At 33.2% G+C, this 57,671-nt stretch carries 64 protein-coding genes (1 of these 64 running past the window's edge); 15 read left to right on the top strand and 49 right to left on the bottom strand.

Going from position 1 to position 57,671, the window contains the following annotated elements; genetic code table 11:
• A protein-coding gene (locus MXE27_RS05955; RefSeq protein ID WP_282731008.1) for a fibrillarin-like rRNA/tRNA 2'-O-methyltransferase crosses the window boundary here: on the top strand, positions 1-232 show its final stretch. 434 nt of this gene lie to the left of the window's left edge; only the last 232 of its 666 coding nucleotides appear in the window; its start codon lies off the left edge, out of view; it ends in the stop codon at positions 230-232.
• Between the two features lie 14 nt (positions 233-246).
• Here the strand turns inward: MXE27_RS05955 and MXE27_RS05950 are convergent, their stop codons facing one another.
• The 20 genes from MXE27_RS05950 to MXE27_RS05855 all read right to left on the bottom strand — a co-directional run bounded on the left by MXE27_RS05950 (position 247) and on the right by MXE27_RS05855 (position 19,365).
• Entirely contained in the window at positions 247-2,022 is a 1,776-nt protein-coding gene (locus MXE27_RS05950; protein WP_248611486.1) for an ABC transporter ATP-binding protein, read from the bottom strand.
• Positions 2,013-2,885, bottom strand: a complete 873-nt coding sequence (locus tag MXE27_RS05945; protein WP_248611485.1) for an energy-coupling factor transporter transmembrane component T — start codon at positions 2,883-2,885, stop codon at positions 2,013-2,015. Before MXE27_RS05945 ends, MXE27_RS05950 begins: the two co-directional genes overlap by 10 nt.
• A gap of 65 nt (positions 2,886-2,950) precedes the next feature.
• On the bottom strand, positions 2,951-4,087 hold the full coding sequence (locus tag MXE27_RS05940; protein WP_248611484.1) for an adenosylcobinamide amidohydrolase: 1,137 nt from the start codon (positions 4,085-4,087) through the stop codon (positions 2,951-2,953).
• Between the two features lie 473 nt (positions 4,088-4,560).
• Positions 4,561-5,214 (bottom strand): ECF transporter S component, encoded by a 654-nt coding sequence (locus tag MXE27_RS05935; protein WP_248611483.1) that lies wholly within the window; start codon positions 5,212-5,214, stop codon positions 4,561-4,563.
• 297 nt (positions 5,215-5,511) lie between these two features.
• On the bottom strand, positions 5,512-5,904 hold the full coding sequence (locus MXE27_RS05930; protein WP_248611482.1) for a hypothetical protein: 393 nt from the start codon (positions 5,902-5,904) through the stop codon (positions 5,512-5,514).
• Positions 5,905-6,389: 485 nt separating this feature from the next.
• Positions 6,390-7,535, bottom strand: coding sequence for a bifunctional phosphopantothenoylcysteine decarboxylase/phosphopantothenate--cysteine ligase CoaBC (coaBC, locus tag MXE27_RS05925; RefSeq protein WP_248611481.1), 1,146 nt, complete (start codon positions 7,533-7,535; stop codon positions 6,390-6,392).
• A gap of 29 nt (positions 7,536-7,564) precedes the next feature.
• Positions 7,565-8,062 carry a KH domain-containing protein gene (locus MXE27_RS05920; RefSeq protein WP_248611480.1) on the bottom strand — a complete coding sequence of 166 codons (498 nt, stop codon included), beginning with the start codon at positions 8,060-8,062 and terminating at the stop codon, positions 7,565-7,567.
• A 324-nt stretch (positions 8,063-8,386) separates the two neighbouring features.
• A complete protein-coding gene (locus MXE27_RS05915; RefSeq protein WP_248611479.1) occupies positions 8,387-8,956 on the bottom strand; it encodes a PsbP-related protein in 570 nt (189 codons plus the stop codon).
• Between the two features lie 153 nt (positions 8,957-9,109).
• A complete protein-coding gene (locus MXE27_RS05910; protein WP_248611478.1) occupies positions 9,110-9,646 on the bottom strand; it encodes a PsbP-related protein in 537 nt (178 codons plus the stop codon).
• A 90-nt stretch (positions 9,647-9,736) separates the two neighbouring features.
• Positions 9,737-10,411 carry a hypothetical protein gene (locus MXE27_RS05905; protein ID WP_248611477.1) on the bottom strand — a complete coding sequence of 225 codons (675 nt, stop codon included), beginning with the start codon at positions 10,409-10,411 and terminating at the stop codon, positions 9,737-9,739.
• A gap of 283 nt (positions 10,412-10,694) precedes the next feature.
• Positions 10,695-11,525: a prephenate dehydratase gene (gene pheA, locus MXE27_RS05900; RefSeq protein ID WP_248611476.1), complete on the bottom strand. Its 831-nt coding sequence runs from the start codon at positions 11,523-11,525 to the stop codon at positions 10,695-10,697.
• A 125-nt stretch (positions 11,526-11,650) separates the two neighbouring features.
• Positions 11,651-12,913, bottom strand: coding sequence for an RNA ligase (locus MXE27_RS05895; protein WP_248611475.1), 1,263 nt, complete (start codon positions 12,911-12,913; stop codon positions 11,651-11,653).
• 38 nt (positions 12,914-12,951) lie between these two features.
• A complete protein-coding gene (locus MXE27_RS05890) occupies positions 12,952-13,776 on the bottom strand; it encodes a CBS domain-containing protein (RefSeq protein ID WP_248611474.1) in 825 nt (274 codons plus the stop codon).
• 99 nt (positions 13,777-13,875) lie between these two features.
• Positions 13,876-14,715 carry a CBS domain-containing protein gene (locus MXE27_RS05885; RefSeq protein ID WP_248611473.1) on the bottom strand — a complete coding sequence of 280 codons (840 nt, stop codon included), beginning with the start codon at positions 14,713-14,715 and terminating at the stop codon, positions 13,876-13,878.
• A gap of 28 nt (positions 14,716-14,743) precedes the next feature.
• A complete protein-coding gene (locus MXE27_RS05880) occupies positions 14,744-15,694 on the bottom strand; it encodes a CBS domain-containing protein (RefSeq protein ID WP_248611472.1) in 951 nt (316 codons plus the stop codon).
• Positions 15,695-15,943: 249 nt separating this feature from the next.
• Complete coding sequence (locus MXE27_RS05875) at positions 15,944-16,750, bottom strand: CBS domain-containing protein (protein ID WP_248611543.1); 807 nt, start codon at positions 16,748-16,750, stop codon at positions 15,944-15,946.
• Positions 16,751-16,757: 7 nt separating this feature from the next.
• Positions 16,758-17,321 (bottom strand): CBS domain-containing protein, encoded by a 564-nt coding sequence (locus tag MXE27_RS05870; protein ID WP_248611471.1) that lies wholly within the window; start codon positions 17,319-17,321, stop codon positions 16,758-16,760.
• A 12-nt stretch (positions 17,322-17,333) separates the two neighbouring features.
• Positions 17,334-18,035 carry a 7-carboxy-7-deazaguanine synthase QueE gene (locus MXE27_RS05865; RefSeq protein WP_248611470.1) on the bottom strand — a complete coding sequence of 234 codons (702 nt, stop codon included), beginning with the start codon at positions 18,033-18,035 and terminating at the stop codon, positions 17,334-17,336.
• 105 nt (positions 18,036-18,140) lie between these two features.
• Complete coding sequence (locus MXE27_RS05860; RefSeq protein ID WP_248611469.1) at positions 18,141-18,620, bottom strand: 6-carboxytetrahydropterin synthase; 480 nt, start codon at positions 18,618-18,620, stop codon at positions 18,141-18,143.
• A gap of 163 nt (positions 18,621-18,783) precedes the next feature.
• Positions 18,784-19,365 carry a DUF366 family protein gene (locus MXE27_RS05855; RefSeq protein ID WP_248611468.1) on the bottom strand — a complete coding sequence of 194 codons (582 nt, stop codon included), beginning with the start codon at positions 19,363-19,365 and terminating at the stop codon, positions 18,784-18,786.
• A 568-nt stretch (positions 19,366-19,933) separates the two neighbouring features.
• Here MXE27_RS05855 and MXE27_RS05850 point away from each other — a divergent pair.
• The 4 genes from MXE27_RS05850 (at position 19,934) to MXE27_RS05835 (ending at position 23,758) form a co-directional block, all read left to right on the top strand.
• Positions 19,934-20,968 (top strand): DNA polymerase subunit beta, encoded by a 1,035-nt coding sequence (locus MXE27_RS05850; RefSeq protein ID WP_282730993.1) that lies wholly within the window; start codon positions 19,934-19,936, stop codon positions 20,966-20,968.
• Positions 20,969-21,170: 202 nt separating this feature from the next.
• The gene (locus MXE27_RS05845; RefSeq protein ID WP_248611467.1) at positions 21,171-22,454 is read left to right on the top strand and encodes a homoserine dehydrogenase; all 1,284 of its coding nucleotides are present in this window, start codon (positions 21,171-21,173) and stop codon (positions 22,452-22,454) included.
• Between the two features lie 65 nt (positions 22,455-22,519).
• On the top strand, positions 22,520-23,329 hold the full coding sequence (locus MXE27_RS05840) for a CRISPR-associated protein Cas4 (protein WP_248611466.1): 810 nt from the start codon (positions 22,520-22,522) through the stop codon (positions 23,327-23,329).
• Between the two features lie 153 nt (positions 23,330-23,482).
• The gene (locus tag MXE27_RS05835; protein WP_248611465.1) at positions 23,483-23,758 is read left to right on the top strand and encodes a hypothetical protein; all 276 of its coding nucleotides are present in this window, start codon (positions 23,483-23,485) and stop codon (positions 23,756-23,758) included.
• A 16-nt stretch (positions 23,759-23,774) separates the two neighbouring features.
• Here the strand turns inward: MXE27_RS05835 and MXE27_RS05830 are convergent, their stop codons facing one another.
• From MXE27_RS05830 to MXE27_RS05730, 21 genes are all read right to left on the bottom strand, one after another.
• Complete coding sequence (locus tag MXE27_RS05830) at positions 23,775-24,431, bottom strand: DUF5612 domain-containing protein (protein WP_248611464.1); 657 nt, start codon at positions 24,429-24,431, stop codon at positions 23,775-23,777.
• Positions 24,432-24,595: 164 nt separating this feature from the next.
• Positions 24,596-25,093, bottom strand: a complete 498-nt coding sequence (locus tag MXE27_RS05825; RefSeq protein WP_248611463.1) for a pyridoxamine 5'-phosphate oxidase family protein — start codon at positions 25,091-25,093, stop codon at positions 24,596-24,598.
• Positions 25,094-25,117: 24 nt separating this feature from the next.
• Positions 25,118-25,396 (bottom strand): energy-converting hydrogenase B subunit P, encoded by a 279-nt coding sequence (locus MXE27_RS05820; protein WP_248611462.1) that lies wholly within the window; start codon positions 25,394-25,396, stop codon positions 25,118-25,120.
• Positions 25,397-25,432: 36 nt separating this feature from the next.
• Positions 25,433-26,431 (bottom strand): respiratory chain complex I subunit 1 family protein, encoded by a 999-nt coding sequence (locus tag MXE27_RS05815; protein WP_248611461.1) that lies wholly within the window; start codon positions 26,429-26,431, stop codon positions 25,433-25,435.
• Positions 26,432-26,517: 86 nt separating this feature from the next.
• Positions 26,518-27,651 carry a hydrogenase large subunit gene (locus MXE27_RS05810; RefSeq protein ID WP_248611460.1) on the bottom strand — a complete coding sequence of 378 codons (1,134 nt, stop codon included), beginning with the start codon at positions 27,649-27,651 and terminating at the stop codon, positions 26,518-26,520.
• Between the two features lie 91 nt (positions 27,652-27,742).
• Positions 27,743-28,189 carry an NADH-quinone oxidoreductase subunit B family protein gene (locus MXE27_RS05805; protein WP_248611459.1) on the bottom strand — a complete coding sequence of 149 codons (447 nt, stop codon included), beginning with the start codon at positions 28,187-28,189 and terminating at the stop codon, positions 27,743-27,745.
• A gap of 70 nt (positions 28,190-28,259) precedes the next feature.
• Positions 28,260-28,778, bottom strand: coding sequence for a 4Fe-4S binding protein (locus MXE27_RS05800; protein ID WP_248611458.1), 519 nt, complete (start codon positions 28,776-28,778; stop codon positions 28,260-28,262).
• A gap of 43 nt (positions 28,779-28,821) precedes the next feature.
• Positions 28,822-30,183 (bottom strand): 4Fe-4S binding protein, encoded by a 1,362-nt coding sequence (locus MXE27_RS05795; RefSeq protein WP_248611457.1) that lies wholly within the window; start codon positions 30,181-30,183, stop codon positions 28,822-28,824.
• 90 nt (positions 30,184-30,273) lie between these two features.
• Positions 30,274-30,531, bottom strand: coding sequence for an energy-converting hydrogenase B subunit J (locus tag MXE27_RS05790; RefSeq protein ID WP_248611456.1), 258 nt, complete (start codon positions 30,529-30,531; stop codon positions 30,274-30,276).
• Between the two features lie 31 nt (positions 30,532-30,562).
• Positions 30,563-31,060, bottom strand: coding sequence for an MnhB domain-containing protein (locus MXE27_RS05785; RefSeq protein ID WP_248611455.1), 498 nt, complete (start codon positions 31,058-31,060; stop codon positions 30,563-30,565).
• A complete protein-coding gene (locus tag MXE27_RS05780; protein WP_248611454.1) occupies positions 31,061-31,339 on the bottom strand; it encodes a Na(+)/H(+) antiporter subunit B in 279 nt (92 codons plus the stop codon).
• A complete protein-coding gene (locus MXE27_RS05775; RefSeq protein WP_248611453.1) occupies positions 31,332-31,670 on the bottom strand; it encodes an energy-converting hydrogenase B subunit G, EhbG in 339 nt (112 codons plus the stop codon). The genes MXE27_RS05780 and MXE27_RS05775 overlap by 8 nt, the downstream gene beginning before the upstream one ends.
• 110 nt (positions 31,671-31,780) lie before the next feature.
• Positions 31,781-33,274 carry an energy conserving hydrogenase EhbF gene (ehbF, locus tag MXE27_RS05770; RefSeq protein ID WP_248611452.1) on the bottom strand — a complete coding sequence of 498 codons (1,494 nt, stop codon included), beginning with the start codon at positions 33,272-33,274 and terminating at the stop codon, positions 31,781-31,783.
• Positions 33,275-33,379: 105 nt separating this feature from the next.
• A complete protein-coding gene (locus MXE27_RS05765; protein WP_248611451.1) occupies positions 33,380-33,742 on the bottom strand; it encodes a cation:proton antiporter subunit C in 363 nt (120 codons plus the stop codon).
• A 1-nt stretch (position 33,743) separates the two neighbouring features.
• The gene (locus tag MXE27_RS05760) at positions 33,744-33,977 is read right to left on the bottom strand and encodes a DUF4040 domain-containing protein (protein WP_248611450.1); all 234 of its coding nucleotides are present in this window, start codon (positions 33,975-33,977) and stop codon (positions 33,744-33,746) included.
• The gene (locus tag MXE27_RS05755) at positions 33,970-34,236 is read right to left on the bottom strand and encodes a monovalent cation/H(+) antiporter subunit G (protein WP_282731043.1); all 267 of its coding nucleotides are present in this window, start codon (positions 34,234-34,236) and stop codon (positions 33,970-33,972) included. Before MXE27_RS05755 ends, MXE27_RS05760 begins: the two co-directional genes overlap by 8 nt.
• A gap of 13 nt (positions 34,237-34,249) precedes the next feature.
• On the bottom strand, positions 34,250-34,507 hold the full coding sequence (locus MXE27_RS05750; RefSeq protein WP_248611448.1) for a monovalent cation/H+ antiporter complex subunit F: 258 nt from the start codon (positions 34,505-34,507) through the stop codon (positions 34,250-34,252).
• A gap of 116 nt (positions 34,508-34,623) precedes the next feature.
• A complete protein-coding gene (locus tag MXE27_RS05745; RefSeq protein WP_248611447.1) occupies positions 34,624-34,935 on the bottom strand; it encodes a monovalent cation/H+ antiporter subunit E in 312 nt (103 codons plus the stop codon).
• A gap of 277 nt (positions 34,936-35,212) precedes the next feature.
• The gene (locus MXE27_RS05740) at positions 35,213-35,443 is read right to left on the bottom strand and encodes a hypothetical protein (RefSeq protein WP_248611446.1); all 231 of its coding nucleotides are present in this window, start codon (positions 35,441-35,443) and stop codon (positions 35,213-35,215) included.
• Positions 35,444-35,555: 112 nt separating this feature from the next.
• On the bottom strand, positions 35,556-36,245 hold the full coding sequence (locus MXE27_RS05735; RefSeq protein ID WP_248611445.1) for a metal-dependent hydrolase: 690 nt from the start codon (positions 36,243-36,245) through the stop codon (positions 35,556-35,558).
• Positions 36,246-36,297: 52 nt separating this feature from the next.
• On the bottom strand, positions 36,298-37,044 hold the full coding sequence (locus MXE27_RS05730) for a M14 family metallopeptidase (protein WP_248611444.1): 747 nt from the start codon (positions 37,042-37,044) through the stop codon (positions 36,298-36,300).
• A 261-nt stretch (positions 37,045-37,305) separates the two neighbouring features.
• On the opposite strand from MXE27_RS05730, the gene MXE27_RS05725 reads away from it, so the two are divergent.
• The gene (locus MXE27_RS05725; protein WP_248611443.1) at positions 37,306-38,487 is read left to right on the top strand and encodes an argininosuccinate synthase; all 1,182 of its coding nucleotides are present in this window, start codon (positions 37,306-37,308) and stop codon (positions 38,485-38,487) included.
• 73 nt (positions 38,488-38,560) lie between these two features.
• Positions 38,561-38,830, top strand: a complete 270-nt coding sequence (locus MXE27_RS05720; RefSeq protein WP_248611442.1) for a pro-sigmaK processing inhibitor BofA family protein — start codon at positions 38,561-38,563, stop codon at positions 38,828-38,830.
• A 36-nt stretch (positions 38,831-38,866) separates the two neighbouring features.
• Here the strand turns inward: MXE27_RS05720 and MXE27_RS05715 are convergent, their stop codons facing one another.
• The 3 genes from MXE27_RS05715 to MXE27_RS05705 form a co-directional block, all read right to left on the bottom strand.
• A complete protein-coding gene (locus tag MXE27_RS05715; RefSeq protein ID WP_248611441.1) occupies positions 38,867-40,375 on the bottom strand; it encodes an NAD(P)H-hydrate dehydratase in 1,509 nt (502 codons plus the stop codon).
• Between the two features lie 166 nt (positions 40,376-40,541).
• Complete coding sequence (locus tag MXE27_RS05710; RefSeq protein ID WP_248611440.1) at positions 40,542-41,465, bottom strand: prenyltransferase; 924 nt, start codon at positions 41,463-41,465, stop codon at positions 40,542-40,544.
• A gap of 49 nt (positions 41,466-41,514) precedes the next feature.
• Entirely contained in the window at positions 41,515-42,687 is a 1,173-nt protein-coding gene (locus MXE27_RS05705; RefSeq protein ID WP_248611541.1) for a geranylgeranyl reductase family protein, read from the bottom strand.
• A 457-nt stretch (positions 42,688-43,144) separates the two neighbouring features.
• Between MXE27_RS05705 and MXE27_RS05700 the strand changes: the two genes are divergently transcribed.
• Positions 43,145-45,085 (top strand): 3H domain-containing protein, encoded by a 1,941-nt coding sequence (locus tag MXE27_RS05700; protein WP_248611439.1) that lies wholly within the window; start codon positions 43,145-43,147, stop codon positions 45,083-45,085.
• Positions 45,086-45,195: 110 nt separating this feature from the next.
• Here MXE27_RS05700 and fhcD read toward each other — a convergent pair whose 3' ends face one another.
• The 4 genes from fhcD to MXE27_RS05680 all read right to left on the bottom strand — a co-directional run bounded on the left by fhcD (position 45,196) and on the right by MXE27_RS05680 (position 49,237).
• Positions 45,196-46,086, bottom strand: a complete 891-nt coding sequence (fhcD, locus tag MXE27_RS05695; protein WP_248611438.1) for a formylmethanofuran--tetrahydromethanopterin N-formyltransferase — start codon at positions 46,084-46,086, stop codon at positions 45,196-45,198.
• A 318-nt stretch (positions 46,087-46,404) separates the two neighbouring features.
• Positions 46,405-47,520, bottom strand: a complete 1,116-nt coding sequence (locus MXE27_RS05690; protein WP_248611437.1) for a sensor histidine kinase — start codon at positions 47,518-47,520, stop codon at positions 46,405-46,407.
• 130 nt (positions 47,521-47,650) lie between these two features.
• Positions 47,651-48,667, bottom strand: a complete 1,017-nt coding sequence (locus MXE27_RS05685) for a UPF0104 family protein (protein ID WP_248611436.1) — start codon at positions 48,665-48,667, stop codon at positions 47,651-47,653.
• 75 nt (positions 48,668-48,742) lie between these two features.
• Positions 48,743-49,237, bottom strand: a complete 495-nt coding sequence (locus tag MXE27_RS05680) for a metallophosphoesterase (RefSeq protein WP_248611435.1) — start codon at positions 49,235-49,237, stop codon at positions 48,743-48,745.
• A gap of 360 nt (positions 49,238-49,597) precedes the next feature.
• Here MXE27_RS05680 and MXE27_RS05675 point away from each other — a divergent pair, with 360 nt between their 5' ends.
• From MXE27_RS05675 to MXE27_RS05645, 7 genes are all read left to right on the top strand, one after another.
• On the top strand, positions 49,598-49,819 hold the full coding sequence (locus MXE27_RS05675; RefSeq protein WP_248611540.1) for a TRAM domain-containing RNA chaperone: 222 nt from the start codon (positions 49,598-49,600) through the stop codon (positions 49,817-49,819).
• Positions 49,820-50,157: 338 nt separating this feature from the next.
• Positions 50,158-50,943 (top strand): slipin family protein, encoded by a 786-nt coding sequence (locus tag MXE27_RS05670; RefSeq protein ID WP_248611434.1) that lies wholly within the window; start codon positions 50,158-50,160, stop codon positions 50,941-50,943.
• Between the two features lie 186 nt (positions 50,944-51,129).
• Positions 51,130-52,566 (top strand): TrkH family potassium uptake protein, encoded by a 1,437-nt coding sequence (locus tag MXE27_RS05665; RefSeq protein ID WP_248611539.1) that lies wholly within the window; start codon positions 51,130-51,132, stop codon positions 52,564-52,566.
• Positions 52,567-52,721: 155 nt separating this feature from the next.
• A complete protein-coding gene (locus MXE27_RS05660) occupies positions 52,722-53,372 on the top strand; it encodes a potassium channel family protein (RefSeq protein ID WP_248611433.1) in 651 nt (216 codons plus the stop codon).
• Positions 53,373-53,546: 174 nt separating this feature from the next.
• Positions 53,547-54,101 (top strand): LemA family protein, encoded by a 555-nt coding sequence (locus tag MXE27_RS05655; RefSeq protein ID WP_248611432.1) that lies wholly within the window; start codon positions 53,547-53,549, stop codon positions 54,099-54,101.
• 8 nt (positions 54,102-54,109) lie between these two features.
• The gene (locus tag MXE27_RS05650; protein WP_248611431.1) at positions 54,110-55,927 is read left to right on the top strand and encodes a DUF2207 domain-containing protein; all 1,818 of its coding nucleotides are present in this window, start codon (positions 54,110-54,112) and stop codon (positions 55,925-55,927) included.
• Between the two features lie 139 nt (positions 55,928-56,066).
• Positions 56,067-57,011: a metal-dependent hydrolase gene (locus tag MXE27_RS05645; protein ID WP_248611430.1), complete on the top strand. Its 945-nt coding sequence runs from the start codon at positions 56,067-56,069 to the stop codon at positions 57,009-57,011.
• 36 nt (positions 57,012-57,047) lie between these two features.
• Here the strand turns inward: MXE27_RS05645 and MXE27_RS05640 are convergent, their stop codons facing one another.
• Positions 57,048-57,665 carry an MBL fold metallo-hydrolase gene (locus MXE27_RS05640; protein WP_248611429.1) on the bottom strand — a complete coding sequence of 206 codons (618 nt, stop codon included), beginning with the start codon at positions 57,663-57,665 and terminating at the stop codon, positions 57,048-57,050.
• Positions 57,666-57,671: the final 6 nt, after the last annotated feature.

Genomic DNA, 57,671 nt, shown 5'->3' with positions numbered 1-57,671 from the left:
ACCCCGCCAGAGCGAACTTTTCATGGAAAATATGCGGCTTTTTTTAAAAGACAAAGGACAAGGCATGTTAATGATAAAGGCCAGAAGCATTGATGTTACTAAAAAACCTCAAAAAATATTTAGAGAAGAAGAATCTAAATTAAAAACCCATGGATTTAATATACTGGAAAAAATCAAATTAGAACCCTATGAAAAAGATCACTTAGGACTTTTAGTTGAAATTGGTTTTTAAAGTATAATCAAATATCAACCCAACCAACTATCTTTGACATCTTTTAAAGTAATAGCTTCAGGAAGATAATTTTTCACCGTCCTATTTACAAAAGTAGTATAAAAACTATTGTTAGAAAATAATGTCTTAGGAATATTATCAATCTGAATTGCTCCGTCAAAAAGCATCATACACCTTTCAGAATACTCCGCAGCGAAATCAATATCATGCGTAGACATGACTATAGTTAAACCAGTATTTTGTAATTCTTTTAAAATATTTGCCAGATTTAGTTTTGATAATGGATCCAACCCCTTTGTAGGTTCATCTAAGAATAAAATATCTGGATTAATTAATAAAGATTTAACAATAGCTATTTTTTGCTTTTCACCACCACTGCAGTCGTAAGGATGCTTATTTAATAATCGGGACAAATTAAAAAGATCAATTAGCCTTTTCCTTTCATTCTCAGAAATAAATAGATCAGAAGACTTACTTGTGGAAAATTTTTCATTATTTAATTTATCAACAAAGAACTTTTTTAAAAAAGAGGGGTTCGGAGATTCAGTAGGCTGATGAAGATTTAAAGAGTTTAGTGATAGTTCTTCATCCACTGTTTGTTGAGAGAAATGAATCATAGGATTTTGGTTTACATAAGCAATAGTCATATCTTTTTTAAAATTAAGTTTGCCTTTTTTAGGAGTTATCAGACCAGATAAAATCCGAAGTAATGTTGTTTTTCCAGTTCCATTACCCCCCAATATGCTTATAAATTCTCCTTGTTTAATCTCAAAAGAAATCCCTTTTAAAACCAGATTATCTTTAATATATCCAAACCAAATATCTTCGCACTTTAATAATCTAGAAGTATCAAATATTTCTGAAGAATTAGATTCATCTAATTTTTTTACTAATGGATCAATTTGATGTTTATCCATTAATGATTCATTAGAAAATTCTTTTAATTTATTCTGTAGAAAAATTAACTCTTTACGTCCTTCACGTATGGTTATGGGAATTTCAACCTCATCTAAAAAGCGATATTTATTTTTTAAAGCAAAATGAATCTTTGTAACAGAAGGCAAATAATGAGCAAATATAGGATCAATTGATGCTTTTGAGCTTATTTGTCTGGCGTTGTTCATATATTTTATAGAACCTTCTTCTAAAAAAATTGTCCTGTCCACCATTGGAAATACGTTGTCTATTTTATGTTCGGTTATGATAATGGTAATAGAAAATTCTTCATTCAGCCTTCTTAGGATTGATAAAAAATCATGAGCGGCTATGGGGTCTAATTGTGAAGTAGGTTCATCTAAAAGTAGTAATTTAGGCTTTAAAACTAGTAATGAACAAAGATTTACCAATTGTTTTTGACCTCCAGACAATTCATTAGTATTTTTATACAAGTATTTATCCAAACCAAAAAAAGCTGCCATTTCGGCTACCCTATTTCTTATTTCTACCGTGTTTAAACCAATATTTTCTAGAGAAAAAGATAGTTCCTGGATAACATTATCTGATACTAATTGATCTTCGGGGTTTTGGAATAAAAACCCTATGTCACAAGCAGACTGTTTATCATCCATTTTTTCAATATCCACCCCATTATAACATATTTTTCCATTGTATACTCCTGTAGGGCGAATTTCTTTTTTCATACTACTTAATAATGTTGTTTTACCTGAGCCCGACGGACCACATAATAAAACAAAATCCCCTTGTTTTATTTCCATATTAATCTCTGAAAGAACATTTTTATCCTCTTTATCAAATTTGAAGTTGAAATCTTTAAAAGTAATTATTGCCATATTAATCTCTCCTTAAGTTCTAAATAAATTAGAGGGGATAATAAAATTAAAAAAGAAAAATAATATATGTTAAATGGATTATCGTGGAATGAATAACTTAATTGGGGATAAATCTCTATTCTACCCTGTCCCTGTACAAGTCCCCATACACAAATTAAAGTGAAAATAAAAATTAAACTTAAAAAGCAGTAATCTATTCTTTTGAATTTGAATGATAGATAACTTGTTCTAGGTGCAGTCCCATAGCCTCTAGCCTTCATGGAATTTGCAGTAATCATAGATTCTTCTAAAGACCAAGCTATCACCACAGCTAACATTTTCGTCTTATTGGTTATTTTTTCAACTTTGCCTTCCATTTTTTGGTTTTTAGAATATCTCCGTTTCAACTGAAAAACATTATTTACATCACTTAGACGGTGATTTAACATTGGAATAAATCTCAAAGCCATTATAACTATCATTGAAACATTAGGAAACTTTTTTGAAAAAATATAGAGCATTTCCTGATAAGAAACTGCCCGGTTGTACGAACTAAATAATAATATAATTATTAAAAGAGATAAACTCATTAAAATACCATATACTAACGATTCAAAAGTAATAAAGTAAGTTCCAATAAGATATATTTTTGTTGTCCCAACATGAGACACAAGCGGATTTAAAAATATGATTAATATGGACATAGGAATGAAAAAGCGTATTAAATTCTTAAAATCATTACTAATCCCTTGTAGTGCGATTAAGAAAGATACACAGATTAAGAAAGATATTAAATAGTAAGGACTATTGAAAAAGAAAGCAAAAATGATTAAAATCAAATAATAAACAATGTAAACCGCTGGATGAATTACAGTTAACCTCATGAATAAAACTTCCTTATGCAATTTAAATTGAAATCAATAATGCGGAAAATTTGAATAAATATAGTTTAACCATGTATTATGCACCATGAACTAATTTTAATCCAATTATTTAATATAGAATCATTTTCATTCAAAATGTCTTCATCAAAAATCGAAGTATCTATTTTTAAGTTGTGCGGAAGTGTTTTCATAAGCGAAATGGCTGTTTTTTTACCGATTTTTTCAGGAATTAAATTCCATTCTATCTCATCTAAAATATGTAAAATAGAAGAGAGAGTCGCCACCACTAAGGAGTTTTTCGAAAAAGTGTGCAAGTTTTCTAAAAATGTTTCTTTAGTAATCATTTCCATAGAACTAGCAATTCGCCAATACATTTCTTCATCAACCGCGAAACGTTCTAATCTTACCATCATGTCCCTTTGGAATTCTGGAGTTAAATTCGTTTGTTTTGCTAGTGCTGCTTTAGTTGCCTTAATAACACATCGGGCAATCAATTCGCCTAATTTAGAATGTTTACCTGCAATAGTGAGAACATTTTCACAGTCGAGACTGGAAATTATGGAGATTTTATCTGTCCCGGATCCAGTTGCAATTCCCGTTGAATACTTACTTGGAGCCATAAGCTCTTGAAGTGCTACAGTTTTAGCTTCTACTGCTGTCATAACAGCCCTTAAAAGGGTGCTTTCATGTAAATTAGCATTAATTATTAAGATAGTATTTATAGTTCCAGGTTTTAATTCAAAAAAATTAGATTTTTTTTCATAGAAAGATGCAGGATCACCTGCACGTCCCCCATTTACTGCAATACCTCCAGTAATTATAGCTGTAACTTCAATATCTTCAAAATATTCAGAAAATATAGCTACGTTTTGCATATCTGCTGAAGTAATCAAACCGGAAGTTTTTTCAGGGTGTAACCCCAATTTTATTGCAGTATTTTTCAAATATTCTGAAATATTAAGTCTTTTTTGGTCATCTGCATTTAAATCATTACTTTTTATTTGATGGTTAAATATGGCCTCTAAATTCTCATGATATCCTCCGTTTATCCAGGAAGTAGTCAAAGCATTCCTATTTGGAGGTAATTTAACAATAATTGAATCTTTATTGCGGTAAACTTTCTCACCCGAACCTGTTTGGAAAATAAGTTCAAAATTATTATTTATTTCACCCATATCGGATATTCCATATTTTAAATTCATAGAAACACTCTGAAAGAATTGATTCAATTTATATTTATCATATTAGACTTATATACAATAACCAAACTTTTATTAGTAAATTAACATTAATCTCTCTTAAAATTTTACTATCACGTTTTTTCTGGATTTTTCCGTTTAAAATTAAAAAATAAAAATTCTAGTGTCGTATTATTATTTTTTACTTTTTCCCTGTTTTAATATCTTCATGGCCGTCCAAATAAGTGCCGATTTTCAGTTTTAACAGGTCATACTATAGCAGCACACACCTCAGTCAATAGCTCTTCGATATGTGAAGCCAAATTTGTACCATCGAGAAACTTTGTGGGTCACCAGCCATATAATTTCATTTTACAATAGATCCCTTATTCGCAGGATCTTTTCAAACAAATCGATTTTCTAAAATTTTATTGTTTATTTATTTAAAATCCGTTTTTTAAATAAAAATGAAGAAAATGATTTATATCTTTGATTTATTAAAGCTGTTTATCACCATGATTCGCGGTTATATTTTTTTCAACGTTCATAGAAAAGATAAATTTGTTTTTAACCCGGGAAAATATTTTTTTAAATAGTCCATACAGTAAGACTAATAAAATGGCATTGATGGTTCCATGCAATAAATCAAAAGGTGCGCTTGCAATAAAAACGCCTATTATTGAATTTAAATTAACTGTGCTGAGGAAGGGTAACATGGAGATATCAGTAATCCACCCATATGCAAAGCCCCATATAAATCCAAAACTGGCCCTTAAATATACATTTTCAAGTTTTGAACTGAAAAGTCCTGCCGTGAAACCCATTAGACCCCAACCTATCATTTGAAAGACCGACCAAAATCCAAAGCCTAAAAACAAACTCATGACAAAAACAGTTAGAACTCCTGTAATAAACCCGGTTTCTCGTCCGAAAATTATTCCAGCCATAATTATTACAAATGAAGCGGCTTGGACTCCTGGAACAGCAGCTGTTGGTAGCATACCCATAACACAAACTGCTACCAATAATGCAACAAGTACTAAGTACTCCACATTGGGTTTTGAATTCTCAAAAATTTTTAAAAATCCCAATATAAGGCCAATAATCATGCCAATAAATAATATCCAAGCAGTTAAAGTTATACCATCCACTTTTTACACCTCTTGCAACTTTTACACCTTCACCTATATGAAAATTAATTTAGAATAATAAATAATTTTCCATTTTACTTTAAATTAAATAAAGTAAAATTGATATAGTAGATTGTGCAAAACCAGACATGCTTACATAAACACCATAGATTCATGTTCCTCCATAATTAACTCTATGGTGCATTGGGGGATCTATAATTTATAGATCCCTAATTAAATCCGAAAATAAATTTAAAACAAAAAATAGTTTAAAAATATATTAAAAGTTTACTGAAGTTTGGTGAAATTATTCCAGTTTTATTCTATAAGTTCTCTTCCAGCCATAGCAATTTCATGATAATCAAATGGAATTTGGCCAATTGTTTTATGACAATCATTTAATGTCATTTTTTGTAATTCTTTAGGATTAATCCCAGTTTTTTGGCGCATACCCAACAAATAATATTTAAAATCTGAGCCCAATGTAGCTCGTATCCTGTAACCTCTACCAATTGCACCTAACTCTTCTTTGTTCAAATCTTCAGTGACATCTTCTATTTTTTTCATTAATCTAGAATTAGGGTGCTTAAACGAGCCCATTTCTAAACCATCTATTACAGATATAGGTACATCCAGCTCTTTTGCCAATTCATGGGGAGTTTCATTTCTATATTTTCGGTATCCCCATACCAAATCTTTTAACTCATACATGATTTATCTCCTACTTTTTATAAAATTATTATGAAAAAACTATTATAAATACTTAATTATAAAAAAGTAATACTAAAATTAGTTAAACTAATCATAGAATAATAAAGTTAAAAAACCCGCTTTAAACATCCCAAAATACAAACAAAGTATTATTTTCGAATATTAAAAATCAAATTATTTTTTAGAATTTTCATGAAAAATGAAAGTTTTATATTAGATGATGTAGATATATACTGAATTGCCCATACATCATCTAACATGTGGCCATAATTTCACCTCCAGGGAATTGCCTTTAATACCCATTACTACTCCCACAGATGGCAATGACCCTGGAAGGTGAAAAAAACCTCAATTCTATTTTTAAAAGATTTTATCATTAATACCTATTAAATCTATTGCTTTTTTATCGTTTTTATTAAAATAAATTATTAAAAAATAGTTTAATGCTGCATGAAAAAAAATTAAAATTCAATGAACACAACCCATTAAATCTTGGAAACTATTTTATCTAATAATATTTTAGCGATCTCTTTTTTAGATCTGAGCGATATTTTTTCAATATCCTCATCAACTAATATTACCTGATTATCATCAGATTCGAATCCAGCCCCATTTTTGGAGACATCATTGGCCACAACTAAATCAGTTCCACACTTATGCATCTGCTCTTCAGCTAATTTAATAATATCCTCATCCGATACATCATACTCCGCCTTGAATCCCACTAAAAAGATATTCGGATTGATATTTTTTATTTGATCAATTATTTTTGGAGTTCTTTTTAAATTCAAATTTAAATCTTGAGAAGAAGATATTTTATGAGATTCAACTTTATGGGGAGTGAAATCGGATACTGCTGCTGCAGAAATAAAAACGTCAAAATCTTTAACCATTTTTAAGATAGTTTCATTCATTTGATAGGTAGAACTCAAATTTATAGTTTTTATGGATTCTGGTACTTCTACTATCATTTCACCGGCCAATAACGTAACATCAGCACCTTGAATAAAAGCTTCTTTAGCTATTTCCAGACCCATTTTACCAGAACTGCGGTTAGTAATTCCCCTTATAGGATCTATAGCTTCATAAGTTCCTCCAGCACTGATGAGTACTTTTTTACCTGAAAAATTACATTCTGAAATTTCTCGGAGTACATTGAGAACAATATCATCCATATAAGGAAATTTTGCTTTGCCTTCATCTAAACGCGGTAGGATAAATTTTATTCCTTCATCTTCCAACTTGTGAATATTTTCCTCAACAGCTTTATACATAGAATCATGCATTGATGGAACCATGATGATTGGAGTTTCATGGCCAAACGCAGTAATCAATAAAGAATTAATAGGATTATCCGATATTTTATAGGCAAATTTGCTAATTACATTGGCAGTGGCCGGTGCAACCAGTATTAAATCAGATTGAGCATATTTAACATGTTCAATTTTTCCAGTAAGATCCAAGACAATATCACGTCCCGTTGCAAATTCCATTGCATAGGGATGAATAATATGACAAGCATCATCACTCATAAAACATTTAACACTAAATCCCTGTCTTTTTAATTCACGAGCTAATTTAACAGATTCAATTGCTGCCACACTTCCAGTAACACATAAAACGATTTCCATAGATTATTCCCCATCTGTTTAAATGGTAATTAACGATCATCTACCACAATTTGGGCTTCCTCACCAGTTAAAGTTTTAATAATGCTTTTTAACATGTCTAATTTAGCAGGTATTCTTCGAGCATCGTCTTTCATAACCCGAATTTTATATTTTTCTTGGCCATCAGTCCCGTAAACTATATTTATTCCAGAAATTCGAGCAGGTGCAAGCATATCCGTGGCTACTGATTTCAAATCTGAATTTTCTCCTACAACCCGAACCTTTTTTCCAATTTCTTTAGATATGGCCCTTACTATTTTTCCGCCCTTACCTATTAATTTTCCTACCTGATCCTTTTCAGTAACAATGATGACCACATCATCCACAACTATGGTCTTTTTAAATCCTATTTTACCATCACCTAGATTGTAAAGTATTTTTGCAATGTCTAACTCTACTTGGGTTACTTCACCACTCTCGAGCTTGTTTTCACATCCTTGACATAAAATACCACTTTTTAAACAGACATCGCATATAGGTAACACCATTCTCATTCCTCCTTTTCTTTTGTGATAAATAAATATGATTATCGCGAGAATTTACGTTTTAGGTCAGTAAATATAATTTAATTAATTAAGGCCACAAAATAATGAAAATATAAAAACATTGAAAACTGCGTTTATGCGTTTATTGAACACTCGTACGCGTTATTAAAATAAAAAACATCCTTATAAGCAGTTAATATAAATGTCTTCCAATAAGTGACCAATGAATATAATTCTATTGAAATTCTGAGAATATAAACTTATACATTAATGTAAAAAAATCCAATATAAATTCAAAAATAAAAATAAAAAAAGAAAATAAAAAGATTATTCAACCTGGAATGAATAGGTTATCAGGTCAAAATTAGTTTGTTGACTATTAAAGTCCTCTGGAAGAGTTCCACAAAGAATCACATATATTTGGCCATCTTTTTCAAGCCATGTAGCTCTTTCTTGTTTCACAACCCCACCTACTTCTACTTTATGAATATTTTCATATGCAGTGACACCATCTATTGTCAGAGTACGCTGTGAAACCAATTCATATCCAGTCATATTTGCATATCCTGCATAAGTAGCATCATAAGTTTGTTTTAGTGTTTGGCCAGACGGTAAAGCAATAGTTTGAATTACAGCCAATGTATCAATATTACCACTGGAATCCTGACTATCGGGATCGCCTACAATAGCGATTGTATTTGGTGTAGTGCTTGTTAGATTACTTATCCATGACTCAGGATATTTAAAAGTAATATTATCTTGAGAGTATGTTTTCGCGGGAATATCAGGAACCACATTTGTTCCATTGGATGTTTGGTTTGTGTCCCCTGAATCAACACAACCCGAAGCAAATATCACCGCAACCATTAAGACAATTATAGGTAGATATTTTTTCATTTTTAACCTCCTTATCCGTAATATTAATTATATTAAGAAAATTGAATATATTTTTCTATTTAATCTCCATTCAATAATAAAAATTAAATAGTTATTAATATAGCAGGCCAAAATGAGTAAATTCCTTGAAAAAATAAAAATAAAAAAAGAAAATTAACCAGTGATTTTGAAACTATCTATAATCAAGTCAAAATTCTGTTTTTCGTCTTCAAATTGGTTTGAAAGAGCACTACATAAAATAACATATACATAATCCCCACTTTCAATCCATATTGCCCTTTGAGTTTTTTGCACACCATTATCATACATGGTGTAAACATTATCCATTGCTTCAAAACTACCCACAGTTAGATTGCTCTCTGAAACCCGCTGGTAACTCGAATTATCGAATAAAGATGCATAATTTTGTTGAAACATCTTATCAAAGGTACCATTAACTTCTCTTTTCTGAATAGAAACCACTGTTTCGGCAAAACCTGTTTGAGCATTAACTGACCCTGGATCTGCCACTGCCACAATAGTATCATTAGCTCTGGAATTAGCCACTACCCATGTACCAGGATAAGAAAAAGAAACATTATTCTGGGCAATGGTTTTTGTTTGATTGGTTTTTTCATCAGAACTGGAAGTGCATCCCGAAGCGAAAATTACTAGAGAAATAATCAACACTACTAAAAAGTACTTTTTCATGACTTCTACCCCTGTAATAAATTTAAAAATAAAATTAAATAAGGAATGCGTCTAATTTAACATATAAACTAGGTTATTCCCTTAAGCAGATTACTGATCACCAGTAGTTGATTCATCCTTTTCATTGTTTTCCTTTTTACTGTTGTCATCTGTCTTTTCTTTTTTATTTGTATCGTCTTTATTAGTATTATCTGTTTTTTCCTTGTTATTGGTATCAGAATCGGTTTCAGTTTTCTCATCATCAGATTCTTTTTGATTGTTATCGCTGCTAGTAGTATTGGTTAAAATAGTAGCATTGTTAACTAGTGGAAATGCCGTATCATTTACAATAACTGGGCTTTGTCCAGTATCAACAGGTGAATTTAAAAGGTAAACCCCGAAGCCAGTCCCTACAAAAAAAGCAATAGCTAAAAATACCATAGCTAAAATACTATACTTAGAATATCCTTTCTGATCTTTGGCTCGTGTTTTTAGAGGAATTGGTTTTCTGACAAATTTATTTACTAATTCTTCCTCTTCTTGTTTATCTTTTTCAACTTTGCCCTTGGTAACCCAATGGTCCAAAGATTTTTCATTTGTGCCCCGGCCTTGCATTTGCCTGATTCTATTGGCAGCATTTAAAGTCTCTAATTCTTGAGCGTATTCACTTTTTAATGACTGGTATTTACGTTTAGAAATTTTACCTTCTTCAAAATCGGATTCCAGCTCTGCGAGACTTTTCAAGAGTTTATTTTTATCTTGGCTAATCTTGATCATCTCCTTCATAGGATATGAAACTATAATTTTTTATATGTAATTTTATCTTTTTAACATCAAAAAAAAATGATGTGTGATTTAATAAAAGTGATATTATCTATTACAAAATAATGATTGTTATTCAAACATTATAAATGAATTGATTATTTTGATATATACAGAATAAGTAGAATAAATACTTTGCATATGAAAAGTCAAAAAAACACGAATCACACCAATTAAAACCCGAGTACTTTTTATCTATTTTCAGAAAGAAAAGGGGATAAAACTAAAAATTTCGCTTATCCGAATTCTAAATTGGATATGAACCTAATATCTTCAAAAAAGGAGTTCTATGGTTAATCTTATCCAGAATTTTTTCAACATTTCCTTCCAACCTATGGCCTTCAAAGTCTATGAAGAAAATGTATTTACCTAAACCTTTTTTTGAAGGTCGGGATTCTATTTTAGTTAAGTTGATTTTTTCACTGGCAAAAAGACCTAGAATTTCATATAACCCTCCGGGACAGTCTTCAGAAAGAGTGAATGCAATGGATGTTTTATCATTGCCTGTTAATGGATGGTCCTTTTTGGCCAATACAATGAACCGAGTAACATTATTTTCAAAGTCGTGAATATCTGATAAAATAATTTCTAAGTCATACAGTTCTGCTGCTCGTTTAGTCCCAATTGCCGCAGCTTTATTTTTTCCTTTTATAAATTTAGCTGCTGCAGCCGTGCTGGATGTGGAATGTGTTCTTAAACCTAAATTTTCCAGAAAAATTCTGCACTGAGCTAATGGTTGGGCATGTGAATAAACAGAATCAAGTTGATCTAAAGTTACACCTTTGTTTACCAGCAAATTGTGACTTATGGGAAGAACAATTTCCTGTTCTATTTTAATATCATAATCTTGGGCCAATAAGTCCAAAGTAACACCTACAGGACCTTCTATAGAATTTTCAATAGGAACCACTCCTTTTACAACTTCTCCAGATTTTACTACTTCTAAAACTTCAATAATAGAATCAAAAGCTAATAAATGACTATCTAAAAGGGAAGCTGCTTCTTCAGTGAAGGTTCCTGCTGGACCAAAGTAAGCAATTGTAAAGTTAGAATCATGCTTTGAATTTTTTTCTTTCATCTTTCACCATTAGAAAATATTTTTTAATATCAAAAAATAGTATTTAATCCCATCCAATTATAAATTTATCTAAAATGATATTGCAATAATTTAAAATAAAATAATTATCCAAAAGGAGAAAAGAATTAATATAATCCCCCATTGAGATAATTAGTAACCTTATCCGTAGTTGCCTGATGATTTCTTCGAATTAAAGCTTTCCCATCATTATACTCAATAAGCATAGCAGAAACTCCTAATTGATTTAGATGTCTTAAAAATTCTTCTGCTTCCGCCTTAGTTTCAACATCAATTATTGCATCTTCCACAGCAGGTTTACCCTGAGCAATTTGTTGAATTATTTCCATCATTGGATAAATAATAGATTCACCCATTCTTTGAGCTCTTTGGCGAAGTTCTTCTTCTGATTCATTCATTTCATAAGCCTGAAATCCTTCTCTAATCACCCGACTAAAAAAGAAAGCCCTGCCAAAATCAAATGGAAATGTGAAAGCATATTTTATCTCACGGTCATGTGCCTGGGAAGCTGTATATTTTAGTGGATAAATCTCCATGTCAGGATGTTTCATCACTACACCCTCTCTTTCTTCTAAACCAATCTGAATAATAATATCTCTAATTTTTTCAACTGCATCTTCAGCTGGGAAAATGCCAAAAAGGCGTACTGGAGGAAGACCATATTCTTTTAAAAGTTCTCTTTTCTCTTTAACAGTTAATGGATCATTGGTGAGTTTACGTCTAATATCGAACACACGGAATCCTAATTTACCTACTTCCGGATAGTCATGTGAAACATATGGATTATCAATACCTACCATTTCTCCACATAAAACAAGTTCAGGATTATCTTTAAAGAATGTTGACAAATCCATTAATTCCTGGGCTTTTTTGGTGGTGAATGGACATATATATCCCCCCCTGGTAAGAGCAACAATCTTGGAGAATTCATCCTGTTTTGAAGATGTGAGTGAATCTACCTCCATTGAATAGTTTATACAGGCGATTCTCACATTGTATCCATTCAATTTCTCTTCAACAGCTATTTCATCGCCAAAATGTTTTCCTAACGTGGGAGATAGCATTAAAGTTCTTCGTATTTTTGGAAACCCACGAATAACTTCAATATTTTTTGATAAAAATACAACTGTACCGGATTCAATATGTCCTACATCTTTCTTAAATTGAAGTGTAGGGATATCCATAGACTTATAAAATTTAATATTTCCTTTTTTAATGGATTTTTCTAAATTTTCAGATTTTATACCCAGTATTTTTTGAACCTTTTTTTCTAAAAAATCTTCTGATATAATATGAGAACTTAATTCACATTCAGGACAAATATAAAAAAAATTAATAAGGGAGTTTTTTCTTCTCCAGTCCACTTCCATTTTTGAATGGCACTCGGGACAGTTAATTTTAGGAAAAATTAGCTAACCCCCTCCATTTCAACAATAAGGTCTATTAAATCGGTTTTAGTTATAAGACCCACTATTTTATTTTCTTCATCGACTACTGGATATCCGCTGCATCCTTGGTCTAACATGGTTTTAGCTACTTCTGCAATATTTGTTTCGGCAGATAATGATTTGATACCCTGTGTCATAACATCTTCTACCAGAATGTTTCTTATTCTGGCGGCTTTATGTTTATCTGGAACTAATTTTCTAAAAGATATCATGGAGTTAGCAATATCTTTCGCAGTCAATAAACCTGCCATTTCCTCATCTTCCATTACCATTAACCGCCCAACTTTAGCATCTATTAATAATCTTCTAGCATGGACAATCCGATCATGAGGCGCAACAGTGATAAGTTCCGTGCTCATGGAATCGGTTACAGCCTGATTTTCATATGCTTTACCTTGGCAAGTGTCAATGAAATCAGATTTGGTGACAATACCCACCATTTCGCCATCATCCATTACTGGCATTCCACCAATATTGTTTTCCAGCATCAAATTAGCTGCTTCTCCAATATTTGTTTCCATATCAACAGTTATAATGTCATTGCTCATAACAGTGGATACATGGAAATGTGAAGGGGCTAAATTTCCGTATTTAGAAGATCCTAGTTTTTTTGCAATGTCTTTTTCAGTTATCATCCCTACAAGTTCTTTTACATGGTCGTTGTTGGTATTAATCACTGCGAGGCGAGATATTTTATTTTTTTTCATGACTCTTAATGCATCACACACATTTTGATCTTTATCTATTGATACAACATCGCCTGACATTATACTTTTTACTCGCATTTAAATCCCCTGATTTAATTTATATCTATCTAAATTTTTTTTATGGAATATGAAATAGGGAGGATTAATGTTTCGCGTTTTAACCCTCTTTTTAACGATTTATTGGATCCCTTTAATTATATCCGTTTTAGTTATTATCCCCACTAATGCATTGTCTTCTACAATTGGAATTCCACTAATATCTTTATCCAGCATTATTTGCGCAGCTTCAGATGCATTGTCTTCTGGAGAAAGTGTAACTAAATCTTCAGTCATGATATCCCCAGCAGTAACCATTGAAACCATACGAACATTTCTTTTGCCCTCACCTTCAACTGGCCGGATAAAATCTATTTTTTCCACATTCACTCCAGTTTCAGGATCTTCTACATCTGCAAATGAAATATTTCCAGAAGTAATTATGCCAACAGGAGTATTATCTCTGATCACTACTGTCCTGCCGATGTTTTTTTCTTCCATTATACTAATTACATGATTTATGGCGTGGTTTTCATTTACAGTTATCACTTCTGATGTCATTAAATCTGAAACTTTCCATTTTGAATTGAATTTGTTTTCATAGATTTTTATCAGGTCTGTTTTAGTTATTATTCCAGTTAAGCCATCTTGATCAATCACTGGAAGGGAACTAATGTCTTTTTTTAACATTAATTCAACTGCTTCTTTTATATTATTACCTGGAGAAATTGTGATTAGATTAGAGTTCATAACCCTTCTGATTGCGATTTTATCTATGGGTCTTCTTCTCCAAGCAGCGCCATTTCCTTTTAATCTATGAGTGATGTCTCTTTCAGTTACGATCCCAACAGGATCGCCCTCCAGATTAACAACTATAATTCGGCTAAATCCGTGTTTAAGCATTAAGTTTCGGGCGTATGCTACCTGTTCTGTATCCTGTATCACCACAACCTCGTCACTCATAGCATCTTTTATTTTCATTAAATCACCTGATTTATCAATTCATGGATTAGTCATTCATTGTTTTTATGGCTTTTAACATGTCACTTTCAGTTATTATTCCTAATAATTCACCATCTTTGACAACAGGCATTCCACCGATTCCTTTGTTTTCCATAACTTCACAGACCGCACCTAAACGACTATTAGGGGCCGTAGTTACTACTTCATTTTCCATTATTTCGGTTATTTTGTTATCCAAAATCTCTGCGGCACTATTAGAAGTCATATTATTAAATGCTTTACTTTGGCCTAAAAATTCTAGGATATCTGTTGCAGTTACAATACCCACTAATTTTTCATTTTCAGGATGAGGAGTTCTTCTTTCTTCACCTACAACTGGAATTCGCCTCAATTTGTTTCTGACCATTATTTTAGAAGCGCCTTCTATAGGGGTCCCAGGTGTGGTGGTGATGACATCAGTACTCATGAAATCTTCTACAAGTTCATCAGTCAGTACCCCTGCCATTAGTAGAGCAAAATCTCGCTCAGAAACAATACCCGTAATTTTTTCGTCTGCGTTTATTACAGGTAACGCCCCTACTCCGTTTTTAAGCATTATTTCAACTGCGTCGTTAACTGAATCCTTGTTACTCAAATGGTATACATCCCTAGCCATTATTTTTTTCACAGATTCATTTATTGCCGCTAAAAAATTGTCCTGATATTTTTCTTCCAGAATTTTGAATTTATCTCCACCTCCTAAGAAGTCCAGGATATCCATAGAGGTCACAATTCCTAAAAGTTTTCCTGTACCAGGGTTGGTAATAGGAAGTCTTCTAAATTTGTTTTTGACCATTATATCTGCCGCTTCCTTAATGGTTGCAGTTTGTGGTATGGTAACCACTTCTTTTTTAGCGATGCTCATTACATCGCCTTCGTGTTCAAAGGATCTACTTTCAAATTCTATGGGCCCACGGTCCATAGACTTTACTATGTTTATGGTGTCTTTTCTTCTCATTCATACACCTCTCTAGGAGATATGCTTACACTATGTAACTGAATGAAATTCAAACTAAAAATAAAAGTCTTTAAAAAGTTTTTTTGGTCTGAATGACCACAAATTCCCTTAATAATGTAGTTAATAACTATCATAATTTTTTTCATATTAAGGTTAAATTGAATTTTAGTTATAATTGAGAGTTTTTTTAGATTTTCTAGGGGTTTCCAGTTGATTCAAGAATATGTGATATTTTTGAGTGTTGTGTTTTCAACTGATATAAGGCTTTAAAATATCTTCTCTTGAAACTATGCCTATCAATTCAGATTCTTTAGATTTATATGATTCTTTTTTCACATAAACTGGATTTTTAACAACGGGCAATCTACCAATATCCATGTGAACAATTAAATCCGCGGCTTCTTCAACTAGCATATCAGAAGTACCAACTATAGGTGGAGTTTGCATCACCTTTTCTACTGGAATAGATCGCTTTATTTCATCCGATTCTTTACCTATTCGAGTATGGCCAGAAGTAATTAGATCTTTTCGAGTTATAATGCCAATTAACTTTCCTTTTTTCATAACAGGAAGTCCTGAGAACCCGGATTGATCCATTTTATTCCATACTTGAGAAATAGGATCTCGATAGTCGCAATATACTACATTTTTTGTTTTTATTTCGCCCAAAGTCTTTTTATTAGGTTTAGCTCCATTTTCAATAAGACTTCGCAAAATATCTACAACACTTAAAATTCCCACCAGTTTCATTTTTTCGCTGGACTCCACCACAGGAGACTGTATCTCCTCGCTAGAAATAATTTTTTGAGCAGCATCCATCAAATCCATCTCTGGAGTTAAAAATAGTTTTGGATGTCCCATTATGCCTCTGGCTTCTATATTGGACTTTGTGGCGGAGATATTTAACATATCCCCTCTGGTAATTAAACCTTTTAAGTGGTCATTTTCGACCACAGGGATGCAGCGGAAGTCCTCTTCCCGGAATATAGATCGTACCCTGGTGGCATTGGTACTTATAGAAACAGTGACCGGGTTAGAGGTCATAACCTCTTCCACATTCAAATTATTCACCCTCTAAATCTTCTTTGCACTCCCCACATACATACTTGCCATCAATTTCATCTAAATAATCTTCAAAATTGCCACATACTTCACATGCCCCTGGAACGGGTCTCTCTCCAGTAGGATAACTTACCTGGTTTTCTTCAATACGAGCATTTTCAACAAGTATTTCTGTGAGTTCTGGTGAAACCGCCATAACATCAGTTGATGTTAAAATACCCACTAGCGCACCATCATTTACAACAGGTAGTCTCCGTATACTATTTTTTGCCATTAATCTAGCAGCTTCATTTAATTCACGCCCAGGATTTATACTTATAATGTTTTTAGTCATTACTTCGCCAATTGTAATTTCACTGGCCAAGATATCCTTGGAAACAACTTTTCGAATGATATCACTTTCAGTTATAACACCTTCAGGTTCAGAATTGCTTTTTACAATCAGACTACCTACTTTTATGTTAGTCATGAGCAAGGCTGCTTCTGCAACACTGATTTTAGGATCTACTGTTACCACATTTGATGTCATGGCATCGTGTACTGTCACTTTTGTTTCCATTTCCATCTATATAACCTCCTATCGAACATGTAGAAGTTTATGAACTTGAGGTATTGTTAATACTTCCAGTTGTTCTCCTGCTATTTCAGACATTTTAAATAATCTGGGAGAGTGCTGAATCCAATACTCCAGTGGACTGGCAGGTTGAATCACCATTGGGACTTTGGAAGGATCTGATATTTCTGATCGAATACTTTCAGCAATGAGGCCCAAAGAGTCCACTTTAGTAGAAGGCAACACAACTACTTTACAATATGTATTTACCCCTCTTGATATTAAAATGTTTATGACTTCCATCTCACGATCAAATAGATCATTTGCATATCCATTGGCAAAATGACCGGGTAACTTTATATCCACTGAGGCATGAGTTATAAGACCTGCAATTTTCTTAGCTTCCTTTGGTAATGATCCATTAGTCTCCAAAAGTGATTTAAATTGATTTTCTTTTAAAAATTTTTTTATAAAATTCGCTTGTAAAAGTGGTTCTCCTCCGGTAAAAGAAATAGAATGGAAATCAGGAGTCATGACACTTTGTATTTTTCTCAACAAGTCTTTAGAAGTAGTTTTATCACCGGCCGCAATATCTCTACTTTCAGGAGTATCACAGTACATGCAGTTTAAGTTGCATCCGGCAAATCTGACAAAAATTTGTCTTCTGCCAATGAGAAGACCTTCACCCTGAATGCTAGAAAAAATTTCCATAACCGGTGCGTTCATAATATTTATCCTTTTAATAAATAATACTCATTTCAATATTATCCTCTTTTACATATATTTTGGTTTTTAATATAATTAAATTTATTTATTTTTACCTGAGGACATTCAATGCCCCTTAGTATAAAAAGCACCCTGACCAATACCTTCATTTACACAAATCTGTACACTGGATATTTTAGCGCCTTTATCAATCAATTTATGAAAAATCTGTTCTGCAAAATATTCTGCCAGGTCTTCTGCAGAACTGGATTTTAAATCTAAAAGAAAACAATCTTCTCGAGGCAATTTATAATCTTTATCTGCGATAGTAAATTCCACAGCACCACCTATCGACTTAAATGTGATTAAATCATTTTCCAGGGGAATTAACACTTTATGATCCAGTTTAGCACATACTTCCCGCACTATTCCTTTAACTTCTTTAAAATCAGCCACAAAGCCAAATTTTCCACTGCGTTCGCCTTCCACTTCAACATCCACAATATACGAATGTCCGTGAATACAACCACATGAATCATGTTCCGGGATCATATGCGCTGCAGAAAATCTTAAATTAGCATGTATACCATTCATAACAATTTTCATTATAATAACCTTTTATTTACTTATTGGAAACTGAGTCCTCATACAATTAATCATTAACTTAAAATTTTTAAATCTTATAAATGATTTTGAGATTTATATATTATAGTTTATTACATTAGGAATAAATAATCCCTTTAACAAGTAAAAATAAAATAAAATAAATTTAATAAAAACTTCTTGTTTTAGTTATATCCTGTTCAATATCATTTATTTCATCAATATAATTCTTTGAAACATTATTTATCAGATTTACTATGTCTTTTTCGTTAAGTGATTCATTGCATTCAAAAAAACCTATGGTTTTTACATCATCCGGAGTACCTTCGCTGGTAATATTCATTCCCAAGTGGATTTTCATGCTGGTTGGTGATATGGTAGCTATAGAAACTGTGAGTTTTTTAGAATTAACAAATAAATCATCACCCCGCCTTTTACATTCAATGCCAAAAGACCTAAGTTCTTCTTTTAATAACATTACCAGTATTCTCTGACGGTGATAGCAGATTCTTATATCCGCCGGTTGACAATCAAAGTGTTCCACTATAAAATGTGCCATATTATCTGATTTTATTTCTAAACCTACATCTTCAACATCCACAATATTTTCAGCTTTAATTTCCATAGGACCCATCCAAGAGATAATACTGGAACCTTTTATACCATATTTATCCAAGGCCCATAGAGGTTGTATGGGACTGCCATCATAACATGATGTTTCCTTTAAATGTTGATGAATAATTTTCATAGTTCAACTCCGATTTCAATAATAATTTCATCTTTATCTTAGTATTCCATAGAAGTGATTGATTGTGCCATTTATGAATTGATTGATCCAGATATATAGCTTCAATATATCCACACATCCCAATCCGAATCAATCTATTTTGATTAATAGTCTTTAAGTCAATTTTAAGGATTCAAAACGTCTTTAAAAGTACTATGGCTCTTCAAAACGCACAATTTAATATTATTAAATGCTATAAGTCATTTTTCAATATCCACCCCATAGTCGAAGCATCCTATCAGAAATTACCTGGATGAAATAGATACTTTCAATAAAAAAACTCCCGTCCAATAGATGCTATCCCCAATAACCTTTATAAATTTTATTTACACCATTAATTATTCTTAACCTGCTTATTAAAAACAGCCACAGCAAATAATATTTCATCTTCAAGGTCTTTTTATTGTAGAGCCTGATATTCTATCTAAATACATTTGGGTGAATTCTTTTGGCTGCCAGATTATCCCCTATATTTGAGAGCACCATTATCTAATAATATTTAATAGTATCATATACCACTTAATAAATTATGAGAGCCCGACCCCGAGATTTCATATATACCAAGGATGATTTGTTTTTTGCCACCACATCATACCTGCATCCTGAAGACAGGATACTGGCCTTCTTACGTTATATTCCTGACGATGAAGGAGAACGATCCATAAACGGTCAAAAATATTCCAAAGTTGATTCAGAACAGGCTTACAATTTTCTTAAAGAAAATTATCCCCATTATTTATATGAATGCGATAATACCCGAGTGGAAATGATGGGAGTACCTTTAAATAAGATAAAAACTATTTTAAAGCCTAATGAAAGATTAAAAGAACTTAAAAAGGAAAATTCTGAAGATCCTTTGCTTCAAAAAGTTATTTTAGTGGCTGACACATTCCATGAAGAAGCAAGCATTCCCTATGATAGCATGGGGATTTCTGGATCAATTCTACCGGGTCTTTATGATCCAAAAAATTCAGATATTGATTTCGTTGTTTATGGACTATCCAATCATCGTTTAGCCATGCAAACTTTTGCTAAACTCAAAGATAATAACAAAAATGGAAATTTTTTTAGTATAGACGACGAATACTGGGAAAAAGTATATAACAAACGGATAAAGGATTCCACATTGAGCCTTGATGAATTTTGCTGGTATGAAAAAAGAAAAAACAATAGAGGAATAGTTAAAGGGACTCTTTTTGATATCCTAGCTACAAAAGAATGGAATGAAATTAAAGGAGTTTGGGGAGATACACGCTATGAACCTATGGGTTTTATAACTGTAGAATGCACAGTTTCCAATGCTCTTGCTGCATTTGATAACCCCGCGACATACGAAGTGGAAGACATTAAAATAATAGACGGTCCCCATGTTGAAATCAAGGAAATTGCATCATTTACCCATACTTATTCGGGGCAAGCATTAGAAGGTGAAAAAATAATATCTCGAGGGAAATTAGAAAAAGTCATTGGTTCCCAGGAAACTTATAGAGTGGTGGTAGGAACAACCAGAGAATCATTAAATGAGTTTATAAAACTAAAAAAATCCCCAACAACACCCTTATAAAAATAAAAATGAACTATTATAAAAATTAGATTACAGCTAAATGATTGGTTGAGAAATAGCAAAATATAAACAATTGTTATATTATATTAAATGGAATACAGGACATAACCAATCCGAAAGTATTAATATATTCTTATATCATAATACTAACAACTTTATTGTCATAATCATATTATCATAAAACCATATTTGGAGAATTTACATGGATAAAAGTACCATAAACATCGGCCTTATTGGCTTTGGAACTATAGGATCCGGTGTTGTAGAAATATTCAATCAAAACTCAGATTTAATAGAAAAAAAAACTGGAAAAAAAGTTAATCTAAAAAAAGTTGTAGATCTAGATATAACTACAGATCGGGGCGTTAAAATTGACCCATCACAACTATCTACAGATGTTAACGACATTTTAGAAGATCCAAGTATAGACATAGTTATTGAATTAATTGGAGGATATGAACCAGCACTTGGATTTATTTTAAAAGCTATTGAAAATAGGAAACATGTTGTTACTGCTAACAAAGCTCTTTTAGCAAAACACTGGAATGAAATAATGTCTGCTGCTGAGAAAAAAAATGTTAGAATTTCATTTGAAGCTAGTGTAGGTGGAGGTATTCCTCTGCTTCAACCCTTAAATGAATCATTAGCTGCAAACAAAATAGAAGCAATTTATGGTATAATAAATGGTACTGCAAATTATATTCTAACAAAAATGAGCAATGAAGGACTAAATTTTGAAGAGGTATTAAAAGAAGCTCAAATAAAAGGTTATGCGGAACAAGACCCAACATTTGACATAGAAGGACATGATACAGCGCAAAAATTGATTATTTTAACTATTTTAGGATTCGGGGCTTACGTAAAACAAGAAAAATTCCATGTAGAAGGAATTACCCATATAACGTCTGAAGACATCAAATTTGCTAAAGACAACCATTACGTTATCAAACTCCTCGGAATTTCCCAAATCATTGATGGAGAATTAGAAGTTAGAGTACATCCGACATTAATACCTAAAACCCATTTATTAGCCTCTGTAAATGACGTTTATAATGGAGTGTACTTGGTTGGGGATTTCCTTGGTCCGGCCATGATGTATGGGCAGGGCGCAGGTATGGAAGCCACCGCCAGCGCAGTTTTAGGAGATTGCATAGACATTATTAACAATCCATTGAAAAGAGTACCTTACGGGCCACAGAAAAGTCTGGTTAAATCCATTAAGAATATTGAAGATGTGACCTCGAAATATTATATTCGATTAACTGCTCTAGATCAAGCAGGAGTTCTACAAGCAGTTTCAGGAATTTTAAATGACTTTAATATTAGTATTGAATCCGTTCTCCAAAAGAAAACCAGCAACGGAGATAAAGTACCAATATACATGGTAACACATGAAGCTTCAGAAAAAAACATCCGCCAAGCCCTTACCATTATAAATCAGTTAGAAGTGGTTCAGAGCCCCAGTTTATTTATCCGAATTTTGTAGGGGTCAAACCCTATTTTTTTTAAAAAAATAGTAATAAAATAATAAAATATAATATGAGGTGTCTTATGACAATAAAAGTATCGTATATATCGGAGTATTTGTTCTGTCCACTGAAAATTTATTATAGATATCATCTAGATGAGAATGAAACAAGTATGAACAAATCTTTAATAAAGTTGCATTTGCATCAAGATTTCAATGAATTAATAAAAAATAATTTATGGTACGTAAAAAAAGGCATGGATTTAGTAGAAATAGAAAATATTCTTTCAAAAGATCTTAATCAAGTCATAGAAAAAAATTTAGAAATATTAAACATTGAAGAAGAGCCATCAGTCCAATTAAATCATCTAAAAAAATCAATGTACGAAAAATATGTCTTCGAATCACAGTTTATAGCATATAAAATAAAATTAATTGCAAATAATCTTCAAAAAGATGGTTCAGAACTAAATGAGATTTTATTTCCACCTCATATTCAAAGTTACAGCATATATGATCCCAGTTTAAGTCTTGCAGGAAATATAAAAAAAATTGAAATAGTTGATGGAAAATATTATCCTGTTGAGATTAAATTATCAAGCCCTCCACTGCGTGGGGTTTGGGATTCTGATGCTTTGAAAATTGCAGCATATTCTATCCTAATTGAGCAAGAATTTGATACAGAAGTTTTAGTTGGTTTCATAGAATATACTCATATAATGGAACGACGACCAGTAACCATTGATAGCGAATTACGAGAAGGATTGTTTAGTGTGCTGGATGATATCAGGGACATTGCTTATCATGGATCTGTTCCTGAAATAGAGATTAACATCAATAAATGTTCAAAATGCAAGTATTATGAACTGTGTCATGGCGAATATAATTCTTAAGGAAAACTATTTAATTTTTAATTACATTCTAATTGTTTGTCTTTAAAAGACAGAGTTCTAATCTATTAATGAATCACAAATAAAAATATGCAAATATGCTAAAATATAAATCATTAGGAAAGCATAATTAATTATTACCTTATAGGTGATAATATGAACCAAGATGAACTCCTGAAAAAATGTGAAGCAATGGATGATTCAAGTGTGATGGGTGCCTGCCAGGTAATGCTGCAGTTAATGGAAAAAAATAAAGTTGAAATAGAAGATGATCTACCTCAAACCTATTTAGAAATGGCAGAAAATCTGAAACCATCCGATGTATCAAAAGTACTTCAATTAGCTCTAAAAGTAAGGGAAAGTGGAGATATCAAAGATCCCGAACTAAAAAATGCAGCTAGTAGAATTATTCGAGCTATTGAAATGAGTTAAATATTTAATAGTTCTTTTAAAATTTTTTTCTTCCAACTTTTTTTATATCGAATATTGCAGTGTCGGCTACAGCCATTACAGCCATTACTCCTGCTTGTATAGGGTCTGTTATAATTAAATCTACCTTTTCTGTGACACTTCCAGGCATACTGAGGCTGATGATTATTGTTTCGTGTTCTTTTTTAATCTTCTCAACTTCTTCTGTAATTTTTCCACCCATCAAAGATCCAGCTAAAACAAGAGCCCCTACTCTTGGAAGACGCCCCACGGCCGAAACTGCCTCCGCAAGTTCCATTTCCCCCACTAAAGGAATGGTATCAATACTGATTCTTTCTCCGCGAATATTGTGTCGGTCAGCTTCGCTAATTGCACCCATAGCTACTTGAGATACTTGAGCCCCTCCCCCAATAATAATTATCCGCTTACCATAAATTTCATCAAGAGATTTATGTAAAATAACTTCTTTTACAGGTTGAGCTTTTTTTATTTGATTTAATAACTTTTCAACATCACCACATTCTTCTAATTCCAAATATATGGAACCGGACCCATCTTTTTCAACGAATAGATGAGTATAAGTTATATTTATGTCTTTTTTAGCTATCATCTCAGTTATATGGCTTAAAACTCCAGGTCGCTCCACAGTCTTTATTGATATAGCTATTTTGCCCATGAAATCACTTCAATATCTTTAAAATATTAGTTAACAAATTAAATGAATAATATTGATATATATTAATTATATATCAACTCCAATAATAAATCTTTAATCAAATAGAATCCTGTTATTAAATTAACCAATATCAAAAAAAGTATATATGTTCTTTGATTAAAATTTTATCCTGATTTTTTGCCTGTGAGAGAACCAATATTAACTTTTATAATACAAATAGAATCCAGGGCATCGTCATTATAGATATAATTTGAAGTTTCACCAGAATATTTCTCCATTAATTGATTAAGAACATTAATTTTGATTTCTTTGTTATCTTCAAAGTATGCTTTGCCATGCCCAATTACTGATTTGTATTTCATGCCCCAATTGCAAGGATTAGGGGAACCGATAATCTGCACATCCTGTTCTACTTCAAAACATACGCTCTTATTTTCACGAATTATATCAATTTTTAATCCATTTAAAGCCGAATGCGAATAAATTAAACCATTGGGTTTGATATTTTCATCAAAAACAAAATTTAAAGGGACTATGTAAGGAATACTATTATAACATAACCCTAATCTCAACACCAATGCATTTTTTAAAATGGAATATACTGAAGAGATTTCATTTATTGATTTATCTCTTCTACGCATGGGTTTTTTAAAATTGGGCATTGAATCAACGAATGTTTTAAAAATCTATTGCTCTGTATTTTCCAAAATTTTAGATTTAATTTGCTCTAATCGGGCCTTTTCCTTTCGCCACATTCTCAAGTAGTTATCTTCTTCTTTAACAGGTGTTATATCAAGACCCAAATCTTGATGTTCTTGGATCCAGTCCTCTGTAAAGACCGGAATTTCTATTTTAATTGGTTCTGGAGTGGGATTCACAACGATAATATTTCGGTAAGGAAATTCTACTTCGACAATATATCCACCTAAACTAATGATATGGTGAGGTCTAACAACAAATTTCATCCTATCACCTTGAAATAAATTTTTAATTTATAATAATCATATGAATGCAGCAATTATAGCCAGTATACCTAACAAAGAAACACCTGCCACCACAGGATAAAATTGTTTATAAGTAAATATAGGTGAAAATGCACTCATTACTGCCATAAATATAGGGAATATTAAAGCAACAGCAATATTGACTAGTATCCCTATGCTAAATATGTTAGGAGGTATTCCCAAGAATAAGACTGAAAATAAAGCACCTAATGTGAACATTAAGAATCCTCGAGTTATATAGTTATAAGCTCTGTATTTTGCAGCATATTCCATATAAGGGCCTTCAATAACATCTGCTTTTGTTTTAAGAATCGCGAAAGGATATTCATTCAAAAGAATCATGTAGCCTATGAAGAACACTATGGCCCCAATAATTCCTGCAACAGAGAAAAGTACAGGTCCGTGTGTTTGCTGGTAAGCAACAATATCCCCTAAGAAAATACTCCCTGCCATGGCTACTGGAACAAATATGGCCAAATATAGGGGGAATGACCCAAATGCAATTAATCTGAATGCTCTCATAGAACTTAAGTCTTCTAAAAATGATCTAGATAATCCTTGATGTTTAGCTCCCTTAACAACATCAGGAAATGGCATGTCCATCGACATTACAGATCTTGAAAGAGACCCCATAAATACATAAATTACTTCTTCTACCTTTAAAAGGCCGACAATAGCAATTACACTGGTTAAAGCCCCTAAAAAATACATTTGCGGCGTTAGAAATAGCAGTATAAAAAATATAGATGCTAATGCAAATAATGGAAGAGCATTATATAATCGTGGTAGTGGTGAATTAGGAACTATGGTTTCCTTGAAAAAAAACTTCAAAGGAGCCATAAACCCCGGACTGGAGATAGGAGGCCCAATCCTCTGTTGAATACGCGCATGTACAAATTTTCTTTCAATCCCTGGAAGCCAAACGCTGACTATGAATGCCACGATTATGGTTCCAATGACTGCTGCTGTCGAATATATGATTGTAGAAGCTTCCATGACCTCATCTCCTTATTAAACCATGAATATGATATCATATCTCTTTTAATGAATTAAATTATGTTTATCCATAAAATTTTAAATTTTTAAAGTTTTATTATTTGAATAGCCCTATCAGTGCAAGTAAAACACGGATCACATTGTACAATACCCAGCTGAGCATCAGTAATATGATTTCCAATGCAAGCATATTGCATAGCACCAATGTTAGACATAGATGGTGTTCTGACAATGGATCCCCTAACTCTACCATCTTCTAGTCGATAAGAATGGTACAGTTTTCCACGCGGTGCTTCAACATAACTCTTGATAATATCAGTGTCTTGCATTTCCCAGGATCTATCAGTTATAGGACCCGGTGGGAGGTTTTTTATTGCCTGGCGAATAATTTTTATAGATTCCGGTATCTCCAGAACCCGCATAAGAAGGTTTGATTTAACATCACCATCATCTTGAGTAATCACATCAAATTCAAAGGGATCATATTCTTTCATGTCTCTTCTAAGATCTATTTCCACCCCAGTTGCACGTAAAGTCGGGCCAGAAACTGCTAAGCGAAGCGCCTCCTTTTTGGGTATAGCACATACACCCGTGATACGAGACATAACCATAGGATCTGCCAGAAAACGATCTGCAAATTCCATTACTTTTTCTTCAATATAATCCATACCTTCGGCTATTTTCTGAATCCTCATTTCATTAAGCTCACATCGAGGTCTGACTCCCCCTATAATAGATACACCGTATTGGACTCTGTTTCCCCCAATCATTCGAAGAAGTTCCATTACTGTCTCCCTTATATAGAAAAGCCTCATAGCAAAAGTTTCGTGACCTAAAACTTCACTTCCATGAGCCAAATAGAGAAAATGACTGTGTAATCGTTCTAATTCCCCCATAATAATGCGGATATAACTTGCTCTTTCCGGAATTTCAATTCCAAGTCCTTTTTCAGCTACAAGAACTGAATTCCAAATATGCACATTAGAGCAAATTCCACAAATCTTTTCTGTGAGACTATTTGCCTTTTCAACAGGAAGTCCTTCCATTATACGTTCTATACCTCTGTGATTTACACCAATTGTGATTTCTGCATCTCTAACTATTTCATCTTCTACAAAAAGCCTCACTCGGTAAGGTTCTATTGCGGCAGAGTGTACTGGCCCCATGGCAATTTCAGTTTCTATAACTCCGGGCCGGTTTGATTTTTTATCTTCATCCATTATAAGCACCTTAAATAAGTTATGGGTGTTTAAGATAATTTTAACACTTAAAATACCATTTTATTCATGTTTAAATTGTTATATTAAATTATTATTTGGCTTCCAAAAGAAGTGGCAATGCTGCTACTGCACCTGCTAAAACATCTTCAGGACGTACAGCACATCCCGGAACTTTTGCAGCAACAGGTATTACTTTATCAACTGGCCCTGCAATTTCTTCTGATGGAATATCTCCATGAATGTTCTTATAAACACCACCCATCAAAGCACATGCCCCAGCGGCAATAACTGCCTTTGGTTCAGGAATAGCATCATATATCTCCTTTAATGGTTTTTCATTATGTTTAGTAACTGGTCCTGTGACTACCAGAACGTCTGCTTCCCTTGGATTCCATGTTAAGAATATTTTATATTGTTCAGCATCATATTTAGGAGAGAATATAGAATTTACAATTTCTATATCACACCCATTGCATCCTCCAGTATAAACCAGCATCACATGCACAGCTCTAGCCCTTGAATAAGATTTGATGCTCATTTGATCCCTCTTTTATATTTTTATTTGTTAGTTTTATTAATTTAATTCGCTTAATTAAATTAAATACAATTTATTTTAATGATTTACCTAATTTAGCAAGTTTAATGTCTTGTTTTTTCTTAATTATTGTTTTATCAGATAAGAATTGAGAAATAAATGCCAATTTATCATCAGAAATTTTAACCGGCTTTTCCAGCATGTCTTTTACATCTGAATCCACTACCCCCACATCATTAGGATGTATGGTTCCTGCCTCTCCAAAAAGAGCATACATGGGACAGAAATCATGGCAATAATAACAGTGCACACATTTTTCACTATTTAAAACAGGTAATTGACTTTTAACTAGCCCATCCATGAGTTCTACTGGTTCATCCAGATCTTTCATTTCCACAGCCTCAGTAGGACATGCATTAGAGCATCCACCACAACCAATACAAGAAACTTCCGCCACTTTATCAGTAGGTTGAACCCTACCCTCTAAGATACGGCTCCTTAACTCCATATCTGTGACCCTGTCTGAGGCAAAAACTATCCTCTTAAAATTACTGTATGCCCCTTCCAGCACCACTCTAATTAAATTTTTCATCTTTAATACCTCAAGGCCCCTATTTTTCATAAGGTTTAATTAATTATTTAGAAAGCTCAAACTCTCTTTCAAAGATTATTGCTCTTGCAGGGCATGCATTAGAACATGCACCACAGTATATACATTTATTTTCATCAACCCACATTCTACCGTCTTCTGTCTCAGAAATAGCTTCTTCTGGACATATTTTCTCACACAATTTACAGTCCATACATAGTTTATTATCAATTAAGGTAAACCCATCCTTAATGGACTTCTTTCGCAGGGTAGTTTTGGGTATAGCATCTACCGGACAGTGAATAGCACATTTCTCACAGAGAATACATTTTTCCATATCAACATTTATTGTGCCTCTTTTAAGAGTTATAGCTTCTTTTGGGCAGATTTCTGAGCAGATACCACAAGATATACATTCCTCGCTGACACTGCCATCCCATTTAACTTTCTTAAAGCTGCGTGCCTCATTTACATCACAAGCCTTAATACAACGCCCACAAGATACACAGTATCCTTTAAGGCCAATACCGGATTCATCAGCCGACCTTAAGGTCCCCACAGGACATACTTCCAGACAGCTAGGCGATTCACATTCAACACATATTGCAGGATCACATCTTATTTTGCCATCAACTATCCTTAAAGCATCATTTTGACATGCATCAACGCATAAGCCACAATTTAAACATGAAATAATAGTTCCAGATATTTCTTCTCCTTCTTGAGGCTTTCTTATTTTTAGTTCAAAATCTTCCATATGAATGGCATCATTTGGACATTCTCTGAAGCATTTCAAACATAAAGTGCATTTTTCCGGATCAATGGTTGTATCCTTTATAGCATCAGCAGGGCAAACATCCTCACAAATACGGCATTCACTACAGATGCCTTTTTGATCAAGGTTAACTATTATAGCTTCAGTTGGGCAGTAATATTCACATCGTCGGCAAAGTGTACATTTATCCGTGTCAGTTACCACATTGGTCCGTTGAACTTCTTTTGCTTCTGGTGAACTTTTTTTAGGGGTTTGGATAGCCAGATTTAACGATTCCAAAAATTGCAGCTGACGATCCTCTATTATGTCGAAAGCATCTATTCTTGCACCTAGTGGGCATGAATCTACACATATACCACATCTTGCACAAATACCTTTCACTATTCCGTCTTCAATTTTTATACTGTTTACTGGACAGGTGAATTCGCATACACCACAAGCATTACATTTGGCCCTGTCGACAACGTATCCACCATACCTATTCTTGAATATGGCCCTGTTGGGGCAAGCATCAGCACAAGCACCACAGGTGATGCAACTAAAGGCTTTGCCATCTATTAACCGAATAGCATCAGTAGGGCACTCTTTTATACATTCACCTCGCCCGTCACATTTTTTTGTTGATAAGAACATGATTATTACCTTCCAGTTCCGAATTTGATTTTGAATTGAATAAACTGCAATTCTTTGATTATCTTTTTAGATTTTTAATAACTATGAGCACTAGCTGGCTAATCTACGACCCAAAGTTACCTTACCTGCCAAAAAACCAACAATAGCTGCCATGAATCCAGAGGCTATTGGAGTATCAGTGTAATAAGGCAAAGGTCCCAGTTGCCAGGCCATTAATAATGCCGCAATTATCACAACAATATAAGATGATAATGGGAAGTGTATTTCGCTATCAAAATTGTTTTTGATTCTGCTCCCTAATATGAATCCTAGTAAGAATCCGAATAATGTTGGACCAATATATAACATTTTAAATCTCCTCACTTATGATAGATGCCCATCATTTCCCTTCTGCATCCTCATCTTTTAAATCAATTTGCTCATCATCAATATCTTTTACTTGCATAAATGCTATAACCACCGCACTTAAACCCACCAATACTTTTAAACCAACTACAATATTGAGATAAGGAATAATTCCAGCATGAATGGGGTCTGGATAGTCAAATAAGTTTTGGATAAATGTTGGAACAATGTGATAAAGGTCTACTCCCAGATTATAAAGATAAAAACCAGAGAATAATAACCCGGCGATTCCTAGAGATACATAAATTAAAGCACCTGTACTTTCCATAGCTGCCATGAAATCATGCGAAAAGTCGAATGGGTTTTCTTTTAGGCCGTAAACTACTGCACAAAAAATAAATGCACCGGCAATCATCGCGCCCCCTTGAAAACCCCCTCCAGGAGTTATGTGTCCACCCAATATGGTTAAGATACCCAAACACATTATGAGCATTGCTGCAGGAAATACGAAGATTTTGAGTATTGTGCTCATTTATTTACCTCCAAGTTCTACTTTGCCTCTACCAAATACCAATAATGTGATTACCACAGCGGTGACAAGGATTAAAGCTTCCCCTAAAGTATCAAAAGCCCGCCAATCAAAAATTACTACAGTAACCATGTTCGGTGCAATATTAGTTCCAACCCAATTATACACTAAACTTATGCCGGGATTAATAGCTTTATCCAGGCCAATTATAGCATCAACTAAAGTTACCCCAAACAAACCTAAGGATATGGTGGCTATTAAATTTCTAATACTTTCAGACACTGCTAGTCCCCCAGTAGAATAATGATATAAGGATACCTAACGTTAGTATGACGTAAAAAACCATGTTATGGAAAGAATCTCTTTGTTCCATTCTAAGTCTAGGCATGATAGGCATGGCCATTACTAAAGCAAATCCTAAAGCTAGAACTACAATTACCATTAAAATATCATTAATTTTACGCAGCATCACTGCTGCAATAAGTAGAGATGATATTAACGTTATTTCAGCAGCCAATGTAGATGAAGCAGATATATTTGTAACCGGTTCTTGTTCTTTGGCCTTTTCCTGAATTTCGTGCACCTTTTTGAATATTAGATCATATAAACTCATATAATCCACCTATGAGCAATCCCGGATTTTTTTTAATCCTATTTTTATAAGTTCAAAATTATTTAATTGAGATATGCTCAAATTAAATATTTTTTTATCTTTAAACCTCACTATATCAACCCCTGAGCTAAGGGGCTTATGAATCCAGTAGCTAATTGAGGGAATAAACCTAAAACCACACAAATCACTAAAAGCGCAACTAGAGAAATTATAGTGGCTTTTGGTATTTTTTCATTTTTTATTTCAAGTGCAGCAGGTCTTGGTCGTAGATAAATGGTATAAAATGCCTTTACAAATGTCATGAAAGTTACTATGCTCAGTAAGACCATTATTATACCCAGTTCAGGTATTCCTGCACTTATTGACGCTTGAACCAATTGTAGTTTACTTTGGAAAGCATTGAATGGAGGAACTCCCGCCATAGCAAAACCAGCCAGAAGCACCAGACCAGCTACCCATGGATTATCAGCCAGTAATCCCCCTAGTTTAGAAGTATCACTGGTCCCAGTTTTATATAACACCGTTCCAAAACCTATAAATAGAAAAGCCGTGATTATTGCTTCATTAACTGCCTGGAAAAGTCCCGCTGTAATTCCAAACGCCGTTCCTAATCCCAAGCCCAGACCAATATATCCCAACTCACCTACAGCTAGATACCCTATAATTCGTTTGAAATCAGTCTGCATCAAAGCCATGGTAATTCCCAGAATCATAGCCATTAGCGAAAAGAACACTACAGCCCATTTTGTCAGAGGTAGGTAATAAAATACTCTTATTATGATTATCCCCAAAGCTACAAAAGTGAATACTGAGAATGCTTGTAATAATGCAGCCCCATGAGGTAAAGCTTTACTGTAAACTGCGGATTTTATGGTGTGGAACGGTGGAAGGCCAGACCCATATAACCAGCCAAATAAGATCAAGCCACAGGCAAAGAGTAGTAATGGATTGTTTGGGTCAACTAAGCCTGATTTTATAGAGAATACTATATCCGTAATATTTACGTTTCCAGTGATTCCCAAAAGTATAGCTATGCCTAATAAAAGCATTGGTGCAGCTATTCCCCCCAGAATCATGTATTTTAAAGCAGTTTCATAATTTTTCTCTACATTAGAACAGAGAATAATCCCCACTTGTGCCAATGCAGCTATTTCAAAGAAAACATATAAATTGAATATGTCATCAGAGAGCAATATCGCAGTTATTGCAGCAGTTCCCATAAACATTAAGAATGTGTAAACACCAGATGGTTTTCTGGTTTCACTTAATGATGTGAAAATCGCAAAGAATGCAATTAAACCCAGTATAAAGATAAATACTTTTTGAGCAGTGGCAAATGAATAAGTAATAGCAGGATGGAACAAATTCAGCGCAGTAGATGTAATTATGCTAGGGAGTCCTTGAGACAATGCAGGACTATCTACCAGGGGAGCATAACCACCAAAGTAATGCATACCGTAAGTTGCCAGTAAAGGAATTATCGGCAATATTATACCTACTGTTAAAGCCAAGATTTTAACAGTTCTATCCTTTTTATGAAGTAAATTTAATAATAACGCACACGCAATAGGCATTATAACCATTATTGGAATAAGAGGGTTCATTTTATCTCCTCCCCTAATTCATTGATTTTTATTGAATACTCTGAGGATATTTTCAGAGGTTGAATTGAATATAGATATAAAATCGGCATCATAATCATCCCCACTTTAATCCTCCAGTATTTTAGAGGCACTGATTGTGCCATGTTTTTTATAAAGAACAATTATTATTCCTAACATTACTGCTAAAGTACTGGCTCCAATAACAATACTGGTAAGTACTAGTGCGTAAGGTAATGGATAGGCCGCATTTTGCGAAAACCAATCCGCAGCCATGCCTGGAAGATAAATGTAAACTATTCCTCCAGGTTTATAACCCAAAGTTACCAGAAACAAGTTTACTCCATCTCCAATAAAGGCCAGACCAATAATTTTTTTTATTAAATTATCCAGGAACAGAGCACCGAATATTCCAAGTATTATTAGTGCAGCGGCTGTAAAAAACGATGCGAGTTGAACGTCGATAATCATTTTATTCCTCCATTCTCCTGGTTTTGTAAACTGCTAAGGCAAAGAATACAGGTATTATAGCAGAACCAACTATAGCTTGAGTAAGAGCTACATCAGGAGCTAGTAAATATTGATAAAGGAAAGCAATTGCAGCACCAGGTATTCCAGTTAATATAGCTGCTTTTAGAAGATCACGTTGCATCATGGCCAACAATGCCCCTAAAACAGCAATTATCATCAATATGTATTCAATCATGGTTTTCCTCCCCATAAAAGTAAGCATTCGCAATAGCATGCGCAGCAAATGGAGCCAATATGAAGTATAAAACTGCTAAAAGAGGCGTTTCCAGGGCAAGGAGAGCTATGATACATGCTATATCAGCCACCCCCAATATATGTATCCTGGCGTAGAGCACTCTGTCAACATCATCTTTGAATCTCAATATACCTATAGCTGATAAAAGCACTAAAATTGATGTGATGATTAAAACAACAGATTTAATAATGGTAATCATGTCCCACACACTATCAACCCCTCAAAACTCTGGCAAATGCAATAGTGCCTACTGGACCCAATATTATTAAAGCAGTAGCGATATCCTTACAAAAAGCAATGCCATAAATATTTTGTACTAATATTAAAATAGTGGCCACAGCTATACTTAATCCAGAAATACCTACCAAACCCATACCTATAGTTCTTCTGGTAGCTATTCTTACCGAAGCCAGTGAAAAAATGGCCAGTGAAGCTAGAAAAATATATTCCGAAATTAACAATATGTCCATTTACATCCCGTTCCCAGCAATCCAATTTTAATTGATAAACTTTATTCTGATATGAAATTATGAAAATGTCGATTATTATTTTTTTAAAATTCCGAATTCTTGAAATATTTTTGAGTTTATTCCAGCATACCCTTGATATATGGTTCAAATGGAATAATATCATCCTTGTCTCTTGATACTATTGTAGCTACTTTTAGTATTTTGTTTTCAGAATCTAAATCAATGGAAAGAGTTCCTGGAGTAAGAGTAATACTGTTGGCCAGGATTGTTTGTGATATTGGCCTCTCAAGTACTGTTTCAATTTCCACAACAACCGGCTTTACATTACCATTGACAGTTCTTACAGCAACATCCAGTTCTGCTTTTAATATTTCATAGATTAAAACAATGAAATAAGCGATACCATAGAAAATCCTTGTGATAAACATGCGAGATAACTCCTCTTTTTATATATAATAGTCTATCCGGATGAGAATATAATTCTAAACCAATATAACCTTTAATAACTAACCTATGATTACAAAGGGTTTAGTAATATTTCATGATAAATTTACAATTCATCATTATAAAACATGACATATATAAAGATAACTAAATAATTTTTGTACTGTAGCCATAATTAATTTGAAAAGTAATATTTAGAAATGAAAATGCAGCGCATGTCCTGTTGAAAAATTCTGCCAATTAATCCCATCTTAGTCCCCATTATTTCTTCAAACTTAAAAAAAGAACAATCCCCGCCCCAATCAAGGTTAAAAGATTTAGTAACGCTATAATCAAATCAGAGCTTAGACTATTAATTACCAGTAAAAGAATACCCGAAATTTGGAAAACAGCGAATAGTGGATGTATCTCTTTTTTATTATTTGACATGAAGTATATCTGAACAGCCCAGGCAAACACAATAAGTACTAATCCAATCCATGAAAGTTCCATACTATCACCAGAAAGAATTATTGATTTTTTAATTTAAATTAATTGCCTTAATACTAGTGTAAACTAATCTTTCTGTTTTATCTTAAATAGGCCATATTTTATTGATTTGAAATTATGAAAAAACATTGAATAGATAATAAGCAGCACATAAAGCCCATATTACTATTAAAAGGATACCAAATGATTTTTTGAATCTTTTTGAGGATATGGGGCGTAAAAACTCCACACCCTGAGGAGTATAAGAATCTAAAATCACGTGACTTAAAAAGCCAAGGAAAATGGGACACATTACATTGTAAAGACTCAATCCCGGAAACGGAGTTAAAAATATACCTAATACTGATAAAAAAATAAACCATAGAATTAATCTTTTATTTACTGCTAGTGCAGCTAATAGAATCACTATAACTGCTAGTATACCTTGCCCAGAGAGACCAAACGCATCTAAAAAGAAATAAGCGAAAACTATTAAAACAGTTAAACACGTGGATAAAATAGATATTCCTAAAAAAGAGTGAGTAAATCCTCGATGTTTTGATAAATAAAAAATCAAAGCAAGATCAATTAAAATTAGACCAATCAAATATGGCATTTTCAATAAATAAAATACTAAGGAAATTATTAATCCAGTTAAAAATAATATGGATATGTTCTTCTTTTTCACTTTATGGTCAAAATCAGGAAATGACGCTCCAAGAACACTTAATGCTAAAGAGAATACATTTGGGAAAAAAGGCAGGGTTAGTATAATTGCAAAGATAACATGTTTACGGTAGGAGGACATTGAATCACTTTCCATCATAGTACAACCATAAACTAGTATCCATACATAATATAAATTTTATCATTAAAAATCATCTTAAAATTTTAAAATGTTCCAAATAAGACTGCATCTGCAGATAGGATCTTTCTGGACTACCTACTGTTACTTCACCATTTTCTGATACTACTTCACAAGTGATAGCCGGAATGCCTTTTATATTACATTCATCTTCCAGGGCACCATTATACATAGAGCCAGCAGTAGAATAGCATATTAACTCAGAAGATGTGTTTTCCGTGATATAAATACCCATTTCATGGCTTTGAGGGCATGGATTTTTTGAACAAAATACGCTTTCTTTTCCAGGATTACTGCAGAGTTTAGTTGAATGGAAATCCGCAACAGCATCAACATTCAACATTTGAATTAATTGAACTATGTTATTAGTAATAGATCCTTTACTTGAAGACGATCTATTCAAATCTAATCCATTAAACCATCTGCTATTCTTCATAGTCGCACCCGGCGCAGCAAAAGGTATCATATACACCGTTCCCCTCAATTTACAATGCTGGATTTTTTCAAGTAAATTTAAAGCAGCTATTTGTGGAGGGAGCTCATTACCATGCACTCCTGAAACGATCATGACTTTAGGGTATCCCTTACCTAACTCAATTAAGGGAGTGCCTCGTGCAGCCAGTCTTAAAATTAAATCATTGCCTTCCGATTTAGAAATATTTTTAGAAATATTTTTATTTTCTAAAATATTTCCTCCAGATTTAGTGGATATTAAACTTAATTTTCCACCCAAATCTTCATTTTCGCCTACAAAAGCCATGGCCATCACGTAATGAAATTAATACGAACTACTAAAAATACTATGATTATTCAATTATAAAATTATTATATAAATGAATATTTATCTAAGTTTATGTTATTTATTTTAATAATGCTTTAATAACTAATTAAAGTATAAATTAATTTTATAATATCAATTGCAATTAATTCCAAAAATGATTAAAATTAGAGCCAAATACTCTTTTATAAAAATTATATTGCAACAAGATATGAATAAAAATAACTATCATCAGGTGATATAATGGAAAAAGTAGTCCTCGCATTCAGTGGTGGTCTTGATACATCAGTTTGCATAAAGTTGCTGGAAGAAAAATATAATATGGAAGTCATAACTGCTTGTGTAGATGTAGGACAACCTCGAGAAGAAATTGAACGTCCCGCGTCAGTTGCCGTTGATCTCGGTAACTACAAGCACCACACCCTAGATGCTCAAAGAGAATTTGCAGAAGATTATATTTTTAAAGCTATTAAAGCCAATGCCCTTTACGAAGGATATCCCCTAAGTACCGCACTAGCTAGACCTTTAATTGCCATGAAAATCGTTGAGCTTGCTAAAAAAGAAGGCGCTACAACAATTGCCCATGGCTGCACAGGTAAAGGGAATGATCAATTCCGATTTGAAGCCATTATCCGATCAATGTCTGATTGTGATGTAATAGCACCTATACGTGACTTAAATTTAACAAGAACTGAAGAAGTAGAATATGCCAAATCATGTGATATTCCACTACCTTCTGATAAAATGTACAGTATTGATGAAAATCTATGGGGGCGGGCCATAGAAGGGGACATACTAGAAGACCCCATGGTTGAACCACCGGAAGATGCCTTCAGCTGGACAAAATCCAGTACAGATTCCCCAGAAGAACCTCAGATATTAGAAATGGAATTTGAAAATGGAGTGCCTATTTCTTTAGATGGGGAAAAAATGGGCCCTCTCGACTTAATTAATAAGTGCAACGAAATTGCTGGACTCCATGGTATTGGTCGTGTAGATATTATCGAAGATAGGATAATAGGACTTAAAAGCCGTGAAATCTATGAAACTCCTGGCGCTTTCTTAATCATTACAGCCCACCATGCATTAGAACAGATTACACTCACCCGTAGCGAGCTTAAATTTGGTGAAAATATCACCAGCACTTATTCCGAGTTAATTTATAATGGATTGTGGCATGACCCCCTAAGAGAAGATTTAGACCACATCATAGACCATATGCAGCGCAGGGTAAGGGGTACAGTTAAAATCAGATTACATAAAGGCAGCATGCGAATTGTGGGAAGAAAATCACCTTTCAGCCTTTATCAACAAGACGTAGTATCCTTCGAAGATAAAGCCCTTGATCAAAGAGAAATGACTGGAATGGTCAAAAATTATGCTATGCAAGCTGCATTTTATAATAAAATATGTAAAAAAGATTAATTATATTAATCTTAATTTTTTTGAATAAAAATCTCTCGAGATTAAATTTAGAATAAATGGTGTGTTATTTAACATGGAAATTTTTACAGTAATGATATTAATTGTTATTGGAAGCCTCATTGTAGCTTTGGGCTTATTTGGAATCAAACTATTATCAAAAATTGGAAAATTTGCATTAACCAGTGTTTTTAATATGGTGATGGGTGTAATATTCCTTTTTATTGTGAATTTGGTGCCATTTATAGAAATACCCATTAATATTCTTACAGTACTGGTGGCAGGTTTTGGAGGAATAATGGGAGTTGGAATCCTTGTAATTGGCCAAGCCATGGGTCTTTTCTGATAAAATATTATTTTTTCTTTTAGATTATGTAAAAAATCAGAATATCAACTGAGTTGCTTTTGATAAGAATTTTAGCATTTCAGATGCTGTAAATTGATACCCATATTCTCTCTCAGCTAGCTCACCAGCCATTCCATTGATAAATGCTGCCAAGCATGCAGAATCAAAAGAAGAGTGTCCTTGAGCCATTAGGGCCGATACAAGCCCTGCCAAACAATCTCCAGTTCCGCCGACGGTCATTCCAGGACTTCCAGTTTTATTCAAGCGGAATTTTTGACCTTGAAAAATCATGTCCATTTTTCCTTTTAATAGCACTGTTCCTTTAATTTGTTGAGAAACAGATTGAAATGCTGTAATCTTTTCATGCAAATCAAAAAGAATTATGGAATCTTGATTTTTGAAAAAAGATTTGAATTCTGCAGAGTGTGGAGTTAACGTCAAATTTTCAACATTTTTAATTTTTTCTTTTTCAACCAGTTTTAAAGCATCTGCATCCAGAACCATTGTTTTATTCAATTCCACCAATTTTTCTACTAATAAATTAAGAGCTTCTTCTGTTTGAGGTTTATCCCCAACACCACAACCAATCAAAACACAATCAACTTTATGGGACATTTCAATAATAGGTTCCACCATATCTAAATTAATATAATCTCCTGGGAAACTTCTAACTATTAAATCCGGAGAATATGATTTTATAGGAATAGAAGCGCTTTCGGGGCATGCTACTATAACTATATCCGCCCCCAAATGAAGAGATGCCATTGCAGCTAAAGCGGGAGCCCCAGTATAATCATGGCTCCCCCCTACAACTAAAACTCTACCATTTGCCCCCTTATGAGCATTTTCATCTCTTTTTTTGATCCTTAAAAGATCACCACGACCTACAAATACTTCTGCTTCTTTTGGAATACCTATATCACATACAATAAGGTTACCAATATTCTCATGAGAACCTTGTTTTAATCCTGTTTTTGGCTTGTGGAAAGTTACCGTATAATCTGCCTCAATAGCAACATCATCAACCTGCCCAGTTAAAGGATCCATGCCACTAGGAATATCTACTGCAATTTTAATGGAATGCGATTTATTAATTAAATTTATAGCAGCTCTAACGGGTTCTTTAAGTTCACCAGTTATACCAGTTCCTAAAATAGCATCCACTATAACTTCATCATCCATCTCCAGGAAAGATGATTTTAGCTGGGAAGAGTCATTGATTAAATTAATTTTTAGAGGACTCATATATGGAACCATATTTTGGAGAATGTCCCAGTTAGATTTGCTTTCTGAGGATTTGATTTTAGAAGGATGAGTTAAAAGAAAAATTTCCACATCAAACCCCATATTTAACAGATGACGGGCAGCCACAAAACCATCCCCTCCATTACCTCCCGAACCTGAGAATATATTCACTTTGCATGGGTCTGAAATTAATGATATCTGTTTTGCAAGGGATCTGCCAGCATTTTCCATGAGAGAAAGTTTGGGGATGCCCAAATACTCTGCATTAAGGTCTGTGACCATCATGTCTAGGGGTTTCATGTTATCACTATCCATATTATATATTTAGGAATAATTATTCTTTGTTTTAGCAGTTTATTTTTTTTCAATTATATTACTATAATGTCCAGATAAATCAATGAAAATAATTACATTATTTTAACCTAGCCTTTTGCAAGAGTATTATCCTCCACATTACACAAGTATCTTATTTTAATAAATAAATGAAGTAACAGTTTACTAGTATCCAAACTGCAAAAAGAGATCCAACATTATATGTGGCCAGTTTGGTAGCTGTAATTTTGTCTACTGGTCTTTTCCATAACGCAAATAAACCTAAACTTAATGGAATCAATGAAATAAGTGTGAGTATTCGAAAATCTATTATTGGGGGAAATAGATTTGTGAGAGGTATAACTAAAAATGAAACCGTGGCCAATATTACAGATATTCCCATTAGTTTAAAACCAAATTCACGGCCTTTAGAAACAATCCATGTGATTTTACCGCCCAATTCATCCCCTTCCATATCCGGAATTTCCACGCCTATGGTGAACATGAACTGTAAAAAAAGAAAAGGTGTGGAAAAAATTATAAAAGGGAGATCTATAGTGCCCATCGTTACAAAATAACCCGCTCCCGGCATTATAAAACCATTTAATAGATTTCCAAATTCCCCTACCCCCCGATAAGATAATTTTATGGGAGGGGCTGAATAAAACCACACTAAAGCATTTCCAAACAACACAAACAAGAAAAATGAAAGTGGAAATGAATAATAAACTGTAAATAGTGCTGCAATTATTAGGGATAAAATTATAAAAAAGTAAGCCAATTTTTTTGATAAATCTTTCAACTCTGGATTTTCAACTAGAATACCACTACCTCCAGAAAATGGAGTTCGAGTACCATACTGGTCTACTTCAAAATCAAAATAATCATTTGAATAATGAGTGGCCATGCTGGCCATGAATAGGATAAGATAACCCCAAATAAATTTATTCAAATCAAAGTTTGCATTTGATAAAAGAGCAAATAAGGTGCCAATTAAAAAATACATTAAAATACCAAATGTGAATTGGGGCCTTCCCAACTTAATAATTTTTATCAAGACGTCTGCATTATAATCCATAATACTTCCCCCGCACCCCATTTAATTATGTAAATTTATGCTGGAGCATTTACTGTTTTAGAATGAAAACATTGAATAACAGTGTTATGAGATGAGGATAATCCTTTAAAAATTTAAGTATTGATAATTTTGAAATTGATTCTATATTTTTATTCTCTAAAAATTCAGCTAGAACATTGAAATCATCATCATTAAGGTTCTGAAAAATTTTCTGGTATTTGAGTGAGGTTTCTAAACTATTCCCAATAGTTAATCTCCAAAGGTCTTCATATTTTTTAAGATAATTTGAAGATGTATCTTCACTTTCTATTGATTCTACAGCTATTTCACCCGCAATCCTGCCACAAGTTACCGTGTTTTGTATTCCTGCACCATTCATTGGATCAACCTGTCCTGCTGCATCTCCCACAACCATTAATCCCGACGAAAAAGTTTTTTCTATGGGTCCAGAAAGAGGCACACCACCTATATTAAGTTCAACTGGTGTTGCATCCAATTTTTCTATGAACTTAGTGAGATAATAATATGCAGTTTCCTTTGCATTTAATACACCCAAACCTACATTTGCAACTCCATTACCCTTAGGAAACATCCATAAATACCCCCCAGGAGCTATATTTTGCCCATGATGTATCTGTAGATAATTAGGATCCATTTTAACACCAACCATTTCGTATTGAGCGCAAGATGCCATATCTCCGATTTGATTAAAAGTTTTAAGCCCCGCCATTCTTGCTATATTCGATTCAATACCATCTGCTGCTATGACAATATCCGCTTTTATGTCAAATGTTTTATCCAGATGCTTTGCAACAACCCCACAAACCTTACCATTTTTTATAATTAAATCTTTAACAGTGGTTTTTACCATTATGTCTGTGCCACACCTAGCTGATTCTATTGCAAGATGTTTATCAAAGATTTTTCTTTCTAAAACATACCCCTCCCGGAATCCATACATATTATTGCCCCTAATTCGAAAGTGCTTACCATTGGGGGCGTAAAAATCTACACCATCAATGTCGGCACATATGTATTTTTTAGAGGGATCCATTTCAAGGATATTAAATGTATCCTTAGTCGTGGCTTCAGCACATTGAACAGGGGTTCCTATTTCCTGTCTTTTTTCAATCATCAATACATCCAAACCACCTTTAGATGCAAAAAGAGAAGAAGTTGAACCAGCTAACCGCCCACCAACAACAACTACATCATACTTCATTTTCCTCACATCTTATCTCCATTAAGAATATTTTTTGAATAAACATAATGAGAACATTAGCTGCATAGTTCTACAATCTTTAATATTTTATGAATATGATTTATTTGTATCCCACTCATAATAATATTATTTAAAAGTAGTAAGTTAGAATGATTTTAATCAATTAATAATAAGAATACATATGCCCTAAGAGGTAATTAATCCATGGAACATCCGAATTGACTTATTTCAATAGAGATAAATCATTATCAAATGTATCATTATAAAATAGCGATTAAATATGTTGATAGTGTAGGGGATTAGAAATAAACCATATTTATAACTTATAAAACAATATTTAATAATAACACTAAAAATAAAAACCTAAACATTCTAGCATTAACTATAATTAAGTGTAATCTTATCCAAATCGGATCCCTTAGTCTATGCATAAAAAACATAAATATGAGGTGTTTCATTGGCATCTTCTCGTATTCCCCAACTACCCACAGCAGAAGATATTCAGGCAGTCCCATTATCCGTGTTTTACTATGCATTATTAGCCTTAGGAGGACTCATAATATATGGATTCGTTGGATCTATTTATATTATGAATTTAAACCCTGTTGACGCCCTTTATTTTGCTATTGTAACTCTGGCTACGGTAGGTTATGGGGACATATTGCCTGCGACTGCAATACAGAAAATTTTTGCAGTTTCTCTAGCACTAGGTGGAGTAGGTCTTATTGCATATGTTTTTAGTCTAAGTGTATCGGTGATAACCATGACCTTTGAAGAAATTACTTCTGGTTCTAAAATGAGGAAAAAAATGGCAGCCATGGAAAACCATTTTGTTTTATGTGGATATGGGCGAGTTGGAGCAGCTGTTTTTAAAGAATTGAAAGAAAGGAATCAAAAAACCATTATCATTGAAAAAGATAGGAATCTGGTGGAAAAAGAGCTTTGGGAAGATCCTAAAGTCCTGGCCATACCCGGAGATGCTACTGAAGAAAGTGTTATGAAAGAAGCCGGGATTGAAAGAGCCAGAGGCGTTATTATAACTACCGGAGATGATGTGGATAATTTATTCATCACCTTAACCTCACGTGAAATACACCCAAACATATGGATAGTCACCAGGGCAAGTAAAAAAGAGAATATCAAACGTCTTTACCGCTCTGGTGCAGATAGAGTTATATCTCCTGAAACCAGTGGTGGAGAGGACATTTATTTTGCTGCTATTGAACCAACCATGCTGAAAATCACAGTAATGCACGATGTAGAGGATATTCGAAAAGAAGCAGAAATAATATTAAAGTATGGGTGTACTTTAGAGGACATAGAATACCATTTACCTGAATTTAAAGAGCCACTTGTCCGTAAAATTGGAGTAACAAAATTAGACCAGTTAAATACTTTTTTAAGTAGTTTAGAAAAAGATGTTAATCGGAAAAAATCGTTGGAAAGAATTTACGAATCCGTGAGTGGTATACACTCCCATTGGATATCCGGACCAGACAAAGAAACCCTGAATAAACTGGCTGATGAACTCAAAAAAGAAGACCTCCTTTTGGGAGTTAACCTTGAAGCAGATGAGATTAAAAATGTGGCTCGTAAATACGGTCGTTTGGTAGAAGTAGTTATTAAACCCGAGATCACCATTGTAGAAAATCACGGCGTTTCTGAGATTGGTGAAGAAGCTGAAATCATTTTAAACCAGGGGTGTGCTCTAGAGGATATTGAATATTATTTACCTGGATTTAGAGAACCTCTCAAGAGAAATATTGGTATTGATAATTTAACAGAAATTAAAAAATTTTTAAATATACTTAACAAGGATTCAACAAAAAAAGACTCATTAGATAGAATATATGCCTTATCTGGAGGCGGTATTCATACACACAGGATTTCAGGGCCGAATACTATGAGTTTAGGAATTGTAGAAAAGAAATTACGCGATAGAGGATTTTTACTTGGAGTTAATATGACTCAAAGTGAAATCAGGGAAACTATACAAAAATCAGGCAAGGTAGTTCAGATGTTGGTTAAGCATGAAGTAGGAAAGCTTGACGATAAAAACATTATTATTGGAAATGGTGGCCGTATTCTTGATTCAAAACATTATTTACCTGGTGTTCGGCAAGTAGTTAGCCGCAATTTAAATTTAAGAAATAAATCTGATCTTGAACGTTGTCAAAAAGAATACGAGCGTCCTGATGCAAGACGTTCTTTAACTGCACTTTATGAGATTTCACGCCACATACACTTACACACCATTGCTGCACCAGATGTTAAAAAAATCAAAAAGATAGAAAAACAATTAGACAAACAGGGAATACTTCTAGGTGTCAATCTTTCTGAAGATGATATATGGAAAATTGTAGAACAAGAAAATGTGAAACAATTCTGTATTGAATAAAATATTTAAATTATTATTAGCTATTTTTGAAATAATAGCAATTCTAACTTTGAAAAATCGGTTTTAATAAAAGGTAGAATACCTAAAAAAAGAAAAAAATTAAGATGGTTTTAGAATAAATCATGTAAGCCTATCTTGAAAGCACCGAGATTTCCACCGAAATTTCCTGCACTGATTCTTAAAACTCCAGGAACTTTAACAGCAGATTCTATTGCGGCTTTCATTGCAGCTTTAACAGATTCTTCATCTTCACCATCAATTACAATTTCATAAACACCGTTAACATCAGCAGGGATATCTGATTCTACTTCGTCTTTTAGGGTTACACACATTTTTTCGTTGGTTGAAGCGCCTAAAAATTTGTATTTGTTGGATCCTACTTTAGAACCAGAAGCCACAATTCCTCCAGGGAATGGAGTAATGGTTCCAGGAACATTTTCAATAGCATCTACTGCAACTTCTGCTGCAAGTAGTCCAGCGGCTTGATTTTCAGCTAAGATAAAAATATTACCCCCGGCAACACCGGACTTTATTCCAAGCTCACCTTCAATTAAAAAATCTCCAGACATTAAAGGAATTGAAAAAACAGTTTTTCCATCGACTTCTAATTTTTTCTCATATCCGTCCCCAAAGAACTTTAATTTTTGGCCTGTTTTTAATTTTTCATCAGCATTATCCATGGCATCAAAAACTGCGGTAGTTGCAGCTGTAAGTATACACATACCCACACGTTCTAGTAATTCATGATCAAGTTTACCTTTGTTCATATTGCAGATCATGATTATATAACCCGGTCTTCCATCTGGAGTGTTTTCTGGAGGTACATAACAGTCTATTCCAGCCTCCGCCGGACATCCAATAACTGAAGTTCCGTACCCAGTTGCTTCAGTAGCAGCTATTTTAGCCAGTTTTTTAGTTGCTGCAGTCACCAGCAATCGTGAAACTTGTATACCAAAAGCTTCTGCAAAAGTATCTTCTATTTCCACGCCGTTTAGTTGCATAATTATCACCGAGTTGATGTAGTAAAAGAACTATTAATATATTTTTCTATTTGATTTTAAGATAAAATAAAGGATTTTCAAAACCATATTGATTTATTACAGATAGATTAATCCTTTGAGTTTCTAAAAAAAATAATTAAATTATTTAAAAATATTTCGAAATCCCCTTGAAAAATTTATTAACAGTTTAAATCAACATATATTGATAAAATCGCGATTAAACAAACTGTAAGCTGTAAATTAAGGGCATATAACAAAATCAGTGCTAAATGTAGAAAAATTAAATATATGGCGTGAAATAATGAAAATGTATTATCATTAGATTTCTTTGTTTTTAGATTTAGGGACTTTTATAGAGAAACAGGATCCTCCAGTTAATTTAAGTTTCATTTCACCATCTATCTGTTTGACCAGACTTTTAACTAACTGAAGACCTAATGATGTATTTCTATCAAAGTTAACCCCATCTGGGAACCCTTTTCCATTATCTTGAACTTTTAGAAGATAGTAATTATCACGGTTGTTAAAAATTACTCTGATTTGACCCATAACATTCGATTTGAATGCATGCCTGAAACTATTGGATACTAATTCACTCAAAACCATCCCCAAAGGAATTGAAGTGTCTAAATCCATGAAAGCATCTTCTACTTGAATATCTAACCTTATATTTCCAGGTTCTGGAGTGTATGTACTTAAAAGACCGGAAAGAATACTTTTGGAGTATTCAGAAAAGTTAATCTGAGTTAATTCTGGAGAATGCAGTAATTTTTCATATGCTTTCCGGATTGATTTTACCCTGTTTTGAGTATCTTGAAGAAAATCAACATCTTTATTATCCCTCATATGGGCTTTTTGAAGGTTCATGAGACTTGTTACAATTTGTAAATTCTTTTCAATCTGTTTGTAAAGAATTTCAATCATTTCTTCGCGAGATTCAACGCTCTTTTGAAATTCTTCCTCTTTTTTTGCATGGTTTTCAATGTCTCTTACTGTAGCCATAACCAACTTATGGCCATCAATTTCTACTAAAGAGGTATTAATTTCCACATTTATTAAGCTCCCGTCCTTTCTAGTGAATTCATATTCATCATGATTGCTTATGATTCCAGCCGAATTCTTATCCAGTATTATTTTGGCACGGGCTCTCTGTATTAATGGTAAAATTTTAAGCTTGAGAAAACATTTTCCAATGATTTCTTGTTTTTTATATCCAATTAATTCTTCAAAAGGGTGATTACAATCAACTATGAATCCTTTAAGGTCATATAAATACCAGGGATCGGGATTATTATCAATTAAAGAATTTAAATAAGATGAAGAACTTCTAATATTTAACATGAGCTTTTCATGCGCAGTAAGTGGCCTTTCCTTTTCAATTTGTGAGTTATTGAAATTACTGCTGTTCTTTTCTAATAATTTACTATCTTGCATCTAAAATCACTGAAAACCATTTTAGGACCCATAATTTGTCCATATTAATAAAACTTTAATATTTTAATAAATTGTTAAAGTTTTGATTAAATGAATATTTTATTTTAATTATATTATATAATTAATGCCATTATAATTTCTTTGATATTTTTTTGATAACTGCTGAACCAAAATAGGGCAGGCATACCAGCCCCAAAATTGAAGTCATCCAAAACGAGATTAATCGCTCCAATACCGTGGCTGCTGCACTTATTGATGGAGGTATGCCTGCTGCAGAATAAAATAGGATCATAACCCCATCAACAGCCCCTAATCCTCCAGGAAGGAGAGGAATCATTCCAATCAAGCTGGCAATGATAAAAACTTCGGCTATTACAATTAAAGAAACATCAACCCCAAATGCGGAGAATACTAAATATACTCGTATTATTTCCAAAAACCAAATTAAGAATGAAAGCGGAATTCCATAGAGCATTACTTTTGGGTCACTTAGCATGATTTTTATAGTGTGTTGGAATTCATGTATAGCTCCTAATGCCTTTTTTTTGAGCTTATCTGGATTTTTATGGTAGAATCTTTTAATTATCCTTAAAACCCACAAAGTAATTTTTTCTCCAGCATTCTTATTTACAGACATATAAAGAGCAATTAAAAACAGGACTACAATTAAAATTACAGCCATTGTTAAGCTTAAAATTATCCATAAACTTAAATTAAAGTACAGTATCATGGCAATTATGGTCATGACAGCTAAAACAAGGAATGGGAAAGTGTCCAAACCCCTGTCCGCGATAACCGTTGCAAAAGAGGATTCCATTGACGATTTAGAATATTTACTTAACATATATGCTCTTAAAGGTTCGCCGCCGCCCCGGGCACTGGGAGTTATATTATTTACAGCCATTCCCACCATGAGCATAGGTAGCAGGTGCCTTTTTTTGACATTGATGCCCACTGAATTTGTGGTTATAGACCACCTTAAAGTCAATAAAATATATGTTATTAATTGCACTACCACCGCCAGCAATATGTAAACGGGATTAGCTTGTTTAAATGCCTGTTCAATTTTATCAGGGCCTATTATAAATATCATGGCAATTAAAATGCCCAATCCAAGCAGTATTAGAATTAATCCTTTATGTTTCATTATAAACCTTCAAAATCTGTAATTCATTAATATCTGTGATAACTGCTCTAATCATATAACATCATAGTATTTAAACTATAACTCGATCAATTCATAAGACATATCTTCAGGATCTAAAAGAACTAATGTTTTTTTGCCAGATAAATATCCGCATACCTCTCCCGGATTGATTACCATAGTTTTTCCAGATCTTAAATCTTTAGAAACATCTATTTGATGGGTGTGGCCCCTTACAACCACATCATATTCCCCACAATAAACCAAAGAATCCACTATTTTAGATTGAGTCCCGTGAATAACAGCTATTTTTCTCCCACGAATATTTAAATCTTTAAAATCCTCTAAAACACATAAATCAGAAAATGCTATTTTAAGTCCATTTCTTTCACCATCATTATTCCCAAAAATTGCTTCAAACGGCATTTTAAGTCTTTTAAATTTCTGGGCCGTGAAAGGAGAAATTAAATCCCCAGCGTGAATAACCAAATCCACATTTTCACTGTTAAAAAACTTAACAGCGTCTTCGATTGCTGTTAAATTATCATGAGAATCAGACATAATTCCTATCATATCTATTTTATTTTTAGTTAATAACTAATATAACTGCTTAAATCGAAAAGATTTAAAAAAAATTCTTATCATTGCTTATAATTAATCAAACAAATAACACCCAGATTGACATAAAATCCATTTTTTTCCATTGGTTGAAAAAATCCAGTGAATTAATAAAAAAAAGAATTTTTACAAACATATCTTTATATGCCATGAAATTAAGATTTAGATTCGATGTACATGTAATAGTATCATAGGTTTATTCTGACATTTGTTTAATATATCAATTGTTTGAATTATTTTATGAGACTTGAGTGCATACGCTATGGTTAGATATGACTCAAAATTAGTGTCATTTTGACTTTAGGATGTGATGAATTGTTTGAAAATGACTACAATAGAAGAGAAAGTTTCTCCTGCCCAATTAATGTGGGTGAAGAATACGATGTTAAAATAGAAGACTTAGGCCGAGATGGCGATGGGATCGCCCGGGTAGAAGGATTCGTAGTATTTGTACCTGGTGCAAAGGTCGGCGATGAGGTTAAAATAAAAATCAATGCTACCAGACCTAAGTTTGCATTTGGTGAACTAGTTGAATAAATAGATGAATTATTAATTTTTAGATTCCAGAAAATCCCTAATTGGGTTTCTTGAATTTCTTATTTTATTTCTTTTATTAAGCTTACTGAATAAGTTATTGATCGAAAACTTTCCAGTTAGTTTTAAAGATCATTTAAGTCCTCAAATAAATCTTAATTTTTATAAATCAATACTAATTGTAATTGAACTGTATCACAAATATAGTTTAATAATCCCTGAATGATAAACCCTATTCAAAATTTATAATTGCTTTTTCATTAGATCAAATCCCATGAACAGTTTTATTAACTTTCAATATCATAAATATTAATCATGAAAAATGGATTGGAGGTTATAATGTGGATTGGTTAACCATTATTATCATAATAGGAATCATATTGATAATTTTAGGGCTTTCTATTCGCATAGTAAATCAATATGAAAGAGGAGTTGTTTTTCGACTAGGAAGAGTTATAGGAGTCAAAGAACCTGGACTGCGAATTATAATCCCTTTAGTGGATCGGATGGTTAAACCCTCCCTCAGAATAGTAACCATGCCCATTCCTGCTCAAAAGATAATCACACAAGATAATGTAACTATAGATGTGGCGGCAGTAGCTTATTTCAAAGTAGTTGATGCCTACAAAGCCGTGGTAGAGATAGAAAATTACAATCGAGCAGTTAATCAAATTTCCCAAACTACAGTAAGAAGCGTGGTTGGGCAATTTACTCTTGATGAAGTTTTATCAGACACGCCCAAAGTTAATCAGAAAATTCAGGAAATTATCGACGGCCATAGCGAACCTTGGGGAATTAAAGTAACAACGGTGGAAATAAAAGATATAAAATTGCCAGAAAGCATGCAAAGAGCAATTGCACTACAAGCAGAAGCTGAAAGAGAAAAAAGAGCCAAAATTATATCTGCAGAAGGTGAATATCTCGCTGCAGGAAAATTAGGAGAAGCCGCAGACATTATAACAGAACACCCCGTTGCCCTACAATTGAGGATAATGCAAGTACTTAGTAATATTGCTGCTGAAAAAAATTCAACCATTGTATTCCCGGCACAATTATTAAACAGCATCAGGGATATTAAAGATTTCTTAGGGTCTGAGTTAGAAGCTAGTGAAAAAAATAAAAAATAATCCGTGAAGCATATAATTAAATTTGTTTAGATAAAAACAATTTTTTTATAATTTTGGACCTAAAAAATATGCTTAACCATTAATTAAACAATTTTATCCATTATTATATTTAAAAAAAGTTAATTAATGCGTTTTTTTAAACTATGCTAAAATTTATATGTGTTAGAGAATATCTCTAATAAGATAATTATGAGATTTTTAGGTAGACGAGATATTTATATTGTATCCGAGTATTTAGGCGGTATCATGCAGGGTATTGGGGTTGTAGTCCTACTACCCATAATAGTCGCCCTAATTTACGGTGAAAGTAACTACATTAGTTTTATAATCCCTTCTATAATCTCATTTACCATAGGAACTGTGCTGAAAAAAGCCCCACCCAAACAAGATGCAATACGATTAAAACATGGGATGATGATTGCCGCACTGGCATGGTTATGGGCTGCCCTTATTGGGGCTTTGGTAATGATCCTAAATACAGACATCAATATCAGTTTCATTAATGCTTACTTTGAAAATATGTCTGCTTGGACCGGCAGTGGATTAACTATGTTCACCAATGTGGAGGCTTTGCCTAAATCTTTGCTTTTTTTAAGAAGTTTAGAACAATGGGTGGGTGGAATTGGAGTAGTTATTGTAGTTATAGGAATATTAATTCGCCCCGGTACCGCTGCTTCAAGATTATATAAATCAGAAGCTCGTGAAGAGAGAATAAAACCCAGTATTGCCAATACAGTTAAAACAATATGGTGGATTTACTTATTTTACACATTATTAGGGATTGTTCTCTATGGGCTGGCAGGGATGCCTCTTTTTGATGCCATAAACAATACCATGACTAATCTTTCCACTGGGGGGATGTCCATTAAGAATGGCAATATTGGTTCTTATGGCAGCGATCTGATAACAATCATTACTATATTTTTGATGATTGTAGGTGGAACCAGTTTTTTAGTCCATTATCGTACTCTAAAAGGGAATGTGAAGTTTATTTTGAAGGACATACAATTTCAAGCCATGATAATTATTGTTACCATGGTTTCTATATTTATTTTCTTAAGCGGTGATATTGCTCCGCTTGATTCTATTTTTAATGTTGTTTCCGCGCTTAGCTGTACCGGATCTAATGTTCAACCATCATCACAGATGTTAATTTGGCCAGTTTATGTGAAAATATTAATTATTACCTGCATGCTTATAGGAATGGCCGCAGGTTCTACTACAGGAGCTATAAAGCTAATAAGATTAGTTACTTTTCTTAAAGGAATGTATTGGGAGATAATAAAAATTTTAAGGCCTGAAGGATCAGTTATTCCCCGAAAAATATCTGGAAAAACTGTGACCGACGTAGAAATTAGAGAAGCTGGATCTTACATAACTGTTTATGGAATATTTCTTTTATTTAGTTGGCTTGTTCTTTGCATATATGGTTACGACCCATTGAATGCATTATTTGAAGCTGCTTCAGCCCAAGGAAATGTAGGACTAAGCATGGGGATAATTTCTCCAAGTATGCCCGATATAGCAGAAATAGTAATGATTTTCAGCATGTGGTTAGGGAGATTAGAAATTATACCAGTTTTAGTATTATTTAGAGGGGCGTTAGAGGTTTTCAAAAGCTAAAAATAGCATTATAGAAAAAGCTTATTAGTAGGAATAATCATAGAGAATCATCCGATAAGATATTAAATTTAACTTATAAATCATAATTATAAACTTTAAATCATGAGTTTTTTACTAATTTAAGAGTTTTTTAATGCTTAAATCAAGGTGTATCTATGTATGTAGTTATAATGGGCGGCGGTCGAGTAGGGTTGACCTTAGCCAATCTTTTAATTTCTGATGGTCACGATGTTACTCTAATTGAAAATGATGAATCATTATGTGGTAATGCTGCTGTAGAACTGGATGCTCTGGTAATTTGCGGTAATGGTACTGATACAAAAACTTTAGAAGAATCTAATATTCATAATGCAGATGTTTTTGTGGCAGCCACCGGAAATGACGAAGCAAATCTGCTCTCCTGTATCCTGGTAAGAGAGTACAACATACCCAAAATCATAGCACGTGTAAGTAATCCAGATCATGAAGAAGCTTTCCGTAAAGTGGGTATAGATGATGTAATCAGCCCAGAACGTACTGCTGCAGGTTATCTGGAAAAACTTATTACTCGCCCCAAAGTAGCGGATTTAATTGTTTTAGGGCATGGTGATGCTGAAATATTAGATATGGCCATAAAAAATAAGAAAATCATTGGAAAAACAGTAGGGGATGTTTCTCCAACAGATAATTATATTATTGTTTCTATCTATAATAACGGGCACATCGAAATTCCTCATCCAGATATGATTTTAAATGAAGGGAGCCGAGTATCCGTTTTAGTGAAAATAGGCGCCGTGAAAGAAGTTACAAAAATGTTCACCAAATAATCCTTAAAATCTTTTTTAAGTTATTAATTCTATTAAAATACTGTTTATTTAATTAAAAAATCTTTTTTTATTACCCTATCATCTAATTTTTATAAAAACAGGGAATAACCGGGATAATAAAATCTTAACAAGATTTAAATAATAAAAAATCCATTAGTTATTTGGTGCAATAAAATGAGTCTGTGGATAATAGCAATTATTTTAATAATTATAGTGCTTATTGTTTGGATTGTATTAATGTATAACAGTCTGGTGAGTCTGCGTAATCGTGTGAAAAATGCATGGTCCCAAATCGACGTCCAGTTAAATAGGAGGGCGGATTTGATACCTAATCTTGTAGAAACAGTTAAAGGATATGCTAAACACGAAAAAAGCGTATTTGAGAATGTTACTAAAGCTCGTTCAAGTTTAATGAATGCTCAAACAGTGCAAGAAAATCAAAAAGCCAATAATCAACTCACCGAAGCCTTGAAAACACTTTTTGCTGTGGCTGAAAACTACCCTGATTTAAAAGCCAGCACCAATTTTCAAGACCTTCAAAATCAATTATCAGAAACTGAAGATAAGATTGCATATTCCCGGCAATTTTACAACGACACAGTACTAATGTACAACAACAAAACCCAGATGTTCCCCAGCAATATTATTGCTTCTCAATTTAATTTCACAGAAGCAGAATTTTTCGAAATTGAAGAATCAGCTAGATCAGTGCCTAAAGTAGAATTTTAGGTGATTGAATGGATAAAAAGCATTTCATTTCTTTTATCCTGCTTTTTTTAATAATAATCTCCTTTTTTTCATCATTAGCTTTTGCTCATCGAAGTTATTCTATTCCACTTATGCACGTGGACGTTGTGGTAAATGACGATGGGAGCATACATGTCAAAGAAACTATTAATTACTCTTTTCAGGGAACCTATAACGGAGTATACCGTGACATCCCTTTAGACGGTCAGAAGATCAATAATCTTCAAATTAATACAACTGGAGCATATTCCAACTATTCTATCAGTGAAAAAAACAACAATAAACATATAACCATTTTTTTGTATTCAAACCCTCAAAAAACAAGGCCCATTACAGATAAAGAGGTGAAGGTGGTTATTGAATATGACTATTTGTATGTAGTGAAATTTTATAATGATGTGGCAGAGTTACATTATAAATTAGTTGGCAGTGGTTGGGCTACAGATATTGAAAGGTTAACTACCAATATACACTTAAAATCAAATAAAAGTGTAATATACTGGTTAAATCCCCCATACTATGTTGAAAATTCTGCATGGAATAACAACAACTTGGAAATTACCAGTAACGCCATTCCTTCAGGAAAATATTTGGAAGTCCGGATGATAATTCCTAAAAGTCAATTTATGGCCAATCCACTATATGGAATAAAATTAAATCAAAATGGTGCTGCGGCAATAGAGAAAGTGCAGCGCGATTATCAAAATTATCTGAACTTAATGAATTTATTATATACTGTATTAACCATTTTACTTATCTCAGCTTGTTTTATTCCAGTTATTATTTACTTGAAATATGGTCGGGAACCTAAAATAGATTATAGAGCAGTTTATGAACGTGACATACCCACCCATGATCCACCAGCAATTGTTAATGCCATATGCAGCGAGGGATTTTCAAAAAAAGTTGGTGAGCCCAATATGGATGGTTTTAAAGCCACCATACTTGATCTAATTAATAGAAAATTTATAATTATTGCGAATCGTCGTGCTGAAGATCAGGAAAAATCATTATTTTTAAAATTGAACCACTCTAAAAAACATGAAGCACTTAAAGAGTTTGAATTGTATGCATATAACTTTTTAAAAACATATGCCAAAGATAACCTAATATCTCTAGAAGAAATTTCCCATAGCGCAAAAACTCGGGAAACCAGTAGAATTTTCACAGGATCTTACTTGAACTGGAGAGGCGCCATTAAAGCTCAAATTTTTAATGACGAAAAATTAATAGAAATTTTTTCCAACCAAGGAGATGTAAAGCTAAAAAAATTTGGAAAAATAGGATTATTATCCATACTAATAGCCATATGGGGTATTTATAACCTACCTGCCGCGAAATACATCCTAATATCCTCTGTCATGTTGATTTTGATATCCATAACATCTTTATTGCTTCCTCAAAAAATTGGAGGTCATTGGAGTACCAATGGAAAAGAGTACAATGCAAAATGGCAGAATTTTAAGAAGTACATTCATGATTTTAGTTTGATCAAAGAATATCCTCCAGAATCAGTTGAGATATGGAATAAATATCTGGTTTATGCAACTGCATTAGGTGAAGCTAAATCAGTGATTAAAGCTATGGAAATATCATTACCAACAGCAGAATTAGCAAATAGTGAAATATTCATGTTCTATTATTACAGAGGAGATCATCTTCTCTTTGAATCAATAAATATCAGCTTAAATAACTCATTCTCCTCCGGAGGATCCTTTGAAAATAATAATGGTGGTGAGTTTGGAGGAGGGGGCGGATTAGGTGGAGTGGGTGGCGGACTTGGTGGAGGAGGCGGAGGAGCATTTTAACCTCCACAGCTTATCGCAATTCACTGCATATAATTTTTAAAATCTAAATTTTAGTGAATACTCTAAAATTATTTTTCAATAAATATTTAAATAAAATTTGTATAAATAAATGAATAATCTCTAATCTGGAGTAAAATAAATGGATCTTTTCACACATTTTTTAGTCCCATTCATAATCCTTTTTTTCTTAGGTTGTAAAAACCCACTGGCCGGAGGATTGGGGGGAATTTCTATTGATTTTGATGTTGTACTGGTGATAATAGGATTTTTATTCCCATATCTTTTTATTTTCAGCCACCGGGGAATCACCCATTCGTTAATATTCGGTTTCATCACCGCAATTATCTTTCTTTATATCATTAGTAGAAAGCCAGTGCGCAGACTAATCAGTAAGGCGATTAAAAGAGATTTTAACATAGATTTCAACTGGAAAACTATTACACTTGCGTATTTCGGGGTTTTGATGCATCTTTTACTTGATTTTTTAACCACAGGAGGATTGCCATTATTTTATCCATTTTCTTTAGCTAAATTCAGCGGTGAAATCTATTATTACACTGATTTGATAACTACTCTTGTTTCACTGTCAGTGCTGATAATAATATATTTAAAAATTAATTTAAAATACAAAAAAATTATTATGATCCTTTTTTTAATAATGTTGATTTTATTTGGAGGCATAAGGGCTTATGAAAAAAATAATGCCATCAACTCTATGGAATCTAGTTTAAACGAAAATTTCACAGAAATAACTGCTTATCCTACTTCGGATACTTTCATCTGGAAAGTAGTCCTTTTTGATCCGAAAAATCAAAAATATGAATTGTATGATTATTATAATTTAAATGGAAGCAAAAATCTTCAAGGTAGTTATAATAAAATCAATATCACAGGCAACTACAGTGAAGGGATGAAGGCCATTGCAGAAGCAGATGAAACAGCAGTAGTGGAATCCTTTAAATGGGACTCATTTTACACATGTGTGAATGCTCAAGAACAGGCAAGTCAATGGAAAATAACATATTTTGATTTTTTAGCCACCCACTACAGGTCAAACAACATTACAGTTTATGTGAAAAAATAAATTTTAAAAAAAGAATTTATCTTTACTATTTTAATATTAAAATCCTTTAATCATTTCATGAGCCCATTTTATATGTTGATTGGCGTTATTTACCCAGGGACCATGTCCCGGTAATAAAAATTCAGCATTTAATTTGTTTAATCTTTCAAGAGAATTGGTCATGTCCTGTATATTGCCCCCGATATCAACTCTACCAAACCCTCCATTGGCAAAAACTGTGTCTCCGGATATTAAGATTTCCCCATCAAAAAGACATATCCCCCCACGGGTATGTCCTGGAGTATGAATAACTTCAAAGCCCGCTATTTTATCTCCTTCTTTAAGTTTATTCGAAATAGTCATGGGTTCTAATGACTTTCCAAACATATAAGATACAGATGTAGTTTGATCAGCATTCTCCAGAGCAGGTGCATCTAAGTGATGTATGGAAATATCTGCATCAAATAAGAAATTTCCACCTACATGATCATAGTGGCAGTGCGTATTGACAATCTTAGAGATATCTTCAGGATTTATCCCTGCTTTTTTTATCTCAGAAAAGAGATAATCGGGATTGCTTCCAGCCCCGGTGTCTACTATTACGTTTCCAATAAGATAAACATTAGAATCATAACCCAAACCTTCGATAAAAACAACATCATTTATTCTGTCCATGATTTT

Origin of the sequence: Methanobacterium alcaliphilum (assembly GCF_023227715.1) — an archaeon.
Lineage (GTDB): Archaea > Methanobacteriota > Methanobacteria > Methanobacteriales > Methanobacteriaceae > Methanobacterium_E > Methanobacterium_E alcaliphilum.
This window is presented reverse-complemented; position numbering and strand designations above follow the sequence as displayed.

Bases quoted from the DNA above. Each gene is read 5' to 3' on its own strand.
- MXE27_RS05950 (WP_248611486.1), bottom strand. From the start codon at position 2,022: ATGGCAATAATTACTTTTAAAGATTTCAACTTCAAATTTGATAAAGAG.
- MXE27_RS05945 (WP_248611485.1), bottom strand. From the start codon at position 2,885: ATGAGGTTAACTGTAATTCATCCAGCGGTTTACATTGTTTATTATTTG.
- MXE27_RS05940 (WP_248611484.1), bottom strand. From the start codon at position 4,087: ATGAATTTAAAATATGGAATATCCGATATGGGTGAAATAAATAATAAT.
- MXE27_RS05930 (WP_248611482.1), bottom strand. From the start codon at position 5,904: ATGTATGAGTTAAAAGATTTGGTATGGGGATACCGAAAATATAGAAAT.
- coaBC (WP_248611481.1), bottom strand. From the start codon at position 7,535: ATGGAAATCGTTTTATGTGTTACTGGAAGTGTGGCAGCAATTGAATCT.
- MXE27_RS05920 (WP_248611480.1), bottom strand. From the start codon at position 8,062: ATGGTGTTACCTATATGCGATGTCTGTTTAAAAAGTGGTATTTTATGT.
- MXE27_RS05915 (WP_248611479.1), bottom strand. From the start codon at position 8,956: ATGAAAAAATATCTACCTATAATTGTCTTAATGGTTGCGGTGATATTT.
- MXE27_RS05910 (WP_248611478.1), bottom strand. From the start codon at position 9,646: ATGAAAAAGTACTTTTTAGTAGTGTTGATTATTTCTCTAGTAATTTTC.
- MXE27_RS05905 (WP_248611477.1), bottom strand. From the start codon at position 10,411: ATGAAGGAGATGATCAAGATTAGCCAAGATAAAAATAAACTCTTGAAA.
- pheA (WP_248611476.1), bottom strand. From the start codon at position 11,525: ATGAAAGAAAAAAATTCAAAGCATGATTCTAACTTTACAATTGCTTAC.
- MXE27_RS05895 (WP_248611475.1), bottom strand. From the start codon at position 12,913: ATGGAAGTGGACTGGAGAAGAAAAAACTCCCTTATTAATTTTTTTTAT.
- MXE27_RS05890 (WP_248611474.1), bottom strand. From the start codon at position 13,776: ATGCGAGTAAAAAGTATAATGTCAGGCGATGTTGTATCAATAGATAAA.
- MXE27_RS05885 (WP_248611473.1), bottom strand. From the start codon at position 14,715: ATGAAAATAAAAGATGCTATGAGTGACGAGGTTGTGGTGATACAGGAT.
- MXE27_RS05880 (WP_248611472.1), bottom strand. From the start codon at position 15,694: ATGAGAAGAAAAGACACCATAAACATAGTAAAGTCTATGGACCGTGGG.
- MXE27_RS05870 (WP_248611471.1), bottom strand. From the start codon at position 17,321: ATGGAAATGGAAACAAAAGTGACAGTACACGATGCCATGACATCAAAT.
- MXE27_RS05865 (WP_248611470.1), bottom strand. From the start codon at position 18,035: ATGAACGCACCGGTTATGGAAATTTTTTCTAGCATTCAGGGTGAAGGT.
- MXE27_RS05860 (WP_248611469.1), bottom strand. From the start codon at position 18,620: ATGAAAATTGTTATGAATGGTATACATGCTAATTTAAGATTTTCTGCA.
- MXE27_RS05855 (WP_248611468.1), bottom strand. From the start codon at position 19,365: ATGAAAATTATTCATCAACATTTAAAGGAAACATCATGTTATGATGGC.
- MXE27_RS05850 (WP_282730993.1), top strand. From the start codon at position 19,934: ATGAGAGCCCGACCCCGAGATTTCATATATACCAAGGATGATTTGTTT.
- MXE27_RS05845 (WP_248611467.1), top strand. From the start codon at position 21,171: ATGGATAAAAGTACCATAAACATCGGCCTTATTGGCTTTGGAACTATA.
- MXE27_RS05840 (WP_248611466.1), top strand. From the start codon at position 22,520: ATGACAATAAAAGTATCGTATATATCGGAGTATTTGTTCTGTCCACTG.
- MXE27_RS05835 (WP_248611465.1), top strand. From the start codon at position 23,483: ATGAACCAAGATGAACTCCTGAAAAAATGTGAAGCAATGGATGATTCA.
- MXE27_RS05830 (WP_248611464.1), bottom strand. From the start codon at position 24,431: ATGGGCAAAATAGCTATATCAATAAAGACTGTGGAGCGACCTGGAGTT.
- MXE27_RS05825 (WP_248611463.1), bottom strand. From the start codon at position 25,093: ATGCCCAATTTTAAAAAACCCATGCGTAGAAGAGATAAATCAATAAAT.
- MXE27_RS05820 (WP_248611462.1), bottom strand. From the start codon at position 25,396: ATGAAATTTGTTGTTAGACCTCACCATATCATTAGTTTAGGTGGATAT.
- MXE27_RS05815 (WP_248611461.1), bottom strand. From the start codon at position 26,431: ATGGAAGCTTCTACAATCATATATTCGACAGCAGCAGTCATTGGAACC.
- MXE27_RS05810 (WP_248611460.1), bottom strand. From the start codon at position 27,651: ATGGATGAAGATAAAAAATCAAACCGGCCCGGAGTTATAGAAACTGAA.
- MXE27_RS05805 (WP_248611459.1), bottom strand. From the start codon at position 28,189: ATGAGCATCAAATCTTATTCAAGGGCTAGAGCTGTGCATGTGATGCTG.
- MXE27_RS05800 (WP_248611458.1), bottom strand. From the start codon at position 28,778: ATGAAAAATTTAATTAGAGTGGTGCTGGAAGGGGCATACAGTAATTTT.
- MXE27_RS05795 (WP_248611457.1), bottom strand. From the start codon at position 30,183: ATGTTCTTATCAACAAAAAAATGTGACGGGCGAGGTGAATGTATAAAA.
- MXE27_RS05790 (WP_248611456.1), bottom strand. From the start codon at position 30,531: ATGTTATATATTGGTCCAACATTATTCGGATTCTTACTAGGATTCATA.
- MXE27_RS05785 (WP_248611455.1), bottom strand. From the start codon at position 31,060: ATGAGCACAATACTCAAAATCTTCGTATTTCCTGCAGCAATGCTCATA.
- MXE27_RS05775 (WP_248611453.1), bottom strand. From the start codon at position 31,670: ATGAGTTTATATGATCTAATATTCAAAAAGGTGCACGAAATTCAGGAA.
- ehbF (WP_248611452.1), bottom strand. From the start codon at position 33,274: ATGAACCCTCTTATTCCAATAATGGTTATAATGCCTATTGCGTGTGCG.
- MXE27_RS05765 (WP_248611451.1), bottom strand. From the start codon at position 33,742: ATGATTATCGACGTTCAACTCGCATCGTTTTTTACAGCCGCTGCACTA.
- MXE27_RS05760 (WP_248611450.1), bottom strand. From the start codon at position 33,977: ATGATTGAATACATATTGATGATAATTGCTGTTTTAGGGGCATTGTTG.
- MXE27_RS05755 (WP_282731043.1), bottom strand. From the start codon at position 34,236: ATGATTACCATTATTAAATCTGTTGTTTTAATCATCACATCAATTTTA.
- MXE27_RS05750 (WP_248611448.1), bottom strand. From the start codon at position 34,507: ATGGACATATTGTTAATTTCGGAATATATTTTTCTAGCTTCACTGGCC.
- MXE27_RS05745 (WP_248611447.1), bottom strand. From the start codon at position 34,935: ATGTTTATCACAAGGATTTTCTATGGTATCGCTTATTTCATTGTTTTA.
- MXE27_RS05740 (WP_248611446.1), bottom strand. From the start codon at position 35,443: ATGGAACTTTCATGGATTGGATTAGTACTTATTGTGTTTGCCTGGGCT.
- MXE27_RS05735 (WP_248611445.1), bottom strand. From the start codon at position 36,245: ATGATGGAAAGTGATTCAATGTCCTCCTACCGTAAACATGTTATCTTT.
- MXE27_RS05730 (WP_248611444.1), bottom strand. From the start codon at position 37,044: ATGGCTTTTGTAGGCGAAAATGAAGATTTGGGTGGAAAATTAAGTTTA.
- MXE27_RS05725 (WP_248611443.1), top strand. From the start codon at position 37,306: ATGGAAAAAGTAGTCCTCGCATTCAGTGGTGGTCTTGATACATCAGTT.
- MXE27_RS05720 (WP_248611442.1), top strand. From the start codon at position 38,561: ATGGAAATTTTTACAGTAATGATATTAATTGTTATTGGAAGCCTCATT.
- MXE27_RS05715 (WP_248611441.1), bottom strand. From the start codon at position 40,375: ATGAAACCCCTAGACATGATGGTCACAGACCTTAATGCAGAGTATTTG.
- MXE27_RS05710 (WP_248611440.1), bottom strand. From the start codon at position 41,465: ATGGATTATAATGCAGACGTCTTGATAAAAATTATTAAGTTGGGAAGG.
- MXE27_RS05705 (WP_248611541.1), bottom strand. From the start codon at position 42,687: ATGAAGTATGATGTAGTTGTTGTTGGTGGGCGGTTAGCTGGTTCAACT.
- fhcD (WP_248611438.1), bottom strand. From the start codon at position 46,086: ATGCAACTAAACGGCGTGGAAATAGAAGATACTTTTGCAGAAGCTTTT.
- MXE27_RS05690 (WP_248611437.1), bottom strand. From the start codon at position 47,520: ATGCAAGATAGTAAATTATTAGAAAAGAACAGCAGTAATTTCAATAAC.
- MXE27_RS05685 (WP_248611436.1), bottom strand. From the start codon at position 48,667: ATGAAACATAAAGGATTAATTCTAATACTGCTTGGATTGGGCATTTTA.
- MXE27_RS05680 (WP_248611435.1), bottom strand. From the start codon at position 49,237: ATGATAGGAATTATGTCTGATTCTCATGATAATTTAACAGCAATCGAA.
- MXE27_RS05660 (WP_248611433.1), top strand. From the start codon at position 52,722: ATGTATGTAGTTATAATGGGCGGCGGTCGAGTAGGGTTGACCTTAGCC.
- MXE27_RS05655 (WP_248611432.1), top strand. From the start codon at position 53,547: ATGAGTCTGTGGATAATAGCAATTATTTTAATAATTATAGTGCTTATT.
- MXE27_RS05650 (WP_248611431.1), top strand. From the start codon at position 54,110: ATGGATAAAAAGCATTTCATTTCTTTTATCCTGCTTTTTTTAATAATA.
- MXE27_RS05645 (WP_248611430.1), top strand. From the start codon at position 56,067: ATGGATCTTTTCACACATTTTTTAGTCCCATTCATAATCCTTTTTTTC.
- MXE27_RS05640 (WP_248611429.1), bottom strand. From the start codon at position 57,665: ATGGACAGAATAAATGATGTTGTTTTTATCGAAGGTTTGGGTTATGAT.